This window comes from Clostridium sp., from assembly GCF_047718555.1.
Classification (GTDB): Bacteria; Bacillota; Clostridia; order Clostridiales; family Clostridiaceae; genus Clostridium_I.
In genome coordinates, this window is sequence record NZ_JBDNRK010000018.1 from 1 (window position 1) to 57,671 (window position 57,671).

Annotated in this window: 52 protein-coding genes and 3 pseudogenes (1 of these 55 running past the window's edge); 40 read left to right on the forward strand and 15 right to left on the reverse strand. The window is 29.2% G+C overall.

The features are described from left to right. Window positions 1-401 precede the first annotated feature (401 nt). The 5 genes from ABF633_RS08990 to ABF633_RS09010 all read left to right on the forward strand — a co-directional run bounded on the left by ABF633_RS08990 (window position 402) and on the right by ABF633_RS09010 (window position 6,283). Window positions 402-1,598, forward strand: coding sequence for a pyridoxal phosphate-dependent aminotransferase (locus tag ABF633_RS08990; RefSeq protein WP_415523364.1), 1,197 nt, complete (start codon window positions 402-404; stop codon window positions 1,596-1,598). A 277-nt stretch (window positions 1,599-1,875) separates the two neighbouring features. Then, the gene (locus ABF633_RS08995; RefSeq protein WP_003442296.1) at window positions 1,876-2,136 is read left to right on the forward strand and encodes an HPr family phosphocarrier protein; all 261 of its coding nucleotides are present in this window, start codon (window positions 1,876-1,878) and stop codon (window positions 2,134-2,136) included. A 90-nt stretch (window positions 2,137-2,226) separates the two neighbouring features. Continuing rightward, window positions 2,227-3,585 (forward strand): alpha-amylase family glycosyl hydrolase, encoded by a 1,359-nt coding sequence (locus ABF633_RS09000; protein ID WP_415523365.1) that lies wholly within the window; start codon window positions 2,227-2,229, stop codon window positions 3,583-3,585. 129 nt (window positions 3,586-3,714) lie between these two features. Then, window positions 3,715-5,145, forward strand: a complete 1,431-nt coding sequence (gene purB / locus ABF633_RS09005) for an adenylosuccinate lyase (protein WP_415523366.1) — start codon at window positions 3,715-3,717, stop codon at window positions 5,143-5,145. Between the two features lie 268 nt (window positions 5,146-5,413). Next, entirely contained in the window at window positions 5,414-6,283 is an 870-nt protein-coding gene (locus ABF633_RS09010; protein ID WP_415523368.1) for an SDR family oxidoreductase, read from the forward strand. A 262-nt stretch (window positions 6,284-6,545) separates the two neighbouring features. On the opposite strand, the gene ABF633_RS09015 is transcribed toward ABF633_RS09010, so the two are convergent. After that, entirely contained in the window at window positions 6,546-7,655 is a 1,110-nt protein-coding gene (locus ABF633_RS09015) for a DEAD/DEAH box helicase (protein ID WP_415523426.1), read from the reverse strand. A gap of 545 nt (window positions 7,656-8,200) precedes the next feature. On the opposite strand from ABF633_RS09015, the gene recQ reads away from it, so the two are divergent. From recQ to ABF633_RS09030, 3 genes are all read left to right on the forward strand, one after another. Beyond that, entirely contained in the window at window positions 8,201-10,369 is a 2,169-nt protein-coding gene (gene recQ / locus ABF633_RS09020; RefSeq protein WP_415523369.1) for a DNA helicase RecQ, read from the forward strand. A gap of 235 nt (window positions 10,370-10,604) precedes the next feature. Further along, on the forward strand, window positions 10,605-11,132 hold the full coding sequence (locus ABF633_RS09025) for a 2'-5' RNA ligase family protein (protein WP_415523370.1): 528 nt from the start codon (window positions 10,605-10,607) through the stop codon (window positions 11,130-11,132). Window positions 11,133-11,359: 227 nt separating this feature from the next. Beyond that, window positions 11,360-12,169 carry a DUF1189 domain-containing protein gene (locus ABF633_RS09030; RefSeq protein ID WP_415523371.1) on the forward strand — a complete coding sequence of 270 codons (810 nt, stop codon included), beginning with the start codon at window positions 11,360-11,362 and terminating at the stop codon, window positions 12,167-12,169. 231 nt (window positions 12,170-12,400) lie between these two features. On the opposite strand, the gene ABF633_RS09035 is transcribed toward ABF633_RS09030, so the two are convergent. Continuing rightward, window positions 12,401-14,056 carry a SulP family inorganic anion transporter gene (locus tag ABF633_RS09035; RefSeq protein WP_415523372.1) on the reverse strand — a complete coding sequence of 552 codons (1,656 nt, stop codon included), beginning with the start codon at window positions 14,054-14,056 and terminating at the stop codon, window positions 12,401-12,403. Window positions 14,057-14,265: 209 nt separating this feature from the next. Between ABF633_RS09035 and ABF633_RS09040 the strand changes: the two genes are divergently transcribed. Then, window positions 14,266-15,324, forward strand: coding sequence for a MarR family transcriptional regulator (locus ABF633_RS09040; RefSeq protein ID WP_415523373.1), 1,059 nt, complete (start codon window positions 14,266-14,268; stop codon window positions 15,322-15,324). A 181-nt stretch (window positions 15,325-15,505) separates the two neighbouring features. Here the strand turns inward: ABF633_RS09040 and ABF633_RS09045 are convergent, their stop codons facing one another. Beyond that, a complete protein-coding gene (locus ABF633_RS09045) occupies window positions 15,506-16,237 on the reverse strand; it encodes a phosphatase (protein ID WP_415523374.1) in 732 nt (243 codons plus the stop codon). Window positions 16,238-16,914: 677 nt separating this feature from the next. Between ABF633_RS09045 and ABF633_RS09050 the strand changes: the two genes are divergently transcribed. The 6 genes from ABF633_RS09050 to ABF633_RS09075 all read left to right on the forward strand — a co-directional run bounded on the left by ABF633_RS09050 (window position 16,915) and on the right by ABF633_RS09075 (window position 19,799). Continuing rightward, entirely contained in the window at window positions 16,915-17,436 is a 522-nt protein-coding gene (locus tag ABF633_RS09050) for a cysteine hydrolase family protein (RefSeq protein ID WP_415523375.1), read from the forward strand. A gap of 129 nt (window positions 17,437-17,565) precedes the next feature. After that, the gene (locus ABF633_RS09055; protein ID WP_010240061.1) at window positions 17,566-18,021 is read left to right on the forward strand and encodes an AraC family transcriptional regulator; all 456 of its coding nucleotides are present in this window, start codon (window positions 17,566-17,568) and stop codon (window positions 18,019-18,021) included. 67 nt (window positions 18,022-18,088) lie between these two features. After that, window positions 18,089-18,583: an AAA family ATPase gene (locus ABF633_RS09060; protein WP_415523376.1), complete on the forward strand. Its 495-nt coding sequence runs from the start codon at window positions 18,089-18,091 to the stop codon at window positions 18,581-18,583. Between the two features lie 129 nt (window positions 18,584-18,712). Further along, entirely contained in the window at window positions 18,713-19,063 is a 351-nt protein-coding gene (locus ABF633_RS09065; RefSeq protein WP_415523377.1) for a DUF2200 domain-containing protein, read from the forward strand. Between the two features lie 384 nt (window positions 19,064-19,447). After that, entirely contained in the window at window positions 19,448-19,582 is a 135-nt protein-coding gene (locus ABF633_RS09070; protein WP_415523378.1) for an SDR family NAD(P)-dependent oxidoreductase, read from the forward strand. A gap of 79 nt (window positions 19,583-19,661) precedes the next feature. After that, window positions 19,662-19,799 carry an SDR family oxidoreductase gene (locus ABF633_RS09075; RefSeq protein WP_415523379.1) on the forward strand — a complete coding sequence of 46 codons (138 nt, stop codon included), beginning with the start codon at window positions 19,662-19,664 and terminating at the stop codon, window positions 19,797-19,799. Between the two features lie 164 nt (window positions 19,800-19,963). Here the strand turns inward: ABF633_RS09075 and ABF633_RS09080 are convergent, their stop codons facing one another. Then, a complete protein-coding gene (locus tag ABF633_RS09080; protein WP_415523380.1) occupies window positions 19,964-20,581 on the reverse strand; it encodes a HutD family protein in 618 nt (205 codons plus the stop codon). A 286-nt stretch (window positions 20,582-20,867) separates the two neighbouring features. Here ABF633_RS09080 and ABF633_RS09085 point away from each other — a divergent pair, with 286 nt between their 5' ends. The 4 genes from ABF633_RS09085 (at window position 20,868) to ABF633_RS09100 (ending at window position 24,159) form a co-directional block, all read left to right on the forward strand. Then, complete coding sequence (locus ABF633_RS09085) at window positions 20,868-21,833, forward strand: tRNA dihydrouridine synthase (RefSeq protein ID WP_415523381.1); 966 nt, start codon at window positions 20,868-20,870, stop codon at window positions 21,831-21,833. Between the two features lie 32 nt (window positions 21,834-21,865). Next, complete coding sequence (locus tag ABF633_RS09090) at window positions 21,866-22,789, forward strand: exonuclease domain-containing protein (RefSeq protein WP_415523382.1); 924 nt, start codon at window positions 21,866-21,868, stop codon at window positions 22,787-22,789. Between the two features lie 51 nt (window positions 22,790-22,840). Then, window positions 22,841-23,299 (forward strand): MerR family transcriptional regulator, encoded by a 459-nt coding sequence (locus tag ABF633_RS09095; protein WP_415523383.1) that lies wholly within the window; start codon window positions 22,841-22,843, stop codon window positions 23,297-23,299. Window positions 23,300-23,376: 77 nt separating this feature from the next. Further along, entirely contained in the window at window positions 23,377-24,159 is a 783-nt protein-coding gene (locus tag ABF633_RS09100; protein ID WP_415523384.1) for an EFR1 family ferrodoxin, read from the forward strand. A 332-nt stretch (window positions 24,160-24,491) separates the two neighbouring features. On the opposite strand, the gene ABF633_RS09105 is transcribed toward ABF633_RS09100, so the two are convergent. Next, a complete protein-coding gene (locus tag ABF633_RS09105) occupies window positions 24,492-24,680 on the reverse strand; it encodes a TetR-like C-terminal domain-containing protein (protein ID WP_415523385.1) in 189 nt (62 codons plus the stop codon). On the opposite strand from ABF633_RS09105, the pseudogene ABF633_RS09110 reads away from it, so the two are divergent. The 5 genes and pseudogenes from ABF633_RS09110 to ABF633_RS09130 all read left to right on the forward strand — a co-directional run. Then, a pseudogene (locus ABF633_RS09110) lies at window positions 24,681-25,190 on the forward strand (iron-containing alcohol dehydrogenase); the annotation flags it as partial. It lies immediately after the preceding gene. A gap of 231 nt (window positions 25,191-25,421) precedes the next feature. Then, window positions 25,422-28,085 (forward strand): DEAD/DEAH box helicase, encoded by a 2,664-nt coding sequence (locus tag ABF633_RS09115; protein WP_415523386.1) that lies wholly within the window; start codon window positions 25,422-25,424, stop codon window positions 28,083-28,085. Window positions 28,086-28,094: 9 nt separating this feature from the next. Then, on the forward strand, window positions 28,095-30,146 hold the full coding sequence (locus tag ABF633_RS09120; protein ID WP_415523387.1) for an ATP-dependent helicase: 2,052 nt from the start codon (window positions 28,095-28,097) through the stop codon (window positions 30,144-30,146). A gap of 115 nt (window positions 30,147-30,261) precedes the next feature. Beyond that, a pseudogene (locus ABF633_RS09125) lies at window positions 30,262-30,675 on the forward strand (4Fe-4S dicluster domain-containing protein); the annotation flags it as partial. A 223-nt stretch (window positions 30,676-30,898) separates the two neighbouring features. Beyond that, window positions 30,899-31,285: a MerR family transcriptional regulator gene (locus ABF633_RS09130; protein ID WP_415523389.1), complete on the forward strand. Its 387-nt coding sequence runs from the start codon at window positions 30,899-30,901 to the stop codon at window positions 31,283-31,285. A gap of 115 nt (window positions 31,286-31,400) precedes the next feature. On the opposite strand, the gene ABF633_RS09135 is transcribed toward ABF633_RS09130, so the two are convergent. Then, window positions 31,401-31,862 (reverse strand): hypothetical protein, encoded by a 462-nt coding sequence (locus tag ABF633_RS09135; protein ID WP_415523390.1) that lies wholly within the window; start codon window positions 31,860-31,862, stop codon window positions 31,401-31,403. 139 nt (window positions 31,863-32,001) lie between these two features. Between ABF633_RS09135 and ABF633_RS09140 the strand changes: the two genes are divergently transcribed. The 13 genes from ABF633_RS09140 (at window position 32,002) to ABF633_RS09200 (ending at window position 44,720) form a co-directional block, all read left to right on the forward strand. Then, entirely contained in the window at window positions 32,002-32,469 is a 468-nt protein-coding gene (locus ABF633_RS09140) for a hypothetical protein (RefSeq protein WP_415523391.1), read from the forward strand. Window positions 32,470-32,680: 211 nt separating this feature from the next. Continuing rightward, entirely contained in the window at window positions 32,681-33,295 is a 615-nt protein-coding gene (locus tag ABF633_RS09145; RefSeq protein ID WP_415523392.1) for a TetR/AcrR family transcriptional regulator, read from the forward strand. A gap of 78 nt (window positions 33,296-33,373) precedes the next feature. Beyond that, window positions 33,374-34,864: a phytoene desaturase family protein gene (locus ABF633_RS09150; protein ID WP_415523393.1), complete on the forward strand. Its 1,491-nt coding sequence runs from the start codon at window positions 33,374-33,376 to the stop codon at window positions 34,862-34,864. A gap of 101 nt (window positions 34,865-34,965) precedes the next feature. Beyond that, the gene (locus ABF633_RS09155) at window positions 34,966-35,343 is read left to right on the forward strand and encodes a hypothetical protein (RefSeq protein ID WP_415523394.1); all 378 of its coding nucleotides are present in this window, start codon (window positions 34,966-34,968) and stop codon (window positions 35,341-35,343) included. Between the two features lie 399 nt (window positions 35,344-35,742). Then, window positions 35,743-36,069, forward strand: coding sequence for a hypothetical protein (locus ABF633_RS09160; RefSeq protein ID WP_415523395.1), 327 nt, complete (start codon window positions 35,743-35,745; stop codon window positions 36,067-36,069). A 190-nt stretch (window positions 36,070-36,259) separates the two neighbouring features. Further along, on the forward strand, window positions 36,260-36,931 hold the full coding sequence (locus ABF633_RS09165) for a response regulator transcription factor (protein ID WP_415523396.1): 672 nt from the start codon (window positions 36,260-36,262) through the stop codon (window positions 36,929-36,931). Then, complete coding sequence (locus tag ABF633_RS09170; protein ID WP_415523397.1) at window positions 36,919-38,358, forward strand: sensor histidine kinase; 1,440 nt, start codon at window positions 36,919-36,921, stop codon at window positions 38,356-38,358. The genes ABF633_RS09165 and ABF633_RS09170 overlap by 13 nt, the downstream gene beginning before the upstream one ends. Window positions 38,359-38,709: 351 nt before the next feature. Next, complete coding sequence (locus tag ABF633_RS09175) at window positions 38,710-40,068, forward strand: ABC transporter substrate-binding protein (RefSeq protein ID WP_415523398.1); 1,359 nt, start codon at window positions 38,710-38,712, stop codon at window positions 40,066-40,068. Between the two features lie 13 nt (window positions 40,069-40,081). Next, the gene (locus ABF633_RS09180; protein WP_415523399.1) at window positions 40,082-40,591 is read left to right on the forward strand and encodes a hypothetical protein; all 510 of its coding nucleotides are present in this window, start codon (window positions 40,082-40,084) and stop codon (window positions 40,589-40,591) included. Window positions 40,592-40,659: 68 nt separating this feature from the next. After that, a complete protein-coding gene (locus tag ABF633_RS09185; RefSeq protein ID WP_415523401.1) occupies window positions 40,660-41,514 on the forward strand; it encodes a carbohydrate ABC transporter permease in 855 nt (284 codons plus the stop codon). 12 nt (window positions 41,515-41,526) lie between these two features. Then, entirely contained in the window at window positions 41,527-42,363 is an 837-nt protein-coding gene (locus ABF633_RS09190; protein WP_415523402.1) for a carbohydrate ABC transporter permease, read from the forward strand. Between the two features lie 10 nt (window positions 42,364-42,373). Continuing rightward, window positions 42,374-43,486 carry an efflux RND transporter periplasmic adaptor subunit gene (locus ABF633_RS09195; protein ID WP_415523403.1) on the forward strand — a complete coding sequence of 371 codons (1,113 nt, stop codon included), beginning with the start codon at window positions 42,374-42,376 and terminating at the stop codon, window positions 43,484-43,486. Between the two features lie 13 nt (window positions 43,487-43,499). Further along, window positions 43,500-44,720: an ABC transporter permease gene (locus ABF633_RS09200; RefSeq protein WP_415523405.1), complete on the forward strand. Its 1,221-nt coding sequence runs from the start codon at window positions 43,500-43,502 to the stop codon at window positions 44,718-44,720. A gap of 324 nt (window positions 44,721-45,044) precedes the next feature. On the opposite strand, the gene ABF633_RS09205 is transcribed toward ABF633_RS09200, so the two are convergent. Beyond that, complete coding sequence (locus ABF633_RS09205) at window positions 45,045-45,194, reverse strand: hypothetical protein (RefSeq protein ID WP_415523406.1); 150 nt, start codon at window positions 45,192-45,194, stop codon at window positions 45,045-45,047. Window positions 45,195-45,834: 640 nt separating this feature from the next. Between ABF633_RS09205 and ABF633_RS09210 the strand changes: the two genes are divergently transcribed. Continuing rightward, window positions 45,835-46,824, forward strand: coding sequence for a tyrosine recombinase XerC (locus ABF633_RS09210; RefSeq protein WP_415523407.1), 990 nt, complete (start codon window positions 45,835-45,837; stop codon window positions 46,822-46,824). Window positions 46,825-47,050: 226 nt separating this feature from the next. Here ABF633_RS09210 and ABF633_RS09215 read toward each other — a convergent pair whose 3' ends face one another. From ABF633_RS09215 to ABF633_RS09225, 3 genes and pseudogenes are all read right to left on the reverse strand, one after another. Continuing rightward, window positions 47,051-47,467 (reverse strand): hypothetical protein, encoded by a 417-nt coding sequence (locus ABF633_RS09215; protein ID WP_415523408.1) that lies wholly within the window; start codon window positions 47,465-47,467, stop codon window positions 47,051-47,053. A gap of 316 nt (window positions 47,468-47,783) precedes the next feature. Further along, window positions 47,784-47,987: pseudogene (locus ABF633_RS09220) on the reverse strand (dihydrolipoyl dehydrogenase); the annotation flags it as partial. Window positions 47,988-48,397: 410 nt separating this feature from the next. Beyond that, complete coding sequence (locus ABF633_RS09225; protein ID WP_415523409.1) at window positions 48,398-50,086, reverse strand: DUF2207 domain-containing protein; 1,689 nt, start codon at window positions 50,084-50,086, stop codon at window positions 48,398-48,400. 142 nt (window positions 50,087-50,228) lie between these two features. Here ABF633_RS09225 and ABF633_RS09230 point away from each other — a divergent pair, with 142 nt between their 5' ends. Further along, the gene (locus ABF633_RS09230) at window positions 50,229-50,801 is read left to right on the forward strand and encodes a GDSL-type esterase/lipase family protein (RefSeq protein WP_415523410.1); all 573 of its coding nucleotides are present in this window, start codon (window positions 50,229-50,231) and stop codon (window positions 50,799-50,801) included. A gap of 87 nt (window positions 50,802-50,888) precedes the next feature. Continuing rightward, window positions 50,889-51,500 carry a transcriptional repressor LexA gene (gene lexA, locus ABF633_RS09235; RefSeq protein WP_415523411.1) on the forward strand — a complete coding sequence of 204 codons (612 nt, stop codon included), beginning with the start codon at window positions 50,889-50,891 and terminating at the stop codon, window positions 51,498-51,500. A 166-nt stretch (window positions 51,501-51,666) separates the two neighbouring features. Here the strand turns inward: lexA and ABF633_RS09240 are convergent, their stop codons facing one another. From ABF633_RS09240 to mutS, 5 genes are all read right to left on the reverse strand, one after another. Next, window positions 51,667-52,953: an aminotransferase class I/II-fold pyridoxal phosphate-dependent enzyme gene (locus tag ABF633_RS09240; protein ID WP_415523412.1), complete on the reverse strand. Its 1,287-nt coding sequence runs from the start codon at window positions 52,951-52,953 to the stop codon at window positions 51,667-51,669. A gap of 133 nt (window positions 52,954-53,086) precedes the next feature. Further along, the gene (gene hfq / locus ABF633_RS09245) at window positions 53,087-53,338 is read right to left on the reverse strand and encodes an RNA chaperone Hfq (protein ID WP_415523413.1); all 252 of its coding nucleotides are present in this window, start codon (window positions 53,336-53,338) and stop codon (window positions 53,087-53,089) included. 103 nt (window positions 53,339-53,441) lie between these two features. Then, complete coding sequence (gene miaA / locus ABF633_RS09250) at window positions 53,442-54,374, reverse strand: tRNA (adenosine(37)-N6)-dimethylallyltransferase MiaA (RefSeq protein ID WP_415523414.1); 933 nt, start codon at window positions 54,372-54,374, stop codon at window positions 53,442-53,444. A gap of 113 nt (window positions 54,375-54,487) precedes the next feature. After that, window positions 54,488-56,362, reverse strand: a complete 1,875-nt coding sequence (gene mutL, locus ABF633_RS09255; RefSeq protein WP_415523415.1) for a DNA mismatch repair endonuclease MutL — start codon at window positions 56,360-56,362, stop codon at window positions 54,488-54,490. A gap of 21 nt (window positions 56,363-56,383) precedes the next feature. Next, a protein-coding gene (gene mutS, locus ABF633_RS09260; protein WP_415523416.1) for a DNA mismatch repair protein MutS crosses the window boundary here: on the reverse strand, window positions 56,384-57,671 show its final stretch. Its footprint extends 1,337 nt past the window's final position; the window shows 1,288 of its 2,625 coding nt (coding positions 1,338-2,625); its start codon lies beyond the right edge, outside the window — the gene reads right to left on this strand; its stop codon occupies window positions 56,384-56,386.

The following is a 57,671-nucleotide window of genomic DNA, read 5'->3' on the forward strand; positions in this document are numbered from 1 at the left end:
AGTAAGTTTCAGCTGGAGAAAAAAACTCCACCTGAAACAAAGAACTCTGTTTATGTGGCCAAAATTATGTGTAATATCCATTAAATCTTTCATTATATTCTATATATGACATGAAAGTTTTAAGTAAACTCAGCATTTATTTTAATATGTGAAGTTAAAAATATTTAGAATACTATTGTTTAGTAATTTAATTAGGAATATAATTTCTATAGATATTATTATATATATTATAATTGCAATTCATTTAGGATAAGAGGGAGTCTGTCTATCCCTCAAAATTAGATGAATTATCTAGGAACTGTCCATGCTATATCACGTTTAAAGGGATGGTAATATGCATTGGCTAGTTTCATATAAATTTTACAACAGTGAAAAATTATCCATATTAGGAGGTATTCTTTATGATTTTATCCAACAAAGCAAAAAATATTTCTCCATCTCTTACTTTAGCTATTACTGCAAAAGTAAAAGAAATGAGGAAAAATGGTATAGATGTTATAGGTTTTGGCGCCGGTGAACCTGACTTCAATACTCCTAAAAATATTCAACTTGCAGCTATAAAGGCAATGGAAGAAGGATATACTAAATATACTGCTGCATCAGGTATAATAGAGTTAAAAAAAGCTATAGCCAATAAATTTAAAAGGGATAATAATTTAACTTATGATGTATCACAAATTATAATATCAAATGGTGCAAAACAATGTATTAATGATGTTTTTCAGGCTATATTAAATCCAGGGGATGAGGTTATAATCAGTAGTCCTTATTGGGTAACTTATCCCGAACTAGTAAAATTAAGTGATGGTGTGCCTGTAATTATTGCTACTGAAGAAAAAAATTCTTTTAAGTTTACTATTAATGACCTTGAAAAGGCTGTTACAGCAAAAACTAAAGCTATAATATTAAATAGTCCCAATAATCCAACAGGAACAGTTTATTCAAAAGAAGAAATTGAAAAAATTGCGGCATTTGCAAAAAAACATGATATTTTAATTATTTCTGATGAAATATATGAAAAATTAATTTATGGTGATTTTAAGCACTTAAGTATTGCTAGTTTAAGTGAAGATTTATTTAAAAGAACTATTGTAATTAATGGTATGTCTAAAACCTATGCTATGACTGGTTGGAGAATAGGTTATGCTGCTAGTGGTAATACTGAAATAATTAAGCTAATGTCAAATGTACAGGGTCATACTACGGCTAATCCTAATTCCATAGCTCAGTATGCATCTGTAGAAGCATTAACCGGAGATCAATCTTCAGTAGAATTTATGATAAGTAAATTTAAAGAGAGAAGAAATTATATGGTAAATAAAATAAACAGTATAGAAAATGTATCATGTACTAAACCAGAAGGTGCCTTTTATGTAATGATGAACATAAGTAAATTAATAGGTAAAAAAGCAAATGGAAAAGTAATAAATAGTTCTATTGATTTTGCTGAAAGTCTTTTAGATGATAGTAAAGTAGCAGTAGTTCCAGGAAATGCCTTTGGCGTTTCAGAATATGTTAGACTTTCTTATGCAACTTCTATGGAAAATATAGAAAAAGGACTTGAAAGAATACATAATTTCGTAAATAAAATTAGCTAGATATAGAAATGAAATATATAAGCTGCAATAAATATTTACTGTAAAATAGATATTCTATTTAAATATTATCTATAAAGCGTTATTAATGAAATGTATAATTTTAATTGCAGCTTGTATTATATATGCAAAAATAGGCAATAAAGTTAAATTAACTAGAATAAAACTTATTGAAATCGTATTAATTATTTTCTAAAATTTACTTGAATAAATTATTGTAAAATGATAAACTTATTAAAGAGATTTCAAAATAGTATATTAGTTAACAGAGGTGGATATAATGGTAACAAAAGAAGCTACAGTAAAAAGTTCTACTGGTTTACATGCTAGACCAGCTACATTATTAGTAAAAAAAGCATCTTCTTTTAAATCAGATGTTAGTCTTGAATACAATGGTAAAAAGGCTAATATTAAAAGTTTAATAGGAGTTTTATCTTTAGGAGTTACTAGCAATGCTGTTGTTAAAGTAACTGCTTCAGGTGACGATGAAACTTTAGCAGCTGAAGAAGTAGCAAAGTTAATCGAATCAATTACTGAATAATTAGATTCATAAGATAAAAGGATAGCTCATAAGGCTATCCTTTTATCTTTGTCATAAACAGAGTTCTTGAAATTTTAAGGAGGTTTTTGTATGAACCCTTGGTATAATGAAGCAGTATTCTATCATATTTATCCACTGGGATTTTGCGGAGCACCAAAGTCTAATGATTTTAAAGCGGGGCCTGTAGAACGTTTAGCAAAGATCTATGATTGGATTGATCACATTAAATATTTAGGTGCCAATTCTATTTATTTTGGTCCAATATTTGAGTCAACATCTCATGGTTATGACACAACAGACTATAATGTAGTTGACAGACGTTTAGGCAATAAAGATACTTTTATTAAACTTGTAAAGACTTTGCATGAGAATAATATAAGAGTAGTAATTGATGGCGTATTTAATCATGTAGGTCGTGATTTTTTTGCATTTAAGGATATACTTTTAAATGGACAAAAATCTAGATATTGCAGCTGGTTTCACAATCTCAATTTCAATCAAAAAAGTCCATTAAATGATCCTTTTAGCTATGATACATGGAATGGATACTATAATCTTGTTAAGCTTAATCTCGGTAATCAAGAAGTTAAGGAATATCTCTTTGAAGCCATAAAAATGTGGATTAAAGAACTGGATATTGATGGTTTACGTTTAGATTGTGCAGACTGCCTTGATTTTAATTTTATTACTGAAATGTCTTCCTTATGTAAAAAAATAAAACCAGATTTTTGGCTTATGGGTGAAATTATACATGGAGATTACAACCGTTGGGCAAATACTAATATGCTTGACTCTGTGACAAATTATGAATGCTATAAAGGATTATACTCCAGCCATAATGATAAAAACTATTTTGAAATTGCCTATTCATTTAACCGCCAGTTTGGAGAGAATTTTGGTATATATAGAAATATTTACTTATATAATTTTGTTGATAACCACGATGTGAATAGAATTGCCAGTACATTAAAATACTTAGATTATATTTACCCCTTACATGTACTTTTGTTTACTATGCCTGGTATCCCTTCTATTTACTACGGCAGTGAGTGGGGAATTAAAGGTACAAAGAATATTTCGGACGATGATTTACGTCCTGAACTGGATCTAACAAGTATGTCATCAAGTAATTCTAATAAAAATTTAATAGAATTAATCCATCAATTGGCTGAAATACGAAAAAATTCAAAAGCATTAATGCATGGAAAATATTTTCAAATCAAAGTTATGAATGAGCAATTTTCATATGCCAGAATAATGGAAGAGGATTGCATAATTATCGTAGTAAATTTATCACAAAAATCTACTTCCTTAGAAATTGATATACCTATAAAAGGGGTTAGAGTAGTTGATATTTTGAATAATAAAGAAACATTTAAAATTGAAAATAACAAATGTCTTGTATCAGATTTACAGCCATGTTGGGCACGAATTCTTAAGGTGGAGTAAAAATAAACTACAGCAAAATGTAAAATGAATTTAATAATTTATTAACATGCAAATTTAAATATTTATGAATGTATGATATAATATGAAATGTATTTTACATTAAGCAACCTTTGCTAGGAGGAAATTTATATGAGAAACATTTACCAAACACCGTTAAATACTAGATATGCATCAAAAGATATGTCATATCTATTTTCTGATGAAATGAAATTTAAGACTTGGAGAAAGCTATGGGTAGCTTTAGCTGAGAGTGAAAAGGAATTAGGATTAAATATAACTGATGAACAAATAGAAGAATTAAAGGCTCATATTGATGATATTAACTATGAGGTAGCAGAAAAAAGGGAAAAAGAAGTAAGACATGATGTAATGAGTCATGTATATGCTTATGGAGTTCAATGTCCTAAAGCTAAAGGTATAATACACCTTGGTGCTACAAGCTGTTATGTAGGAGATAATACAGACATTATCATAATGAAGAAAGCTTTAATACTGATAAAGAATAAAATTATAAATGTTATTGAGCATTTAGCAGAATTTGCATTAAAATATAAGGATTTGCCTGCTTTAGGTTATACTCATCTTCAGCCAGCTCAGCTTACTACCGTTGGAAAGAGAGCTACTCTTTGGATGCAGGATTTACTTCTTGATCTTGAAAATATAAATTTTGTAATTGATACCATAAAACTAAGAGGAGTAAAAGGAACTACAGGCACTCAGGCAAGTTTTATGGAATTATTTGATGGTAATGAAGAAAAGATTAAAACATTGGAAAAGAAAGTTACAGAAAGAATGGGTTTTAAAGAAGCTTACGCTGTAACCGGCCAAACTTATTCCAGAAAAGTAGATTCAATAGTATTGAATACACTTTCAGAAGCAGCGCAAAGTGCTTATAAGTTCAGTAATGATTTGAGAATACTTCAAAGTTTTAAAGAAATGGAAGAGCCTTTTGAGGCTCATCAAATAGGTTCATCTGCTATGGCCTATAAGAGAAATCCTATGAGATCAGAAAGAATAGGCTCTCTAGCAAGATACGTAATTGTAAATTCCCTTAATCCAGCTGTAACTGCTGCAACACAGTGGTTTGAAAGGACTTTAGATGATTCAGCAAATAAGAGAATTTCAATTGCGGAAGCTTTTTTAGCTTTAGATGGGGTACTAAATCTATATATAAATGTGTCCAGCAATTTAGTTGTATATGATAAAGTTGTTGCGGCTAGAGTAAACAATGAATTACCTTTCATGGCCACTGAAAATATACTAATGGAAGCTGTTAAAAGAGGTGGGGATAGACAGGAACTTCATGAAAAAATAAGAGTTTACTCCATGGAAACTGCAAAACGTGTAAAACAAGATGGACTTGATAATAATTTAATAGATTTAATAGCTAAAGACCCTGCTTTCAATATAAAGAAAGATGAAATACTATCAATATTAGATGCTAAAAACTTCGTTGGAAGAGCACCTGGTCAGGTAGTAGATTTCATAAATGATTGTATCAATCCTGTATTGGAAGCGAATAAAGGTATTTTAGATATAAATGTAGATATAAACGTATAATTTTACATTATAAAAAAGCTGCTGGTATTAACCATAGCAGCTTTTTTTATTTACAATGTATTATTATTAATTCTATCTATGTTACTGCTTATTTAAGTAAGCATTCTTTCGAAAAATTCATTTTATAATTTTTAAATTTTGAAATCTTATGTCATGGTTAATAAATTATAGGTTATAAAATCTATAATAATTAACAATACTATATTTATACTAATAAGATTCATTGATAAAGTTAAATATAATTTTATAAAAGGAAGGAAGAATAGAAATGGTAAGCACTTTAAATTATCCTGAAACTATACCTGCTCAAAAGCAAAATCAACAGCCAGGGTTGGAAAAATTAATGAATCCTAAGCCTATATATGATGATCCTGAATATAAAGGTACTGGCAAGCTTAAAAATAAAGTAGCTATTATTACTGGTGGAGATAGCGGAATAGGTAAAGCTGTAGCAATAGCTTATGCAAAAGAAGGAGCTAAAATAGCTATAATCTATTTAAATGAACACGAAGATGCAAAAGATACTAAAAAGATTATAGATGATAAAGGCTCATCTTGTTTAACTATTCCTGGAGACATTGGTGATGATCAATTTTGTAAAGATGCAGTAGATAAAATAATTAAAGAGTATGGCAAAATAGATATACTTGTCAATAATGCAGGTGAACAGCATCCTCAAAACAGTATTGAAGATATAACAAAAGAACAATTGGAAAGAACATTCAAGACTAATATATTTGCTATGTTTTATATGACAAAAGCAGTAATGCCATATTTAAAAAGCGGAGACTCAATTATAAATACTGCATCAATTACTGCATATAAGGGTAATGAGACTCTAATTGATTATTCATCTTCAAAAGGTGCTATAGTTTCATTTACAAGATCATTATCACTTTCTTTAGAAAATAGAAGTATAAGAGTTAACGCCATTGCTCCCGGTCCAATATGGACTCCACTTATACCTTCCACTTTTAGCGATTATGACGTTTCACAATTTGGTTTAGATACGCCTTTAGGAAGACCCGGTCAGCCTGCAGAACTTGCACCTAGCTATGTATTTTTAGCCTCTAATGATTCATCCTATGTTTCAGGTCAAACACTTCATATAAATGGAGGAAATATTTTAAACGGTTAAGTAAATCAATAAGTTCATTATTGGTTATGTACATTATGGCTCAGGTGCTTTTGGTTACAATGTTGGAGAAAAACCTAAACCAGCCCCAAGAAGAGAGGGGACTGTAAATATTATCAAATAGATTAAATTTGTGGTTTTTACATTTCATAATTATAGTAAAAATAATAGTTTTAAACTTAAGAAGCAAGTTAGTTAAAATAAAAAATGACTGTAGGTAGATTTCTTAGAATTCAGATCTACCTACAGTCACCTTTGTTAAGTTTTATATGCTTAATTCTCTTCTCGGAATCTTAAATTTTATAGCTTTTTCTATTTCATCCAATTCTCTTTTGTTTTTAGGGTCTACAAACATGCATGTATAGCCGTATTCACCAGCTCTGCCTGTTCTACCAATTCGATGAATATAGGATTCTGCACTTTCTGGGATATCATAATTATATATATGACTAACTCCACTTATATCTAATCCTCTAGCTGCAACGTCAGTAGCTATTAAGTATTGGATATCTCCATTTCTAAAGGATTTCATTATTCTCTCGCGTTTTGACTGAATTATATCACTATGGAGTTTTATACAATCATATCCACGGCTATACAAAGCCACTTCAAGATCATCAACTCTTCTCTTAGTTCTGCAAAATATTATAGCCATAAATGGTCTGTCTTCATCTAAAACACTACATAAAGCATCTTGCTTTTCTCTGTCTGTAGTTTCTACCACATACTGCTTAATATTATCCAGTGTAACTTTTTCTTTTTTAGCAGTAACTACTAAAGGATCCTTCATATATCTATAGGCTAGTTTTTTAACTTCAGGGTCCATAGTTGCGGAAAAACATAATGTCTGACGTTTTTTAGAAGTTTCCTTTATAATATTTTCAATATCGTTTTTAAAACCCATAAGTAGTATTTGATCTGCCTCATCTAGTACTAAAGTCTTTAAATTCATAAGGTTTATTGTTTTTCTAGCAAGATGATCTAAAAGTCTTCCTGGAGTTGCTATAATTAAATGGATGTTTCTCTTTAACTTTTTCATTTGAGATCCTATATCTTTACCGCCATAGGCTGCTAAAATATTGATAGCTTTAGCTTCTTTAAGTTTCATGGCTTCTTCAGTTATTTGAATAGCAAGTTCTCTTGTAGGGGTTACAATCAAAGCCTGAATTGTTGGAGAATCAACTGATATGCTTTCAAAAATGGGAAGTAAAAAAGCAAGAGTTTTTCCCGTACCTGTTTGTGCCTCCGCTATAAGGTCTCTTCCTTCTTTAATAAAGCTAATACTCTCTTTTTGAATTGCTGTTGGCTCAGTAATACCTGTTTTCTTTAATGCATTTATTATATCTTCACTAATTCTAAGTTCTTTAAAATTCATTTTATTATACCGTCCATTCTTAGGCATATTCAAAAAATAATCAGTTATTATACTAGTCTATTTTTCATTTTCCACTTATTATTTATTTTCACATACCGTATTCGTATTTTTATTTAAATCATCTAATCATATCATATTGATGAAATTAATACTAATATTATTGTGTAATTGAGAGATAAATATTATTTCTACTACAGCTGGACATATTAATATTAGTCAATTAGCCATATACTTTACGTAATATTTATTATGTAAAGTATATAAAATGTAAACCTAGTCCAATTCCATACTTTAAACTGAAATTCTTAAATTTCAAAAAAACAACCACATTATAAAGAAAACTTTAAGTCATAAATACAACAAAATTTATAAAATATCAAACACTTTAAATAGAAAATCAGGCTATTCTGCATCTAAAGAATGTAAACAGTAGTATTATCCTTAACAAATAGAAATATAGCTGAAATATTGTTTGAAAATTTGTCAATAATGTATAATAATAAATAGGATAGTTACATATTGATTTAAATGAGGTGTCAATTTTGATGAAAGAAGCATTAAATGCATTACAGGAATACTATGGATATAAAGAATTTAGAAAATCTCAAAACTCTGTAATTGACAGCATATTGTGTGGGAAAGATACTTTGGCTGTTATGCCAACAGGGGGAGGTAAATCCATTTGCTATCAGATACCAGCATTATTATTTGATGGAGTTACAATCGTAATATCTCCATTAATATCTCTTATGAAAGATCAAGTGGATAATATAAAAGATTTAGGTATAAGTGCAGAATATATAAATAGCTCTCTTAACTTTAAAGAAATCCAGTCAATTATTGAAAAGTTAAATAATAATGAAATAAAAATTCTTTATCTAGCACCAGAAAGATTGGAATCAGTTCAATTCTGTAACCTTATGCAAACACTAAATATATCTCAAGTTGCTGTAGATGAAGCACATTGTGTATCGCAATGGGGCCATGATTTTAGAACAAGCTATAGATATATAAGTAAATTTATAAAAACTCTTTCGAAAAGGCCTATAATAACTGCTTTTACTGCTACAGCTACTGAGGAAGTAAGAAAAGATATAATAAAGCTAATAGAGCTTAATAATCCTGGAGTTTTTATATCAGGTTTTGATAGAGAAAATTTAAAAATAAACATATTAAAAATAGCAGGTAGATTAAAATATGTATTAAATTATATAAAAGAAAACAGAGATCAATCTGGAATAATATATGCATCAACGAGAAAAGAAGTAGATAATATTTATGAAAATCTTATTGAAAATAACATATCTGCCTCTAGATATCATGCAGGATTATCCGATGTTGAAAGAAAACAAAATCAAGAAGACTTTGTATATGATAGAATTAATGTTATGGTAGCTACTAATGCCTTTGGTATGGGAATTGATAAGTCAAATGTGCGTTTTGTAATACACTATAATATGCCTAAAAATATTGAAAGCTATTATCAGGAAATAGGGAGAGCTGGCCGTGATGGAGAAAAGAGTGAATGTATTTTATTGTTTTCCCCACAGGATATTATGACTCAAAAATATTTAATTGAAGTTGGAACTCAGCAGCCTGAAAGAAGAATAAATGATTATAAGAAACTTCAAACCATGATTGATTTTGTTCATCATAATGGATGTCTTAGAAAATACATTTTAAATTATTTTGGAGAAGATACTGATTATGAGGATTGTGGTAATTGCAGTAACTGTTTAACTGAAGGAGAATTAGTTGATAAAACTGTAGATGCGCAAAAAGTTTTATCCTGCATTTATAGAATGAAAAGAGATTTTGGAGTAAATACAATTGTAGATGTATTAAGAGGTTCTTCTCAAAAGAAAATATTGCAGTACAGATTTAATGAACTATCTACTTATGGATTAATGAAAAATTATTCTAAAAAGGATTTGTCAGAGTTTATAAATACACTTATATCTCATGGATTTATAAATTTAAAAGAAGGGGAATTCCCTACAGTTATACTTAGTGAGCAATCTATGAAAGTTCTAAAAGGAGATGAAAAGGTAGTATTCAAAGAAGCTATTGCAGTTAAGAAAATATCTGAAGATAATGAACTTTTTGAAGCTTTGAGAAGTCTGCGTAAAGAAATAGCAGCAAGCGAGGGTGTACCACCATATTTTATTTTCCCAGACAGTACCTTAAAAGAAATGAGTTTAAGATATCCTTTAAATAAAGAGCATATATTTGATATATCTGGTGTAGGGCAAGTTAAATACGAAAAATATGGTAAAACTTTTTTAAATCTAATAAATGACTACGTAGAAAAAAACAATATTGAAGTTAAATGGACTGAAAGAGCAGAAACTAAAACTTTACACACAGCTCGGACTGTAACTAGAAACACAAGTAATAAGGAAAAAACTCATGATATAACTATTAATATGATAAAAGAAGGTAAGAGCATAAAAGAAATTGCTAAAGAAAGAGAACTTACTGTAACTACAGTACTTGGTCATATAGATAAGTATTTTAGAGAAGGTAATTCAGAAAAGTTTCAAATTAATTTTGATGAGTTCTTTACAGAAGAACAGGAAAAAGAGATTATTTTAGCTGCTGACAAACTAGGTATAGATAGGCTTGCACCAATAAAAGCAGAAGTATCAGATGGAATAAGCTATGATGCAATAAGAGCAGTTGTATTTAAAAATTATATATTAAATAAACTTTAAAGGTATCTTTATGGATAGATAATTTTAAAAAACATTTTAAAAATAAAGTATAAAATTAATTGAGATTTAGAATTATAATATTGATTAATTTTACTTAGTTGGAGTTTATATCTTACTAAGTTTAGATGAATTATCTAGGGACGTATTTCTATTATATTTACTTTCAAAAGTTGGAAATAGTACATCAGCTAATCATGTGATAAATACTAAAAGCGAAAGGAAAGTGAACTCTTTAATGCCATATGTTATAGTTACTACATTAAGTGGGGAAGCATTAAAATTTCATGATGAAATAACAACGAAAGTTTGTAATAAATTTAAAGTGAGAAGAACTAAATTACCAGGGCATATTACCTTAAAAGCACCCTTTGACAGTGATAACATAGATGAACTAATAGATCTACTTGAAGTTTTTGCAAATAGAACTAAAAAAGCACCAATAAACATAGAGGGATATGGCAGTTTTAGAAATGATGTTATATTTATGAAAACAACATTTTCAAAAGAAGCAAAGAAAATTTATGACCAATTAGAACATCTACTTAAAACGCTAAATTGGCTCCAATGGAAGAAAAACGAAAGTGGTGAAAGAGTTTTTCATACAACCATCGTTTCCAAAAGAATAAAAGATAAATTTGAAGAGATATGGAATTATGTAAATGATACTCAGTGCAATTTTAATATTTATTTTGATAATATATCAATTTATATATGGAAAGATAATACATGGGTATTATATAAGAAATTTTTACTTCAAGATTAGAAATTTAAATTTTATTTTACAGTAAAAATTAATTTATAAACAGAGGAATTATTACATAAATGTCGAATATACATACAATGATTGGATTATTCCATAACCAGTTGCTGTTATAATTTATCTTTTAAAGATATGGATAAGGGCGTATGATCTTAGATAATTATTTAAACTTAATGGAAGTATGAATTTTCACTAAGTAAGAATCATTTATATTTTAAAGGGGGATTTTTGTGGAAAATAATATTGAAAAAAAGAAATTAAATTTTTTTGAAAAATTGATAAGCAGTGTACAAGGAATAAAACATTATCAGGATGTTTTAAAAGAAACTGTTGGAAAATCTATTTTATATTTGTTATTAATAGCTTTACTTTTTGGATTTATTGGTGCTATAAGAGGGGCTGTTGATGTAAATAATGGGATATCTGAACTAATAAAAATATATAATACTAAATGGCCAAATTTTGAACTAAAGGATGGAGAATTAAATGTAGATGGCAATATGCCAATGATTTTATCTCAGGATAAGGATTACTATGTTGTCATAGATACAACAAACAGTACTAATCCTAATGTCTTAGATTCCTATGACAAAGGTATTTTAATTTTAAAAGATAAAGCTATTGAAAAAAGAAATGAAGCGACAACTCAAACTATAGATTTCAAATCATTACAGGGGATAACTCTTAATAAAAGTATTATAAATAATTATTTGCCTTTTATTAAACTCATTATACCATTTATTTTTATTGGAAACATACTCCGTTATTTTTTAGGAGGACTTATTAGCGCTCTATTTTTGGCTTTATTTGCACTTATAATTAATGCTGTACTTAAAACAAACTTAAAATATGGGCAATTATACAGCATAAGTATTTACGCATTAACTACTCCATTTATAATTGATGTGATTTTTGGTATTTTTAGTATTCAATATTTTAGCTACTATTGGTTATTCTATCATGCTATAGCTTTCGTTTACGTGGGCTTTGCCATATTTAAATTAAAAGATTCTAAGAATAGTACTGAGGTTAACTATTAAAATCTCAATATTATAATAAAAGTGAGAATCTTTTTAATAACAACATACTACTATTGTGTTTATTGTCTATGTTATGCTAATTACATAGACAAATATAGTTATTTTAATTGCCGAAAAATCCAAGAAGCACATATTAATATTCTAATCAATTAAGTAATTAGAATATTAATATGTGCTTTCTATATTGTCAAAATCTACTTAAGCCATTTATATTATATGACTGCATATGATCTACGCTGACTGATACTCACTCAATATAAAATTGGCTCTTTCAATAGCTTCCTCCACTGTACCACAAAAGTTATTTTCTCCAATCATATCTACAAAACTATATTTTTTAAGCATTTCCAGCGGCTGATTCTGAATTTTTAATATAATTAATTTTGTATGGTGTTTCTTGCATATATTGTACAGCATTTCAAAAGAATGATAAGCTGTAGCATCCATAAAAGGCACTTTGCTCATCTTTATTACTAATACTTTAGTAGGTACTCCCATTTCTCTTATTGCAGATATAAATTTATTGGCAGCTCCAAAGAAAAAGGGTCCGCTGATTTCATAGATTGAAATATGCTCATGCAGTGTTACATTTTCTATAAATTCATTAGCATCTTTGTCACCATCATCATCTAATATATATTTGATTTCTGTAATTTCACCCATCTTTCTCATGAATAAGAAGGATGCAAGTACTACACCTACACCTATAGCAACAACCAAATCTAGAAAAATAGTTAAGAAAAATGTAACTATAAACACTAGGGAATCACTTTTAGGAGATTTAAATATTGTTCTAAATGCTTCCCAATCTCCCATGTTATATGCAATCATTACTAAAACAGATGCTAAAGAGGCCATAGGAATTAATTTAACATAGGGCATAAATAATAACATAATAATTAAAAGTACCAGGGCATGAATCATTCCTGCTGCTGGTGTCCTGCCGCCATTCTTAACATTTGCTGCAGTCCTTGCAATGGCTCCTGTAACTGGTATACCGCCAAAGATTGCTGAAAAAATATTAGCGAAACCTTGAGCTATTAGCTCCATATTAGAACGATGTCTACCTCCAATCATTCCATCTGATACTACAGCTGACAATAAAGATTCAACAGAACCAAGAATGGCAATTGTTAGAGCTGGAAGCATCAGTTCATTTATCATAGTAAAATTAACTTTTGGAAGACTAGGATGCGGAAGGGATGAGGAAAGGTTCCCAAATTGACTTCCGATAGTTGTAACATTTAATTTTAAAATCATTGCAAGTATAGTTACTACTATTATGGCTATAAAAGTTCCGGGGATTTTTTTATTTATCCTTGGCCATAATATAATTATTCCAAGAGTTAAAATGGATATAAATAAACTCTGAAAATTAATTGTATGAAAATTATTAAAATATGATATCAATTTTTCTACAAAATGTGAAGGTACAGTTTTCATCTGCAAACCAAAGAAATCTTTTACTTCCGTAGATAGAAGAACTACTGCTATACCGCTTGTAAATCCTGTAGTTATTGAAGAAGGAATATATTTTATTAAACTTCCAAATTTCAATAATCCCATTATAACAAGAAAAATTCCTGCCATTATAGTTGATACGAACAAACCTTCTATTCCAAACTTTTGTATTATTCCATATACAATAACTACAAAAGCTGCTGTGGGACCTCCAATTTGAACTCTGCTTCCACCAAGTAAGGATACAATAAACCCTCCAATAATTGCTGTGTATAAACCTTTTTCTGGTGAAACCCCAGATGCAATTGCCAAAGCAATGGAGAGTGGCAGTGCAATAATTGCAACTATGATACCTGAGATAAAATCTTTTACGAATTGTTCTTTAGTGTAATTTTTTAAGCATGTAATTGACTTTGGAATTAACAAGTTATCACTCCTATAACATTTTTATATTTAGTTAGCATTCGAATGTTGAAATTTAATACATAGATAATAATATCTTATTTTATACATATAAACAACAAGATTCGATTAATTAAAACAAATTTGATTTACTATTTGAGATTATGCTAAAATTATACATGCATATTTCTTTAAATATATAGGACACTTGCTTTATGTGGAAGGATACAATTATGGATCTAAAAAATAAATTATTTGATATTCATGAATTTTATAACTTATCAAGATACTTATTTTTGAATATAGAATGTAACTATAATAATTTTGTTAAAAAAACAACTATTACATTACCCCAACTAAGAGTACTATGGATTATAAAAATATTTCAAGGCATTTCTCTTGGAGAAATTGCAAAAATAGGGTGTTGGTCTCCACCTACAGTAACAAAAATAATTAAACTTTTAATGGAGAAAAATTTAGTTGTACGTGAAGAGACTATAAATAAGAAATTATACAGTCTAAATCTCACTGAAGCTGGACATAATCTAATTAAATTAAACAGAATGAAGAAACATGATAAAGCTGCATTAATACAATTGCTTTCAGCAGTTAATGAAGAGGATTTGAATTTTACTATAGAAATTTTAAAATCAATAACTGTATATTCAAATAATTCTTTTCTATTTGAATATATAGATAAATTAAATGAATTAGGATTAAAAATTGACTTTAGCGATTTTAATTCTGAAGAAAAATTTATGCTTCAAAAACTTGTTCTCTTTTATAATCTTTTAAGAACTTTTATTTTAACCCTTGTAAACAATCATAGGAAATTACTTTCAGTCTTTAAACTTACATATCCTCAGCTTAGAGCTTTATGGATTATTGATGCTTTTCCAGGTATTACTTCAGTTAGATTGAGTAAACTTGCTTATTTAGCTCCCTCTACTGTTAATGTTATAGTAAAGAAACTCTATGAAAAAAATTTAATATATAAGGAAAAATCTGAATTAAAGAATTCACTCTTTTTATATACTTCAGAAAGTGGAGAAAAACTACTTGTTAAAGAATTCGATGTAAATCAAAAAAGTTTTTTAATATATAAAGATCTAGAATTTTTATCAAGAAATGAATTACTGAAGTTGAATCAATTCATGTTGAAATTAAACTTAGTACTTAAAAATGATTTTGTGGAAAAATACATTGAAAGAACTTTTACAGTAATAGAGAAAAGACTTTATCCGATGACTAGCATCCGTAATACTCCCAATTTCTATGAAAGTGGGAGATAACGGCTGCTACGTCCCTGGATAACGATTTACTAGAATTTCTAATCAATTATAAGTATTAACAGCAAAGTAATGAACAATATTTGAAAAATACTCAGTAGATAACTGAAAGATATAATCTAATTTTAAGACAACAGCGAAGTTATTCCTTTACTGTTATTTTTTTCATAGCAGCTAATTAAAATTATCTTGGTTCAATTTTCTTTCCCTTATCTTTTAAATAGTTAAGCAGTTCTGTTTTGCTTCTATTTATAATAAGTTTTTCAGGCATATTAATATCATCTAGTATTTTTAATGCAGCATCAAAATTACCAATATGAAAACAGGAGTGAGCGTCGCTGTTTAATATTATTCTTACGCCATTTTCTTTACATAGGCGGGCTATTTTTGAACAGGTTTTGTCACTGCCAATTCTTGATCTAATAAAAGAACTATTATTTATTTCAATAAGTATATTCTTTTCTTTTGCCTTTTTAACTAATGCCTCTGCATGAATTGGAAAAGCAGGATTACCAGAATGACCTATAATGTGTACGTTAGGATTATCCATAGCCTTTAAAAAAGCAGTAGTATTTAAATCAGGATTATCATTTGGCTTCATTACTGGATCATGAATGCTAGCTATCATAATATCAATCTGTTCCTGTCTATGCAGCGGTAAATCTATATTCCCTTCATAATCAACAATGTTAGCTTCACAGCCATAAAGCATAGTAACACCATAAATTTCTCTTGGCAAAGATTTAAAATTACCAAAATACCACTCATGAGGTGCATCAGGCATATTAGGAGCATGATCTGTAGTACCTAAAACTTCAAGGCCTATTTCACTGGCATATTTTGCATTTTCCAATAAAGTAGTATAGGCATGACCACTTGCTACAGTATGTGTGTGTATATCAATAGGATATTTCATAAATTGCTTCCTTCCTTTCAATTCCTAAAATATGTTTTAACTTAAAAACCTAAATTTTTATTGAATTCATTAAGTTTCCACTTTAAATTATAACTTAAAAATTATTTGTTTGCATGTATTTAAGGTTAATAATTTTATTAAGTGTAAAATTTTTAATAATAACCATGCTGTTAAATATAATATAGTGGAATAATAGATCTCAAATACATTTAGAAACTTATCTGGATTGTTTACAAAAAATTATCATAATTTAAAGCATTTATGGTCTATTTGTTGAATAATTGCTATAATAGGGATAATGAGGTAGAAATGATTAGGATAGTATTCTCATATAGTGATGCGTGTAATGTCTAAAATAGGACATGTTGTAGTTAAATAATTAGGCTAATAATGTGAATCTTGATATTTAAGTATTTTATTAATGATTAAATTTAAAATAGGTATTACGTATTTTAATATAGTATGGAACAGTAAAAAAATGCGAAGTAAAGATTATTTAAATAATACACAGACAAATAGTAATTTTAGAGGGGGGATTTCAAGTGAATATTGCCATTTGGATTGCTATAGGTGTTGCTCTTTTTTGCTCTTTAGGTGCTATCAATAAAAAAGATAAGAAGAAATAAATTCCAATTTTAGGCTGGGTAATAAAATAGAAATTTGAAAAGGAGATTAAAATGGTTTTATTAGTAGTTGATACACAAAAGTTAATAACAAATGAAAAATTATATGAATTTGATATGTTTGTATCTAATGTTAAAGAAATAATACATGAGGCTAGAGCAAATAATATTGAAGTAGTATATGTACGTCACGATGATGGAATAGGAAATGAATTAACAAAAGGAACTGATGGCTTTGAAATATATGAAAAGTTTCAACCAATAAATGATGAAAAAATATTTGATAAAAAGGTTAATAGTGCTTTTAAAGGGACAGGATTATTAGAATATTTAATAGATAAGGGTGAAAAAGATATAATCATTGTAGGGCTTCAAACAGATTATTGTATTGATGCTACTATAAAATGTGGATTTGAACATGGATTTAATATTATAGTTCCAGCATATGCAAATACAACAGTTAATAATAAATTTATGTCATCAGAACAAAGTTATCAATATTACAATGAATTTATGTGGAATGGCAGATATGCAGAATGTATTGCATTAGATGAAACAATTAAAAGAATGAAATAGCTAAATTCCAATTTGAGAATAAATAGTAATTTAACAATTTTAAAAAATGCTTTGATTTCTATTTTAAATGGTAGTAATCTTGTAATGAACAAGTTATTTATTGCTTAAAGGAGGAAAATAAAGCAAATGGTGGATATTACAATTGAAAAGATTCCAACGCATAGGATTGCTTACATAAGGCAGATTGGTCCTTATGGAATTAACAATGTTCAAACAATGGAAAATATAAAAAAATGGGCAAAATCTAACGATTTATTTAATGACGAATCAATAATTCTTGGAATTGCTCAGGATAATCCTAAGACGACTAAACCTGAAAATTGTCGTTATGATACGTGTATTGTTGTTTCAAAGGATTATTTATTAACTGATGAGTATGTAAGGGAAGGTTATATTACTGGAGGAAAGTATGTGGTTTTTAAAATTAATCATACAGCAGAAGCAGTTCAGAAAGCGTGGAATGATATTTTTCCAGAATTATTAAGACAAGGATATCAATTTGATGAAACAAGACCAATCCTAGAAAGGTATATAGTCAAAATGGTTAATAATCATTATTGTGAGATTTGTGTACCAGTATATTAAATATTAATTGGATAAATTTCTGATTTAAGGTTCAATATTATAAATAGTAATTTGCGGAGGCTATATTTTGAAAAAGTTATATATGATTGGTGGAACAATGGGAGTGGGGAAAACAACCGTTTGTAAAATATTAAGGGATAAGTTGCCCAATAGTGTCTTTTTAGATGGTGATTGGTGCTGGAATATGAATCCTTTTCAAGTTACTGAGGAAACTAAGGCAATGGTAATGAGTAATATTTGTTATTTGCTTAATAATTATATCCATTGTAGTGCTTATGAAAATGTTATTTTCGGATGGGTAATGCATGAGCAGAGCACAATAGATACAATTCTTTCTCGAATTGATATTTCAACATGTGATGTGAAATGCATATCTTTAATTTGTAACGAAAATTCACTTGTTCAAAGATTACAGGCAGATGTTGATAAAGGAATTCGGAAATATGATGTAATAGAGAGAAGTGTGTTCCGAATACCACTTTACGATAGCTTAAATACAATAAAAATCGATGTATCTCAAATTAAGGCATTACAAGTTGCAGAAAAAATAATGGAATTATAAAGTACAAATTCCAATTTAAGGTTGAGTAATATAAATAGTAATTTGTGCTACAGTTTAGAACTGTTGATTATACTGATTATTTTTATAATGTGCAATTATTTTTTATAAAAAGTAAAGGAGAATTTCAGAATGGAGAAACCGCGAGTTTTTACAATGCCTTTTTCAAGCATCTATACGCTTTATATACAAAAAGCAGAGAAAAAAGGAAGAACAAAAAAAGAAGTAAATGAAATCATTTTTTGGCTTACCGGTTATGATGAACACTCATTACAACAACAAATAATTAATAAAGTGGATTTGGAAACGTTCTTTAAACAAGCACCTCACATTAATCCGAATGCTTCGCTCATCAAAGGAGTAATTTGTGGATATCGGGTGGAAGAAATAGAAGATGAATTAATGCGACAAATCCGATATTTAGATAAATTAATTGATGAGTTAGCAAAAGGCAAGACAATGCAAAAAATATTAAGAAAATAAATGCTCTTTGATTTTTTGCCTAAATAACTTGTTATGATCATAACACGAAGCAGTCAAATTCCAATTTGTCTTGTTGAACAAAACTAGCATAATATGTGGTATAGTTCATGCATATTTTTCTAAATTTGTGACATTATCCGTATAGGTGTGGAGCTAATAATCTATTATCTAAACTTCCCATTATCCATATAATTGTCAGTGCTGTTATAATTCTCATAGGGCTAATAATGTAAAGTTGATATTACCAGTAGTAAGCAAAAACCGTCCGTTACACTCCCAGTTTTCGCAAGGGAGTCTGACTCTTTTAAAGAATTTGGTAATTAAGTGAACAAGTTCTGATTGATAATGAGAGTATTTTTAAGTATGAAGTATGAGATTTAACAAATGCTTAAAAGTGGCGGAGGTTCTATCGTCAACGTATTTTCTATTAATGGAATAAAGGCTATGGCCAATTCAGCTACCTATAGTGATACTAAGTTTGCTGTTCAGATCCTTTCCTTACTAAATTTGCTACATTAGAGGTTGCTCAGCAAAATATTAGAATAAATTCTGTAGCCCCAGGACCAACTCATTCGGAAATTACTGGGGCAATGCCTGATTGTTTGCTCAGATGATCCCAATTAAAATAATGGGTAATCGAGAAGAAATTGCAAATGGTATTGTATGGCTTCTATCAAATAAAGCTTCTTTTGTTACTGGCTCAACATTAGTTATGGATGGTGGCTTTATTTCTTAATATTGAAGAAAGTCTTTTTAAAGCTATAAAAAAATGTGTGTTCGATGGAATAATTTAAGTAATAAAAAACCCCATCAAAATTTTTTATTACTGTAAGTGATGAAACCAACAAAATAGAACAAAGGGATGGGATTTTATGCAAAAGTAATTTAGAGTTAGATAAGCTAATTACGATAAATTATGCTTACTATTATATCAGTAATTTCTGAAGTATTGTTAGAAAGCATAAATTCATGAGTATAGCTTGAATTTACACAGTTAATTAAAATTAAATCATTTTTAACAGTTTCAAAAACTTTATCATTAATAGTAGAATTAAATCCACCATTTACAGTGTAAAAACAAATTGCTGCTAAATCTTTATTTAATGGAGTTTTATATTCGAATTTAAGATGTTTGCTAGGACCAATATTAAGATGAAGTAATTCACCATTATAATTTTCCCTTGTCATTAAATTAAAAACAGAAGCTTTACCATAAGTTTTAGTTTTCCAATCGCCCATAAAGTCGTCTTGCTCAAAGGAGTTAAGTGGTTTCTTGTACTTATTTTCATGGTCGAGAGTTATTTTTCCTTCTATAACCATAAATTTACGTGAAACTTTTGGTAGACTACTAAAAGTAGATTCTGGTATATCAATTTTAGCAACTCCCAACCTCCATAAAAAGTTTTTACTGGCATAATCAGAATTTAGCGGATATGTTGTTAGTTCTGTAGCCATGCCTCCAGACCAAAATGTTGGCTTATAATTTTCTTGCCTTAGTAATTCTACATTATATTTCATATATTAATTACACCTCTTCTTATATATCTTTTATGTTTATTATATTGAAAGATATATATATAATCAATTAAGTTAACGTGAGTTCAAAATATTAATTGATTTATAGTTAAAGTTACTAGATATGCTACTAACAGCAGTAAAGTTATTTTAAAAGAATAATTACTGTAATGTCGTGGATTTTTATTATTAAGTGGTTTGTGGAAAGAAAATATAATTAATATTAAGTAGATAAGAAAAAAGAAGGCTGATATAATGTTTTTTAGAATGTTTATAAAGGAGTTATTGAATGAAATACTATTTAGCACCAATGGAAGGAATTACAGGATACATATATAGAAATACTTATGAAAAAATTTTTCATAATATTGATAAATACTTTACACCTTTTATTGTTTCAAATAGAAGTAGAAGTCTTAAAACTAAAGAATTAAGGGATGTTTTACCTGAAAATAATAAAGGGATGAATATAGTTCCTCAAATACTTACTAATGATTCAGAAGGTTTTATTAATACTTCTAGAAAACTACAACAATTAGGTTATAATGAGGTTAATTTAAATTTAGGATGTCCTGCTGGAACGGTTGTTTCAAAAAATAGAGGCTCAGGATTTCTAGCCAAAAGAGAAGAACTTGATATATTTTTAGATGAAATATTTAAAATAGATGATATGAAAATTTCTATAAAAACTAGAATAGGAAAAGATAGTCCAGAAGAATTTTATGAGCTAATAAAAATTTACAATAAATATCCTTTAGAAGAATTAATTATACATCCAAGAATACAAAAAGATTTTTATGGAAATAAGCCTAATTTACAGGTATTTAAAGATGCATTATCTTTAAGCATTAATCCAGTATGTTATAATGGGGATATTTTCACTGTTGACGATCATAATAAATTAATGAAAGCTTTTCCAGAAGTAAATACAGTAATGCTAGGAAGAGGGATAATAGCCAATCCAGGGTTAATTAATGAGATTAAAAATAATACTTTTGTAGATAAAATAGTATTAAAAGATTTTCATGATGAAATTTTTAATAAATATATAGAATTATTTAATGAAGATAGAAATGCAATATTAAGAATGAAAGAACTATGGGGATATATGATTTGCATATTTTCAGATAATAAAAAATATGCTAAAAAAATAAAGAAGTCACAAAATTTAAGTGATTATAATAAAGCTGTCTTAAGTTTATTTACGGAGCAGGAAATTATAAAAGGGGCTGGATTATTTAACAATCAATATTAAATATCATTAAGTTAATATTATGGAGAAAAGAAATGAATTATATAGCTATAGATTTTGAAACTGCAAATGAAAAAAGAAATAGTCCATGCTCAATTGGTATTGTAGTTGTGAAAAATGGACATGTTGTAGAAAAAATACATCATTTAATAAGACCTAAGGAAATGAGATTTATGCCAATTAATATTGGAATCCATGGAATAAGAGCAGCTATGATTGAGAATGAACCAGAATTTGATAAAGTATGGGGGCAAATTAAGCATCATTTTAATGAGAATTTAGTAATAGCACACAATGCTTCCTTTGATATATCAGTTTTAAGAAAGAGTGCAGAGCTTTATGGTATAGAACTGCCTAGTTTTCAATACATTTGTACAATGAAACTTTCTAGAAACTTCTATAAAGGAATTGAAAATGCAAAACTAAATACAGTAAATGATTTTTTAGGATATGAGTTTAAGCACCATGATGCGCTATATGATGCCCTCGCCTGTAGTAATATATTGGTTAATATATCAGAAGAATTAAAGTGTAAGGATATTAACGAAATATCTAAATTAATAGGCGTAACTATTGGAATTGTGACTAGTACTGGATATAAGCCATCGTCAACTAAAGGCAGAATTCTCAAAATATCTAATAGAATTAATAATCCTAAAAAAGAAAATAAATTTGAAAGATTAGAATATGATGCATTTAAAAATGAAGTTGTGATATTTACTGGAAAGTTAAATTCTATGTCCAGAGATGAAGCAATGAGATTGGTTAGAAGACTTGGTGGAAACACAGGAAGTTCTGTTACAAGAAACACTACAATATTAGTGACTAATATGAAGGGTATAAAAGATTTACGTAGAGAAGAAATGAGTAATAAGCTTAAAAAAGCAACAGACTTAAATGCAAAAGGCCAGAATATAAAGTTTTTAAGCGAAGAGGAATTTTTGAAAATACGAGAATAGCTTTAAATTTAGGTTTTGTTCGAGGATGGATTGTTATTTATATTAAGTTGTTTGGATAGGTCAAAGGAAACATATTTTGAAGAGAAAAGTATAAATGAGGGAAGCAATATGAAATATTATTTAAGAGGCGAAATCGCCAAAATAGCTGGCATTAATGTGGAAACACTAAGATATTATGAAAAGAATAAGTTAATTCCTATTCCTAATAGAACTTCAAAAGGATACAGACTTTATTCAGAAGATATATTAATTATTCTTAGTTTTATTAAGAGTGCTAAGAGTGCAGGTTTTACTTTAGAACAAATAAGAAATTTATTTTCAGCTGTTAATGGTGTACATATAGATTTGAATTATGTAGAAGAATTAATTGATGAAAAACTTGTAGAAATTAGTGATAAGATTATAGAACTTAAAAGTGTAGAGGAAAATCTAAAGTATATTAAGGAAAATTTATATCAACCTCATGAATGTCCATTATGTAATGCATTTAATAATAATTTAGGAAAATAATAAAAACTGCTTGACTCTGTACCTAAGTACAAGAATTATAATTAATTAAAATTATAATTATAATAAGAGGTGTTAGTATGAGTTCAAAAATTTTTTATTTTTCTGGAACAGGAAATTCTTTAGCAGTTGCAAGAAAACTTAATAATAATTTGAGTGATAAAGGAAGTATAATTCCATTATCAATATATAGAAATGAAGAATCTGTACAGATAGATATAGATGTATTAGGATTTGTATTTCCAGTTCATTTTATGAATATTCCAGATATAGTTAAGTCCTTTATAAAAAAATTAACATTTAAAAGTAATCCATATATTTTTGCTATTGCAACATGCAACGGAACTTCTGGTGCAAGCTTGATTGAACTAAATAAATGTTTAGATAGAAAAGGAAAAGTATTATCTTCAGGTTTTGTTATTTATATGCCCGGCAATGCACTTGTAACTCCACATGACATTGAAATTGAAAGGCTGAATAATTATAAGCCTAAAGTAACTGAAATTTCAACTACTATTAATAATAGAAGTACAAATAAAATTGAAGGGAAAGATAGCCTTAAGACTTGTATAGTAAGTGCTATTTGTAAATCTCTAGGGAAACGATTATATTTAACTCCTAAAAATGTTTCATATACGTCTCAGTGTGTTGGTTGTGGAATATGTGAAAAAGTATGCCATTTAAATAATATAAAAATGGTAAATAAAAGACCACACTGGGGAAATGACTGTTCAACCTGTTTAGCTTGTTTTCATTGGTGCCCTAAAAAAGCTGTGAAGGGTGGGAAAATGTTGAACAAAAGAGGACGATATCATCATCCACAAATATCTATGGAGGATATGGAGTTGAAAATAAAATTATAAAGTGTGTTTTGGAAGTAAATAATCAATGTATTGGGTAGATTCTTACGGGAACAGTTAAACAAATTCCAATTTGTCTGGTTGAACAAAACCGGCATAATATGTGGTTATGGTAATGCATATTTTTCTAAGTTTGTGACATTATCCGTATTGTACAATGAGCTAATATTCTATATTTATTAACTTCCAGTTATCCATATAATTGGAAGTTGAGATTTAAATAATAATTGTAACCATGTTAGTGAATTTAGTGACCATTTGATGAAGCCACAGTAAAAATAAACAATGAATATATTTCCACAGACATCTCATATGGAGACAGTAGTGTTGATACCTTATAGATTTCTCTCCAATAATATCCCTACTTGTTCTGCCATGACATGAGGTGGATAAGGCATTCCATTCTTGAACCACCATTCCACTAATCCTACGTAAGCAGTTGCAATAAATTGAATAATAACATCTTCATTTAATACCCGATTTTTTCCTTTTGTTATATCCACTTCATGCTTAAACTCTTCCATACTGCAATTGAAAATGTTGGACGTTATCTTGCACGTGCAGTCAAGGATGAAAATGATATGGAAGCTAGAGAACACGTAGCCTTTGGTAATACTTTGTCAGGTGCGGTAATGACAATCAGTGCATGCACTAGTGAGCATTCTATGGAACATGCCATGTCAGCTTATCATCAGGAACTGCCATATGACGCAGGACTTATTATGATAAGCCGCTAGTATTTAACTTACTTTGCTAACAAGCACGTTTGTGATGAGCGTTTCATCCGTATGGCAAAAGCTATGGGTATGGAGGCTGCCACCGATCCGATGGATTTTATTACTGTGTTAACAAAGCTACAGGAGGAATGTGGCGTAGCTGATCTTAAAATGTCTGACTATGGTATTAAACCAGAAGAATTCTATACTATGGCAAAGAATGCAAGAGATACCATGGGCGGGCTGTTTATGTGCGATCCATTTCCATTGGGCCATGAGGATTGTGTATCTATCTACGAAAAATCATATCAAAAGTAAAAGTTTAGGGGAGTCAGTTACGACTCCTCATTATTATTTGTGTAAGTTAATTCAAGTATTATACGTGCGCTTGTTTTGCTCGTAAGTATTTATGGAGTATATGCTTCATGCTTAAGAAATATAGGATCTAAATTAGTTTTGTATTATACATTTTGTTTAGGGAACAAGATGTAATTATTTATCCTTTGGTATATAATGATAAAGTAATTTAGGAGAAGAGGAGCAAGATTCATGAATATAAAGGATTTAATCATATACAATAAAACTATTTCTAGAAGAAAAGCAAAGTATGTGGGTTTCCCAAGTAACTTGTCAGAAGAATTATGTAGACATCTTTCTCAAAAAGGAATTACAAAACTGTATTGTCATCAGGCAGAGATGTTTGAAAAAGCTATGGAACAGAATAATATAGTTATTACCACATCAACTGCAAGTGGAAAAACACTCAGTTTCTTATTACCGGTTATTCAGAAAATTTTATCAAACCCACTTGCAAGAGCAATTTTTATATATCCTACAAAAGCATTAGCAAGCGATCAATATCGTGCTATTTTGCCATATATAGAATACTTCGGTGAAAACAGAATTTCAGCTGGTGTATATGATGGAGATACCACCGTAAATGAAAGAAGCAAAATCAGAAAAAGTGCCAATATTATTTTAACTAATCCTGAAATGTTAAATGGTGCATTCTTACCGAATCACAGTAAATTTGGATTTGATTTCATATTTTCAAATCTGAAATATGTTGTCATTGATGAACTACATACATACAGAGGTGCATTTGGTTCTCATCTGGCAAATGTTTTTAGAAGATTGGGGAGAGTATGCATATATTATAATTCATCCCCACAATATCTTTGCAGTTCGGCAACCATAGCAAATCCGGTGGAATTGGCAGAAGAAATCTGTGGACAGAAATTTATTCAGATTGATAAGGACGGTTCACCGGCTGCAGAAAGAAAGTATGTGTTAGTTCAGCCGCCTAAGATTATGGGAACTGATAAAAAATATTATGGACAGGTACAGACAACTACAGTTGCTGCAAATCTGATTCCTGACTTGGTAGAAAATGATAATAGCTTTATTGCCTTTGCCAAATCAAGAAGAAATGTTGAAGTAATATTAAAAGAATCAAGAGATAAATTGGAAACAGAGAGCTTTTTCGGAGCATCCTTGACAGATAAAATATCCGGATACAGGGGAGGATATACGCCATTAGAACGTAAAGAAATTGAAAATAAGATGATAACGGGCGTTTTGCGTGGACTGGTGTCTACAAATGTCTTAGAACTTGGGATAGATATTGGAAAAATAGACACAACAATAATTGTGGGATATCCAGGAACTAGAGCATCTTTCTGGCAGCAAACTGGAAGAGCGGGTAGAAGTGGAAGAGAATGTACAAATTATTTGATCTTGGATAGTCTGCCTTTTGACAAATATATTGCGATTAATCCGAACTGGCTCTTTGAAAGCGGAAGTGAAAACGCAGTCATTGATAAGAATAATCTATTAATAGAACTGGCTCACATACGTGCTGCAGCAGCTGAAATACCATTAACGCTGGATGATATTTCGCTTTTCCCAGATTTAGGAGAAACCATTCCTGTTTTAATTCGGGCAAATGAACTAACCAGTCACAGTGGCAAGTTTGCATGGTCCGGAAATTCGTTCCCCGCAGGAGATTTCAGTTTAAGAAACATTGATAAATCCAGATATAAACTGATTAATAAGGAAAACAATAAAGAAATTACAGAAATGGATGAAATGCAGGCATTCCGTGAAATTCATAGGGGAGCAATATATATGCATGATGGTGTGCAGTATCAGGTCATAAAACTTGATTTAGAAAGTAAGACTGCATATGCCATACCGTTTAATGGAAACTATTATACAATGCCGGGAAGCAATACGAATATCAAGATTATTCAAGGCAGTAAAGAAATGGATTATAAACGTGTCAAAGTTGCTTTTGGTGATGTAAATGTGGATGAAATAGTTTATATGTATAAAAAACTACAATTCCACAATCATCAAAATCTGGGATTTGAACAGTTAGAAAAACCATTATCAAAGGATTATGATACTGAAAGTACATGGATAAAAATTCCTGATAATGTGGTTAAGGTCTATAGACGTCTGCTTCAAGAGAGTCAGAATGGACAGCTGATAAGAAATAATCATTTTGAAGGATTGTGTTATGCAATAAAAAATGCAGCTATGATGGCCACCATGACAGAACAGGAAGATATGGGCGTTGCAATGTCAAATAATGCAATTGAAATAAACGAGAATTTTCAAGATGCTGTTTATATGTTTATTTATGATAAATATATAGGTGGTCTAGGATACTCAGAAAAAGTATTTGACCTTGTTGCACAGATTATTGAAAATGCTGTTAAAATGGTGGGTGGATGTAAATGTGAAAGTGGTTGTGCGGCATGTATCGGGGACTATAAATTAGATAAAGCCATGGTTTTGTGGGGACTACAGAATTTATTAGAAGAAATAGAAGCTCCAAAAGATATCAAGTTAGTGGAATATGTCCCAACAACATTTATAAAAAAGCCATTTCAATTTAGTCAGTTACAGGAAAAGTGGAAAGAATTTTGTGCGTATCTGAAGGAAAATGGAGACACATTTGCAGCATTTTTAAGTACTATTCCAGAAGTGGAGATAGATAATAATGTTTTAATCTTAGTGACCAATAATGCGTTTTATAAAGAATGGATCATGGAAGATACCAATAAAAGAAGTTTAATCAATATTATTTCATTTTATACAGAAGCCACCGTAGGGATTGACTTAAAAATCAGACTTGATATGACTGACAGTGACAGAACAGATGTGAAAAATAAATTGCATAAAAGATATGAAAATCTTGTGGAATAGGAGGATTTCATGGATTATGAGAAAAAATTAGAAATACTGAATCAATATCAGAAAGAAGCAGTATTAGATGAAAGTGATGCTTGCATAGTAAATGCAAATGTAGGAAGCGGGAAAACAACAGTACTAATTTCAAAGATTATATACCTGCATTATGCAAAAAAAGTCAGTTATAAAGATATGATTGTATTAGCCTTTACCAATAAAGCGGCCAATGAAATCAAAGAAAGGCTAATTGCTTCTGACAACAGTATTCAGATGGAAGAATTAGAGACATGTGGAACATTTCACAGTGTGGCACTTCATCTACTGAGAAGTATACTGCCTGTGGAAAAACTGGGGTATACAAAAGATTTTCTGGTAATAGAACCAGAAGAAGAATTAGATATTGCCATGCAGATTATACGGTCAGAAAAGCTTCATATAAAATATAAGAACCGGTTAAAAAAACGGCTGGAACAGGCAATGTCCATTCAGAAGGAAGATCAAAAGATTTCACGATATAATGATGATATATATAAATTGGTTAAGTTGCTGCAAGAAGAAAAAATCAGACAAAACAAAATGTCATTCTCAGACTTACTACAAACAGCCAATGTTTTACTAGATGATGCTACGACAGAATTAAAGTGGATTATTATTGATGAGGTTCAGGACAGTGATAAACTACAACTTGATTTTATTGATAAATTAAAAAGCACCAATACTAGATTATTTGCTGTAGGTGATCCAAATCAGGTTATTTATAGCTGGCGTGGAAGTGCATTGAATGTGTTCTATACATTAAAGCATAAATATAATGCAAAAGAATTGTCTCTTCCAATTAATTACCGTTCCAGTAGTTCTATTTTAGAAGCGGCAAAGTGCTTTCTGCAAAATGGAAGCAATCTGACTGGAATACGTGAACCTGGAAATAAAATAGTAGTGAAAAATCAGTATAATCCATTTAATGAGGCCTGTTACCTGGCAGATAAGATTAGGGAAATACATAGCCTGGGGGTGCCATATAAAGAGATTGCTATTTTTTATCGGTTACAGAATCAGTCTCAGGTTTTTGAAGATGTATTTATGAAAAATAAAATTCCATACGAAGTGTCATTGAAAAAAACTATACGTGATATACCTGTATTAAATTGGATGATTAAGCTATTGCGCTTTTCGGTGAATCATAATGATTTGTCATCAGGAATTTATGTTCTTAGCAATAAGGATTATGGGGAAAAAATAACAGAAAAAGAAGCAGGTAAAATAGTAAAAGAGCAGGAAGCAGATAAATCGGAGTTATTTACAAAAATGCAGGAGTTTGTTAGTAAATGCTCTGAAATAACGAAATCAGAGGAACTCTATAATTATTTTCAATTTGATAAGTATATCAGACCAACGGCTTCTACTTACAAAGAAGATAAAGATTCCATATGTACTTTGCAGGATATTATTCTAGAGTATGTAAAAGAAAAGCAAATGACGTTTTTGAATGGGCTTACAGATTTTATCAATTCCTCTGCATTATATGGTGTGAATATTTTGCAGAAAGATATAAATAGTGATACAGATTCTGTTAAGTTCATGACGTTACATGCTTCTAAGGGATTAGAGTTCTCATATGTGTTTATTACAGGGGTTAATTACGGTCTGATTCCATTACAGACGAGAGACATGGAAGAGGAGGAAGAGGAAGGTCGATTATTTTTTGTAGGAATTACCAGAGCGAAAGATTATCTAGAGCTTTCCTATTATACAAATCCGGATTATTACAGAGCAAAGCCTGGAGAAAGCAGATATATTCATATGATTCCACCACACTTAATACAGAATGATGCGGTGAAAAGTTCAACAACGAATTTACAGGAACTTAAGAAACAGATTCAGGAGGCAAAAGAAGAAGAAAACAAAGAGGAGACATCCATTGAATCAGTAAATCCCATATTACAAAAACAAGTAAGTCATAAGAAATATGGAATAGGAAAAGTTCTTAAAGAAGATGAAATGATGATTGAAGTGGAATTTGAAAATTATGGAGTAAAAGAATTTATGAAAGCATTTAGTGAGCTGGAATTTTTATAAACAGAGTTCTTTGTTTATGTATGCCATCAGATTGATAGAATCTGGTGGCATTTTTGAATTCATTACAGCGAAAGAGGATTTACTTATTTTGATACGGCTTATATGTATCATAATTTTACAAGTAAATTATCTGGATTGGGAGAATGAAAGTATTCAGTCTGGAAAATGTTATGAAGTGGCAAAGAAACATAATAAGCCTGTTATCGTTATGGAACCGATTTAAGGTGGTACATTGGCAAAAGTACCTGAGGAAAATGAAGCCATTGCAATACCTTGTACCGCATGTCAGTACTGTGTGGATGGATGTCCAAAGAAGATTGCAATACCAAAATACTTTGCACTATATAATGCTGAAAAACAGGCATTAAATCAGGGATTCTCAACACAGAGCGTATATTATGCTAATTATACCAAAACATATGGTAAGGCATCTGATTGTATTGAATGTAAAAAATGTGAGAGAAGCTGCCCACAGCATATTGAGATTACAAAATACTTGAAACAAGTAGCAAATACATTTGAAAATTAGAAATAGAGAACAGCTAGATAAGGAAAAATTTATGAAAATATTATTAGTTAACGGAAGCCCCCTGAAAAAGGGGGTACCTGTACAGCATTTCAAGAAGTGGTGAAATCACTGAATGCAGATCTGCCAACTTTATTCGGTAAAGACGCAATTTTCCCTTTTTCGAGGGCTTGACTTGGAACTAACTCCAAGTACTAATAATATTAAATAAAGGAGGTAAAATCGTATGACAATTGCAGAAGTAAGTGAAAAATTTAATCTTTCCCAGGATACACTCCGCTATTATGAACGCATCGGACTGATTCCGAATGTGAATCGCAATAAAAGCGGAATAAGGGATTATACGGAAGAAGACTGCAGGTGGGTAGAATTTATCAAATGTATGCGAAGTGCAGGTCTTCCGATTGAAGTACTGATTGAGTATGTTGGACTGTTTCAACAGGGTGATGGGACCATTGAGTCGAGAAAAGAACTTTTGATCGAGCAGCGTAAGCAGTTAATAGCAAGAATGGAAGACATGCAGAAATCGTTAGAACGTCTTAATTATAAAATAGAAAGATATGAACAGTCGGTGGTTGAAAAAGAAAAAGAGCTGAAAAGATCGGAGGATTAGTTGGTAGGATAAAAAAGTCAACAGAATATGAACCAAAAGGACGCAATATTCTTAAAGTCTGAAGCAAAAGTATTAAAGGAGTACTCTTGAACGAAGTACTCCTTTAAATTTGTATTTAATACATCCACCAAGGTCTATAAGGCATATGCATCATAGGTCTACGTCTTCTGCGGCGTCTGCGTCTTCTACGTCTCCTACGACGGCGAGGATCGGGATCAGAATCCGGGTCATCATCGTAACCATCGTCAAAAGAATCGCTATATCCATCATCGTATCCAGCATCATAACCATCATCATAATCATAATCATCATAGTCGTCATCATAATCATAACTCATATCATCCATCATCTGACGGCGTATTGGTTGAGACATATGTGGGTTAGGTTTCATAGTAGGATAATTAGTCCCAGGGGAATATGGTGACATAGAAGGCAACTTATTATATCCTTCATTATTTATATTATTATTAACAGAAGGAACTGGATTAGCATTAATAGAATGATTGGATCGACTTTGATAAATTTCTTCGTTGGTATCTATGTCATCCTCTGGATTTCCATTGTAAGTATAATACATAATTACCTCCATAAAATTTACTACATAAATATGTTATGTAAAATTATAAAATTAGTTACAATAATGTAATAAAATAATAAATCAAATTATAACGCATCTGCATAGTATGTACTGTTGGAAAAAATTGCAGGAGGTTTTTATGTATCATAATAAATATACGACACCTAAAGCAAAGCATGACAGTTCAATGATTCAACCTATGATGCCAAATATTGAGTACTTATTTAGAGGAGAAGAATTCCAAGAGAATAAAATAAATAATATAAACATAACTTCACCTATGCAGCAAAATATTATTCCACCTTCACAACAAAATACTATTCCATCTGTACAACAAAATGCAGTTGCACCTGTACAACAGATGCCTAATGTAGGAAATGTGGAGCAAAAAATGCCAAACGTAAATGCCAATTCATCAAAAATGGATATGAAAAAAATAAAAACAGATGCAGAAAAAATTGTAAAAATGTTTGAACAAAGTAATCCAGATATTCTAAATGCATTAATAAATTGTAGTATATCAGTATTTGCAGCAAGAAAGTATTTGTGTAAAGTTGTTGAAATGACACTTATGCATCATCATAAAATGCATAAAACTAAAAAATAATTATAGAATGAAAAAAGGATTTAGATTAGTTTCTAAATCCTCTTTTTATGCGAAAAATATACATAATGATAACATGAGATAACCATAGATTAGTTTTAAGTTATAAGCTTTAGTGAACAAGACAAGAAATAGAATAATAAATTAATTGACATTAATAAAAATATTACTTATAATTTGATTGAATAAATGTTCAATGAAAAGAGAGGTTAATATGCCAAAAACAGAAGAACAAAATCAAAAAATATTAGATAAAAGAAAAGAAGAAATATTAGAAGCTGCTCTGGAGGAATTTTCACGTAAGGGGTACAGCGGTGCTAAAATTTCAGACATTGTAAAGAGAGCCGGAATTAGTCAAGGATTGATATATCACTACTACAAATCAAAGGATGAATTATATTTAGCAGTTATTGAAAAATCTTTAGATTCATCTATGATTTTAAGTACAATTGTAGCACAGTATAATTTAAAGGGATGGAATGCCCTAGTAGCTATGACAGAGTGGATAATACAGTGGCTTAAAAGTGGAGGAGAAGGAAAGCTGCGTTTCTTTTTTATTCAGCAAGCAGCTATGCTTGAGCCTAAGCCGGAAGGAGTAAAGCAGGCACTTGCCAAATCAATGCGCATGAATGAATTTACAGCAAATTTGATTAAAGAAGCTCAAGAAGAGGGAATGGTTATTGAGGGCGATCCTTTAAAGATTACATTCTTATATTGGGCTCTGATTCATGGAATAATAATGAATTATGCTACTATAGAAAATATAGGGTTAGAGCGTGTTGGCACTATACCCGAAGCAGATATTATTTTAAGAATTATAAAAAAATAAAGCTAGTATTCACTAGCTGTTAATTTAGAATGATTATTGAATGAATATTTAATCTAAAACATAGGAGGAAATTAAATTATGAAAAAAGTAACAATTATTGGCGCAGGTATATCAGGATTAAGTGCAGGAATATTTGGTAGAAAATTGGGGTTCGATACTGAAATCTATGAAATGCATTCTATACCAGGCGGAGAGTGTACTGGCTGGAACAGAAATGGATATCACTTTGATAATTGCATACATTGGCTTACGGGGACAAAGAAAGAAACAGATTTATACAAAATATGGAGTGAATTAGGGGCCTTAAAAAATACAGAAGTATATAATTTTGATTATCTTTTTTCAGTAAAACATAATAACCAAACTCTCTATTTATATAAAGATATAAATAAACTTAAACAACATCTTCTTGAAATATCTCCAGAGGATAGGAAAGAAATTTTAGAATTTATTAACATAGTAAAGAAAATACAAAAATTAACTATGCCAACGAAGAAGCCTATGGATATGATGAATTTTTTTGACTATATTAAGCTTTCAAAGGATTTTGGAGCCTTTAGTAAACATATCATTCAGTTAAATAAACTATCTATAGAGGAATATTCAAGTAAATTTAAAAGTACAATCATAAGAAGAGCTTTTATAGAAGGCCTTCCAAATGGATATAGTTCAGCAGCATTATTTTTTGAATTAGGTACATTCACTTCAGAAAATGGAGGATGGCCTAAAGGTGGATCTTTAGCCATGGCTTTAAGAATGGAAAAAGAATATAAGGCTTTAGGTGGGAAGATAAGGTATAATTCAAAGGTTAAAAGAATTATAATAGAAAATGGAGCAGCTAAAGCTATAGAACTTGAAGATGGAGAAATCATTAGTGGCGACTATCTTATTCCGGCAGTTGATGCCAATATGTTAATGAACAATTTCTTAGAAAACAAATACAGAGATAAGGTCTTTGATACTCAGTTTAACAATCCTGAAAAATATCATATTCACAGTAGTGTAAATATAGGTCTTGGAGTGAAATGTGATCTATCAAAAAGAGATCACTCAGCTTCCTTTGAGGTTGAGCCCTTCAAGTGCGGAGAACTTATGGTCAATACAATTGGAATAAAGCATTATTGTCATGAGGAGAGCTTTTCTCCTAAAGGATGTTCTGTAATAAGAATCAATATTTTGTGTAATGATTATGACTATTGGAAAAATTTAAAGAAAAATGACAAAAATCAATATTATGATGAAAAGGAAAATATAGCAAAAGAAATTATGCTGAGAGTAGAAAAAATATATCCTGAAACAAAAGGTAATTTTGAAGTCTACGATGTATGTACACCAGTTACCTATGAGAGATATTGTGGAGCATATAAAGGTGCTTGGATGGGATTTGACTTAACTCCTAAAGTTAAAAACCTGATGCATAAAGGTAGAATTAATGGAATCGATAATCTTTATACAGCAGGTCAATGGGAAATGATGCCAGGCGGGTTACCATCGGCTTGTCTTGCTGGGAAATGGGCAATACAAAGAATTTGTAAGAAGGAAAGGATAAAGTTTACATTCAAATACTGATTTGTTACAAATTATTACATAATGTATAAATATAAAAAGTTACAACATACTAACAGTATATAGTTATATAAATAAAATATTAATAGAGGATGTGTTTTAAAGTGAGAAGGCTTAAAACTTTTAATAAGACAGCTATTATACTGTTAGCTTTTGCTATCACACCATTTTTGTTTGCCGGATGTGGTAATAAAAACCCTTCAAGTTATCAAAATTCAGCGCAAAATTTAATTGGAAAAGAGCCTAATAAAGACCAAGTTAAGAAAAGTTATGATGCTACCCTTCAAACATTAGTAAATGATGCTACAATAACTAAGGATCAAGCCGCTGCTGTGTTGAATTCTCTTATGGCAAACATAGGTAATATCGGTGAAGAGAGCAGAGAAAAACAAAGAGATAGTTTAAATAAATTAGTAAATGATAAAGTTATTACACAGCAGCAAGCAGATAAGATAATAAATGCTTTAAAATTGAATAAGTAGTTATGTTGTGTTAAGAAAAATTAATTTATCTTAAAGCAATGGTTACAATATTGAAAAGAAATTGTAATAACTTATTGATATTATGATATAGACATGAAATAATCCTTATTTTGCACTGACAGAAATGTTGGTGTATTTTTTTATAATAAATCTTGCAGAATACGTTTACAAATCAAAGAAAAAATACTATAATTTAGTAGAAGAATTTATACCCCAAAATAGAAATATATATAGAAAAAGCATTAGTAGAAATACTGATGCCTTTTTTGTTTAAACTATATTAATCTATAATTTAAGTCAATATACACAACATTTTACCGAATCGAAAATAATAAAAGGAATAAAGTTATTAATAATACATAAACTCTTAGAAGATTATGCGAAAGGAATTTATTTTATATGAGTGATTTCAACCCTCATGACTTTGAGAAAATACTAAATAATATAAAACATAAAACAAGTACTTTTGTTGAATGCGATACTGTAAAACCAATTGAAAGTAACCTTAATACTAAAAGCATGATGTTTAAGTCTAAAAACAATACTAAAAAAGATGGAATGATTATAGTTGGAGAAGATAAAGGTTTAATTGCAGTAGATATAAGTGGAGCTGATAATGCTGTAAGAAGTTTTGTTCTCAGAAACCAGTATGACATAGATGGAATTAATAATATAATTATATGGTTTAAAGAGAATTATGCATTAGAAGAAAGTCTTATTAAATAGGTTTCTGCTTCATCTTTAAATAATTCCATTACAGTTGTTATGACTTAATAAAAATGTTGAAAGGAATCGTTAATGCGGTTCTTTTTTAATGGGAAAATATATAATTATACAAGTTATCTTAATGTTCTCTTAACATTAAATCTGATAAAATATTATATTGGGACTTTTAAAATTTAAAGAAGGTGAGAATATGAATTTATTAATAGTAGAAGATGATAAAGAACTATGTGCTTTATTAAAAGACGGTTTAAAAAAATATAATTATATATGTGATACTGCCTATGATGGGGAAGAAGGGTTGTATTATATAGGAATAAATGAATATGATGCAATAATTCTAGATATAAATTTACCTAAGATTGATGGAATAACCCTCTGCAAAACTGTAAGAGAAAAACTTATAACAACACCAATAATAATGCTGACAGCAAGGACAGATACAGAGGATAAAATAATTGGGCTGGACAGCGGGGCAGATGACTATTTAGGAAAGCCCTTTGCACTTAAAGAATTGAGAGCCAGACTACACGCTTTAATCAGACGTAATTATAATAAGCCTTCCAATATAATTAAAATAGGAGAATTATTCATAAATACTAAGGAAAAAACAGCAGCGTTAAATGAAGAAGAAATTGAATTAACTGCAAGAGAATATGATATTTTAGAATTATTATGTTATAATTACCCAGGAATTTTGTCATCAGAGAAAATAATCGAACATGTATGGGGAGCAGAAAGCAACGAATTTTCTAATGTCATTAGAGTACATATTACCAACTTAAGGAGAAAATTAAAAGATAGTAATGGCGAAACTTTAATTGAAACATTGAGAGGAAAGGGATATAGAATATGCTTAAAATAAGAAATAGAATAGCATTATTATATAGCTTGCTTACTATTGCTTTAATCATTATTTGTGTAATTTTATTTTACTGCTTTTTAAAAATAAATATCGATAGACAGCCTATACTATCAAGTATTATATCTAATAAATCTTATAATGTATCTATACCAAAAGAGAAAGGAGCAAAAGCTAATGATGCAAATAATAAGATTACCATAGCTTTAAAAGATAATAGTATTAACAATAGCATAGGAAAAGATTTATATTCTAAAAACTCTCTTCTTATGATTCTAGATAAAGATAATAATGTCCTTTATTCAGAACATTTACCAAATAATTTTGATGAAAATCTAATAAATAAAGCTTACGGAGCCAAAGGTATAGAATCGAATTTTAAAAATATGAATGAAAATGATATTATAAATAATCATAATAAAAATAATATACTTATTATTTTAGATGAAAATAACAAAGTTATTCGCTATCAAATATTACCTGATGATTTTCGTCTATATAACGGTGAAAACTCCTCAAAGGTTATAAATCTCACTTGGGAAAATTTTCAAAATATATTTATGAATATTCTTTACCAAAGAATTATTTTAGTTATTTTGATAGTAATAGCTATAATTTTAGTGATAAATTTTATTTTAAGCAGACAATATGCTTCCTTTGCATTAAGACCCTTAATTGAATTTACAGGTAAGGTTAAAAGGCAGAAAAATTTTGAAACTATAGAACTTATTGAACCCACAAAAACTAAAGATGAAATTTATGATTTAACAGTGGCTTATAATGAGGCTTTAAGTAAAGTCAAATTATCCTACGAAAACCTGCAAAGATTAAATTCCTATGTCTCCCATGAACTTAGAAATTCCTTAGCAGTTTTAAGAGCTAAAATAGAAATCGGAGAAGATACTAAGGAAATTACACAATATATAGATAGCTTAAATGGAGTTATTACTGATATTTTAGCTATGTCCACTTCCAGTTTATCCAATAATGAAGAGACAGTAGATTTAGCTTTAGTCTGTGCCAAGATAGTTGATGAATATACTGTAATTTTCAACAATATAAAATTTAATATGCCGGAAGATGGTGTTGAAGCAATTAAGGGAAAGGAAATCTGGATAGAAAGATGTATTGTTAATCTTATTGATAATGCTATGAAATTTGTAGACAAAAATAAAACTAATAATGAAATAAATATCCAGGTTTCAGAAGATGACACAAATATCATTGTAGAAGTTTATGATAATGGTATTGGTATTGATGCGTCTAAATTTCATGAAATATTTACACCTTACTATGGAACTAAAAGGAGAACAAGTACAGGTATCGGCCTTGCCTATGTAAAACATGTAATGGATCTTCATAAAGGTAAAGTGTTAGTTGAAAGTAAGAAAGGGGAATATTCTAAATTTTCTTTAGTATTTTTTAAGTAATAATACATTTACATAAAATTAAGATATATCAATGCTTTGAGGGATTACTTGCCGAGTCAAAGTTAAAATTTTTATATTATTCTAAACTATATAATTTCAAATTTATAAATGGCTAAATAATGTTTCTTATAGATTTGGATATGAATTTTTATTAATAGATTTTTTGTGATATAAATTACATAATTTATACTCCTGAAATTTGTAATTTCAGTATAGCTAACAAACAATGCTATAGGAATTACGAATTTTAGGAGTTTTTTATTTATGCATAATAATACCATCTTAACGTTATATTAACATTTCATTTGCTAATATAAAGACAACAAACAAAAATATTAAGAAGGTGAAGTAATGAAGAGAAAAAAAATTATATTATTTATAACCCTACTAATAATTATATCAGTTCTAGGTATTTATCCTGTAATAAATAAGAAAAATTTAAACTCCAAAGAGAGTAATACTTTAAAAATCTATCTTACAGGGAAAAATGGGAAATATGATAACAGGATGAAGGTGATTATTGATGAATTTGAAAAAAAATATCCTAATATAAAAATTGAAAAGGTAATAGTTGACAATAGTTTTGGAAATGAACAATATGCAAAAAAAATGCTTACAGATACTTTAGCAGGAAATGGTCCAGATATATTAGTTTTAGATAATATGAGTACAATAAATCTAGAAAAATCTGAAATGCTTCTAGATTTAAAACCTCTTATGGAACAGGATAAAGATTTAAAAAAAGAAGACTATAATACAAAAGTTATTGAGGCAGGCTTATACAATGGTAAACAGTTAATAATGCCTTTAGATTATTATATTAATGAATATATAACCACTGAACAGCTTTTAAAAGATAACAATATTAAATTGGAAGATAAGTACTCTCTAAAAGATTTTATGAATGCATTGGGTGGATATATTTCTTCAATAAATGGAAATAAAAATAAATTTCTCTTTGCCACGCCAATGAATATAGGAGATTTTTTAGCCAGCAGTGGTGAAGAATTTATTGATTACAACAATAAAAAAGTATATTTTGATAAACCAGAATTTAAAGAAATAATAGATAATTATAAGAAGATTTATAAATCATCTAAAAAGTCAGCAGACATTTCAGGTTATTTTGGCACTAATGGTTTTGAAGATTTAAAAAATGAGAGTGCTTTATTTTCAAATGACCCTCTTATTATAAACGATACTTTCTTTGAATATGAATCTCTAATAAGTCAAGTTATGGGAGAAACACAAATTATAAATAGTATGCCAAGCTACAAAGGAGATGATAAACCTACTGCTATCATTGACCGCTCCTTAGCAATTAGTAAAAATTGTAAAAATAAATCGGCAGCATATAACTTTATAAAAATTGCTATTTCTGAGGATATACAATCATCACCTAATTTGTATTCCTCTATACCAGTTAATACAAAGGCTATAAAAGATTTGAAGCAGCAATATATGAATGAAGTAAATAATATTTTTCAATTGCCTTTCATTAAAACAAAAATAGTAAAGCAGCCATTATCTGATAATTTGCAAAAATATTACAGCAAGGTAACAGATAATATACAAAATGCTGTGATTACTGATTACGAAGTAGATCAAATAATGATGGAATCTTTGACTCCATATTTTGAGGATAAGTCATCTTATGAAACTTGTGTAAGAGCTTTAGAAAACAAAATCAAATTATATCTTAATGAGTAAAGGAGCTAATGTAATGAAAAGTAAAAAAAATATAAAAATTGTGATAAGTGTAGTTAGTCTGGTTATTTTGATGTTTGCAGCAGGATGTTCAAATACAAATACAAATAAAAATTCTGGCAATCAACAATCTTCAGCAACCAGTGGAAATTCCGAAAATAATAAATCTTCCAATGCAGCATCACCAGATGACGAAGCAAAGAATGCAACCCTAAGCGGCACAGTAACAAAAACAGATGGAAACAAGATAACTATTATAAAAAAAATAGAAAATAAGAATGGATCAGCATCAGCACCTAAAATAGGATCAGCAGAAGCGGCTAAAAATATGGTTACGTTTGAAGTTTATAATAACACTGCTGTAATTGTAAGAACTGTAACTGGCAAAGGAGCGGCGAATTCAGTTGGAAAAGATACAACTGGCTCCATATCAGATATTAAAGTGGATTCATTTGTAGACGTGTGGACTAAAAAAGATGGAGATACAGTTACTGCTACAAAGGTAATAGTATATATATTTAATTAAGAAACGCTGGAGTAATAATATCACCAATTAAACATTATTTTTAACAAGTAAGGGAGGGAATAGAGATAGTGAATTACAATAAGCGAGAAAGCATAATAGGCTATATTTTCGCAGCTCCATCCATAATAGGATTTCTGTTATTCTTTGGAATTCCTTTCATAATAAGTTTGGTGTATTGTTTTACACAAGGAGCTGGAAATGTAGAGTATGTTGGTTTTAAAAATTTTATAGATTTATTTAATAATAGCGCCTTTCAATTAGCAGTTAAAAATACATTGTTATTTAATTTAATAAGTGTACCATTAGTTATTATAATATCTTTAGGAATCACTATTATTTTGAATAGTAAGATAAAAAGAGGTTCCTTCTTTAGAACGGTATTAACTTTACCACTGGTTATTCCTGTAGCCTCTGTAGTGCTTGTATGGCAGATATTCTTTGCTCATACAGGTACTGTTAATCAGCTGCTTTCTAAACTAGGTATTGTTGGACCGGATTATCTTAGTACAGGCTGGTCATTTTTTATTCTTGTTTTACTTTATGTATGGAAAAATTGCGGCTACAATATGATAATATTTCTTGCAGGACTAAACAATGTACCAAAGGAATACTATGAGGCAGCAGCCATTGACGGCTATGGAAAGGTGGGCATTTTTTTTAATATTACTTTACCGTTAATAGTTCCCACCATATTCTTTGTATTTATAATTTCACTTATAAATTCATTGAAAATTTATAGAGAGGCCTACCTGCTTTCAGGACAATATCCTGATTCGAGCATTTATATGCTGCAGCATTTTATAAACAATAATTTTGCCAATTTAAATTATCAAAGACTTTCCACTGCATCAGTTATAGTTTTTATTTTTATATCAATTTCCATTTATTTTTTATTTAAATTGCAGAACAAATATGATGTATAAGGAATGATGATCATGATAAAAGAAATAAAAGAAAATATATTTTTAAAAGTAATTAAATACTTAATCTTAATTATTTTTACTGTCTGTGCCTTACTGCCAGTAGTATATATGATCTCTAGTTCATTTATGGGTATGGCACAAGTTAATCAATCACTTTCAGATTATAGCTTTCATATTGTTCCAGACTCCTTTACACTAATTCAATATTATGAAGTTTTTCTTAGAAGTCCTGAATTTTTATTGAAATTTTGGAATTCTATAATACTTACACTACCTACAGTCATTGGACAAATAGTAATATCTGTTTTAGGAGCTTATGCTTTTGCAAAGATAAAATTTCCATTTAATAAACCTATATTTTTTATGTTTATTTTACTTATGCTAATGCCCTATCAGGTAACTCTTATACCAATATATATTATTCTCAAAAAGATGAATCTAGTAGGGAGCTATGCTTCAGTAATACTTCCAGGAATGTTTTCAACCTTTGGTGTATTCTTATTAACACAGTTTATAAAAGCTATTCCGGATGAACAGTGTCAGTCTGCAAAGGTTGATGGAGCTAATCATATTCAAATATTATTTAAAATTATATTGCCTCAATGCAAAGGTGCTGTGGCTTCGCTTGCCATACTCAGCTTTTTAGATAACTGGAATATGATAGAACAGCCTTTAATTTTGCTGGAAAATACAAAACAACCAATGTCTATTTTTTTATCACAAATTAATCAAACAGAACTTAGAGTAGCTTTTGCAGCAGGAGTACTATTTATGATTCCATCAATACTTATATTCTTAAAAGGGGAAAAAGAACTGATGGAAGGAATACAGCATCTTGATTTAAAATAGGAGGATTTATATGAATAAAAGAAATAAGATTATTAATATAATTATTATAATTTTCATTAGCATTATAGTTTTCTGCACATATTTTTCTAAAACAATAAAAAATATGCTGCTTCCTGAAGTTAGTGTGGTTACTTTAAAGTCAGGGACCATAGGAAATAATTATCAGACAGAAGGAACTATAAAATATGCAAATACTCACAAAATTTATGCTATGAATAATTGGAATGTTAAAGACGTTCTTGTAAAGATAAATCAAGAGGTTAAAAGGAGAGACGTTTTAGCCAAAGTAGATAATGATGCAATAACTTTAAGTGAAAGAGAAGAAAAAGCAACAATAATAAACCTTCAAAATCAAATAGAAGCTTTAAAAAATACACCTAATCCTGATCAGAATAAGATTAATGAATATCAATTTCAATTGGATACGGAGAATATGAAATATAAACAGATTCGCAATGGATTAACTTCAGATGGAAGTATATTGTCAGACATAGATGGTAAAATAGTAGCTATAAATTCACAAAATGGAGCTCAAAATCCATCCTCTAATAAATCATCAAATAGTAGTACAGTAGCAGGTAATAATGCATTGTTTGAAATTGCAGGCAGCCAGCCTGATTTTCTCGTTAATTGGACTAATACTTCTAATGATGCAAAAAATATTGCAGTAGGTGATAAAGTAAACATTATAGCCTCCAGCAGTGACAATAATAATTCAGCAAAGCAATTAACTGCCAACGTTTTACAAAAACAATATAATGATCAAACAAATCAATATGAATTTTCTGCTAGTATAGATGGTAAACCCAATCTTAAAGAAGATGATAATGTTACTATAAGTACTATAGACAATACAAAAAGATATGATAGCGTAATACCAAAAAGTTGTTTAAGTCAAGAAAATGGTTTGGATTATATATTTGTTGTGAATCAGAAAGGTGGAGCATTAGGATTCTATGAATATGTTCAAAAAGTTCAAGTACAGGTGGTAGCTTCAGATGATGAAAATTGTTCTATTAAGCCCGCCAATGGAACATCAATATCAAGCAATCTTGGTATTGTCATGAGCACCTCCAAAGCTATAGATGACAATTCAGAAGTTAAATTAGATACAGGAAATTAGTAGAGGTGATTTTGTGAATATAAAAAGAATCATAAAGCTAAAATTTATAATAAGTTTGATTGTATTAATTATTCTGATTATATTTAGTACTTATTTTAATTTAAATTTAAACAAAAATGTTTCTAATATATTGGAATACAAAAAAACAAATAAAAGTTTAAGCACAAATGACAATGGCATAACCTTCGCAGAACTTAATAAGGTAAAGGAAAAATATAAAGAATTTACCTTTACAGGCTACAAGGAAACTCTGTGTGATGTAAAGAATAAATACGGCAATTCACCTGGTAAAAAAATAAAAACAAAAATGGTGTTAACAGATGAAAACTATTTTAGTTTATATCCTTATAAAATGATAGAAGGTGGCAAAATTGACTTCTTATCCGTAGAAAACGGAAACAAGGTCGCAGTAATAAGTGATATTTTAGCCAATAATCTATTTAAAAGCACTAAAGTAATTGGGGACATAATTACTTTAAATAATGAAAATTATAAAATTGTTGGAGTATACAAAGAAAATCAATCCTTTATTTACAGTACCTCAGAAGATGGCTATGAAAGGATATATGTTCCATATACCTCCTATACCACAAAGGATAAAAATCAAAGTTTATTTTTAGATATATTTTCAACTAGGGAAACAGTAAAAGTCACTTATAAGAACATTAATAATAATTTGATTAGAACGCTGGGAGGAAACTTATCCTTATATAACATGATTAATTATACAACACTAAAGAAAATAAGTTTTCAGTATGCACAAATACTGTATTTTATAATAGGTATTTGTGGGATTATTTTTTTAATAAAAATAGCATTAAAATATTTTAAAGTCCTAACAGTATTTTTTAAAGAGAAACTTAAAACTAATTATTTTAGTCAGATATTAATAAATAATAAGAAGGAAATTTTGTTTACTTCTTCAAAGATACTATTATGTTTAGCCAGTATAGTTATAATTTTTAATCTAATAAAATTTAATATAACTATTGATAATAAATACCTGCCAAATGACAATGTTTTCGATATAAGTTTTTATAGAAAAACTATTATAGATAATATGCAGCTTAGAAATGCCAATGAAAGTGGCTTTAGTAATGTTTATGACAGATATATAACTGATGTAACTAACATAGAAAAGATAATTCTTTTAGGAGAAATAATAACTTTTGTTATTCTTATCATAGATGGAAGATTATTATTAATGGTAAAAACAAAAAGAAAGCAAGAATGAATAATAGAATTTTAATTATAAAAAGAGCTCTTTAAAAATTAGCTCAAAAATTCCTGTTAATAACTACTTTAGATTGTAATATTACTCATTATTTTTATAAACCTTACATTTTAATGATATTTCTTTATAGCGTAATTTAAAATTTTTACCTCTAATAGCAGATATAGCAATAAACCATACCATTATATTTAAAATTAATAAAATTATAAACAAAATATTTTCACCTCCGTGTTTATTTTTTTAAATAATTTGATATAATAAAGGTAAGGGAGCCATTGGCTTCAAGTGTTGATATAAATTTAATCGGAAGATAAGTAGCTGTAACTACTTATCTTCTTCTCTTTTGGAACCTATCTTTAATTGCAAATCTTTTATCGTTAATTGTATTTCAATAGGGTGTTTAGAATTACATATTATAATTAACCCAATCAGTACTGTTACTGATAAGATTACATCTCCCATGTATTTCTCCATAAGGCTCACCCCCTCATTGGTTACTTCCATTCACCAATAGCTCCCTATAGTGGGAGTGAACCTTCATATCAACTACACCAATAATTTTCATTTATTATTATACCATAAAATACATTTTATAATCTTTATTTTAGATTTATCTAATTTTTCTTTTTTAATGTTATTTTTTAAATAAATAAGAATATTATAATACCTTGAGAGTTTTAACTAAATAATTTTGAATTTTATTATAAGAATATTATTTATAACAAGATACTGTTTATCATCTTCTTTATTTATCAGTTAATTTCCAATTAAATTACCAGTAAAACAGATACCCTAAAACCTATAGTTGATAAATATTATCATTTGATTATCAATAAGGCAGAATAGGTGAGAACCAAGTGTTTTTATATATACATATATTATAATAAATTAAAAATCAAATCTGTTGAAAATTTCAGCAAATAGAATTTCTAAAATTACATTTGATATGATCAACAAAAAACTTTTTTGATAAAAATTTATTTAAATTCAATATAATAATCACTTATAAAAGAAGGATTTTATCCCCCTCACGTCGAATTATTTATGCGTAAAATAAGAATTTGACGCAGTTAGATATAAAAAAAGATTTTATCTTATTTTTAGGAGGATTAATATGCAATATAATATAAAAAATCTGTTTGATAGCACCATACCGAAACAAGTAAATGACTTTTTAAATTATTTAGGAACAATTCGAGGAAAATCAGAAAATACAATTTACAATTATAAAATTGATCTTATTTTATTTTTTCGTTTTTTAAAACTATACAAAGGTCAAGTAAAAAAAGACGAAGATTTTAACGAAATATTTATCGGAGATATAGATGATGAATTCATTAAAAATATATCGCTTCCAGATTTATATGCTTTTATATCTTTTACAGAAAACTTTAGAAACAACAGCAATTATGCTCGTGCAAGAAAAGTTGCTACATTGAAATCTTTTTTTAAATATTTATCTACTAAAGCAAAAATACTAAAGGAAAATCCTACTTTAGAATTGGAATCTCCTAAGATTCACAGTAGAAATCCTATATATTTAAGTCTAGAACAAAGTAAAGAGCTTTTAAAAGCAGTTAAAGGTGAAAAATATGAGGAAAGGGATTATTGCATATTGATTTTATTTTTAAATTGTGGAATGCGACTTTCAGAACTGATAGGAATAAATATATCAAAGATCAAAAATGATACCCTTTCAATCATAGGAAAAGGCAATAAAGAGAGAACTGTATATTTAAACCACATATGTATTCAAGCAATTAAGAATTATATGATAGTACGAAATGAGCAGCTACCAAAGGTGCTAGAGGAAGACAAGGACGCTCTTTTTTTAAGTAGAAATAATAAAAGAATAAGTAAAAGAACCGTAGAAATTACAGTGAAAAAATACATAAAAAAAGCTAATTTAGATTCTGACAAATATACTCCTCATAAATTAAGGCATACAGCAGCTACTCTTATGTATAAGTATGGTGATGTTGATATAAGAAGCCTTCAGCAAATACTAGGTCACGAAAGTGTATCTACTACTCAGATATATACTCATGTAGATGATGAAAAATTGCGGGAAGCTGTTAAATCTAATCCACTAAATGACTTATAAAAAAATCACCATATTATAATTATTTAATATGGTGATTTTTTATTCACGATACTATACTCTCTTGTTTAACATTTCCTTTTGCTATACTTAATCCTAAATTAATTAATTCATGTTGCGTGAACTTTAATTTTATTCCATTATATTTAATAATATAGCCCTATTTTTTTATTTCCATTTTAGCATGAATTTATCCTATTTTTCTAAATAAATTTTATTCTTGATGTCATTATTTTTGTTTTTTAATAACAAAAAATCCAGGAAATCTTTCTTCAACAACCCTATCTCTCTTCTCTTCATCATCTGACTCTATTACTTCTCGTAGTCCATCAATATCATCTATTAATTCTATATCAAATGGAAGATCATCTTTTTCATCTCTTATATAATCATCATCGTAATCATTTAATAATTCTGCATTTTCGCCATCTTTATCGTCATCAAGATCATAGCCTTGTTCTTGTATCTTTTTTATTTCTTCTGGATCTTCAATAATTCCATCTATCAAAATTGATTTCTTATCACGATCTAAATCAAGACATTTACCACAATTATTACAGGTTTTGCTTTTATCTAAATCGCATTTATCGCAATCACCGCAATCAGTACATTGAAGTGTTGAATCAAAAATACACATTTTACTCATACTATATATTTATCCTTCCTTACTTTAAATTTAAACAATAACATTAACTATAGCATATATATTAGTAAGTATCAATGATTTTTATGTATTTTCATAAATTGTTTTTTATTTTGAAGTTTTAATTAGTTGTCATAATTATTACTTTACATAATATTTAGTATGTAAAGTAATAATTTTTTATAAAAAAATACCGCTTAATTACAGTACTATTTCAGATAACTTTTTCGCTATTTTTTCATTACCAAGTTTATTTAAATGTAATCCATCAATATAATACGTAAGATCAACTTCTCCATTTTCTTTATAAAACATAGAATTAAAATCTAAAACCTTTAGCTAATAAAGCAGCTTCACCAATAGTAGGATGTTCATGTACTGTTAATACCTCATCATATTTTTTATCCGCAATAAATTTTATAATACCACCAGTTTCACCCATTATAAGAGATTTTCCATTTGCAACCAAAGGAAACTTATCAACTTTATAATTAATACCCTTTTGCTTAGCCTGTTCCTCTGTTTATAATCACTAGACTCTTAGGATTATTTTCTAAATTTAAAGCTCCTGTGATGTCAATTACTCCTGTCAATTTACTTCCTTCAACAGGAGGTATAAAAGGTACTGATCCTTATGAAATTATAGCATTATCAAACTTTATTTTTCACTTGAACTATCCAGTTTAGATATTACCAAACTATCCTTTGCTTCAATATTTACAATCTATTTTTGGGAAAATAACTTTCAAAATGGGAATAATTTTCTCAATTTCCCATTCTGAGAGTTACTCTTGTCTTAATAAAAACTATAAATTTTTATTATATTGCAATGACTAAAATTACTTGCTTTTATCCGATGACTACCCACTTTAACGTTCCCCATTACCTACGCCATACTTAGAAGTTGTGACTTGTGGGATGTACACAATTAACTTAAAATGCCCCAGAACCTCCACCGCCACCTCCATAACAATCTCCTCCACCGGAAAAACCACCAAAATCACTACTGCTTCCTCCGCTATCTGAAGTAAAATGATTAATATTACTATCAATATCATCCCATAAAATTAAATTACTATAGAAATATGGATAATAATATAATTCATCTAGATATATATTTTCAGTATTGTTGTTACCATATAATAATTTTTCAGAATAAAATTTAAGAGAATCTTTATCCATATCCAAAGCTACAGCATAAATTAAAATTTCATCAATATTTCTATAATCTAAGACCTTCTTCTGCTCTGCAATATAGTCTTTAATATAATTTTTGTATGCTTTCCACTTGAGCTGTTTGTTATAGGCTTCATTGGTTAATATCCTTTTATTCTCTATCTCGGTAAAAAAGCCTAAACTTTCCCCTTCTTGTATAATCATATCTTCCCAATTCGAATACTGATTTTTAAATTCCCTAGCTTCTTCTCTATGATTTTTTATCATTTCCTGAAGTTTTTTCAAAGAAATTACTCCATTCTCCTCATATATCTGAAACCAGCTTATAAAAAATTTTAAATGTATTGAATCAGGTATATTAGCAGCATTTTGCCTAAACTTAAAATCCTCTAATTTGTCTACATTTTTTGCTGCAAATTTATAATTACCTTTTTCTATACTGTAATATCCTTTCTTACACAGATATAATAGTACCGCAGGTATAACAGATCTAGATATATATTCCTCGTTATACAATAAGCTTACTAAAGCTGGAGATATATCCTCTGGTGGATCAACTAATCTATTCCCATCAAAAAATATATAGCCTTCTCTATAGTCACTAATAGCTTTTTGAAATTTCTTCTTATTTCTTAGATATCTTAAAGACAATACAGAAATTAAACTTACTACAGCAAGTACAGCTATAATAACAGCTGCTTGATCTCCACTATTATTCCTATCATTTGCAAAGCCATCACTTTTTTTAGCATCCTGGTAATTTGTATTTTCTAATCCCTTATTATCGATAGTTAAAAATTCTGAAGGAAAGTGAAGCTTGATTCCTAAAACAGAAGTTAAATTATTACCCTTTATATGTATTCCATCCTGGTCATAATTTGTATTAAATTCATTGCCATCAGTATAAGTCCAATATTTCATTTTATTAAGATCAAATTTAGTATTCATTAAACTCAAATTAAACTCTACTGTTTTAATGGGTATATTATTTTCAACAGTATAGAATTTCCAGTATAATTCCCCTAGATCCTTATATTTTACTGCTGCACTATTAATTCTATAATTTAATATAAATGTTTTAATCTCATTATCACTTTTAGAAAATATCTTTACTTGCGTATTATCATCTGAATCAATTATTTTATAACTATTATTTTCCTCTCCTTGTGAAGAAACTAAATTTGTCATTTTATTATTTTTATCTTTTAAAGCTATATTCTCAATAGTATATCCACTGGTAGCATTTTTTGAAAGGTCTCTATAGAAACCATTAAAATTTCCATGAAAATTATAAGTAAGTTCTTCATGGACTTCTACATCTCCATTTTTAGTTATTTCAGCGTTTATTAGAAGTTTATTAATATCATAACTTTTGTCTTCTGCCTTAACTTTAAAAGGTATCATCAAAATTAATAATAAAATTATTATGGTCAAAAGTTTTTTCAAAATTATCCCTCCATTCCAAGTATAAGTATAACATAAGTTCTAGTATTACACTATATTAATACACTGAATTTAGGCATTAAAATAATATGCTATAATATATAATAAAATATCAATTATTAGAAACAAGGAGTCTGAGTGGAATATGAAAATAGTTTGCATCGGCGACAGCTTAACCTATGGATATGGAGTACATTCCGAAGAATGTTGGGTTGAATTGCTTCACAAAAGTTTAAATATAAAAACTATAAATAAAGGTGTAAATGGTGATACTACCACCGGTATACTTTCACGATCTAATAGAGATATACTGGAGTTAAAGCCCTCTCATGTAATAATTATGGCGGGAACTAATGACCTACTTTTGAATTATTCTCTAGATAATATTATAGATAATATAAAATTTATATTAATGGAAGCTAAAAATAATAGTATACTTCCTATTTTAGCTCTACAACCCCCTGTTATTGATACTCTAGCTAAAATTTATTGGGATAATTATATAGATTATACTAAAGTAAACGGACATTTGTTTCAATACACTGAAAACATAAAAACTTTTACCTACGAAAACAATATTAATGTAATAGATTTCTATACTACTTTTGTAAATAGTAATAATATAGATAATTTATACAGCGATGGAATTCACCCTAATAGTGAAGGTCATAAATTAATGCTTCAAACTATCCTTAACTCACATGCTATTAAATTATAATTTTTACAATTTCAGAACATAAGTTTGCATCATATATAATAATGTGTTATAATTTTCTAAAATACTGTTATAGTTAGAGGTGCAGCAATGTCAAAAGATAATAATAGAGATATTCAGACTGAAATATATGAATTCATAAAGTCTGAAGTTATAAATAAAGGCTATCCTCCTTCTGTTAGAGAAATTTGTGCTCAAGTAGGTTTAAGTTCTACCTCTACCGTACATGGTCATCTTTCTAGAATGGAAAAAAAGGGCCTTATAAAAAGAGACCCTACAAAACCTAGAGCAATTGAACTGCTTAAAGACACAGTTGTAAAAAAGGAGCTTATAGATATTCCAATAATAGGCAAAGTTACAGCTGGTAAGCCAATTTTAGCAGTAGAAAATATTGAGGATTATTTTCCACTGCCACTAGAATATATAAAAAATAATAATGATTTATTTATACTTAAAATATCTGGCGAAAGCATGATAGAAGCTGGAATATATGATAAGGACTTAGCAATCATTGAAAAGGTAAGTTCCGCATCTAATGGGGATATAGTGGTAGCACTGATAAACGAGGAAGCTACCATAAAAACATTCTACAAAGAAAAGGATCATATAAGACTTCAGCCTGAAAATCATACCATGGAACCGATAATTGTTCCCAGCTGTGATATTATAGGCAGGTTAGTAGGTATATATAGACGCTATTAAAAGGTAAGGTAGAAAACAAATTATGCTTTCTACCTTACTTTTTTAATTCACATAAACTTAAATTTCTACGGAATTTACATGGATCGTCCAAATATGGCCGCTGCCATCCTCCGTTTCAAAAAAGCATAAAATCAAAATCTTTTATTAATGTGAAGTATTACAACTGCTAGTCACTATATAAATTTGAAAGAGCTATCATAATACCTATTTTGGCATGATCAAAGGTCAAACCACCCTGTAAATATGCAATAAACGGTTCTCTTATAGGTGCATCTGCTGAAAGTTCTATGGAAGCTCCCTGTATAAAGGCTCCTGCTGCCATTATAACCTGATCTTCATATCCAGGCATATCCCATGGTTCACATTCCACAAAGGAATCAATAGGAGAACCCTTCTGTATTCCCTTGCAAAATTTAATTAGCTTATCCTTATCATTAAATTTTATTGCCTGTATAATATCACTTCTACTGTCATTAAATTTAGGAAGGACTTCAAAACCGGCAAGTTCCATAAGCCTTGCACAAAATACAGCTCCTTTTAGTGCCTCTATTGCCACATGAGGTGCTAAAAATAATCCTTGATATAAAGACCTCATAACACCAAAGGTCGATCCACATTCTCCTCCAATACCAGGTATGGTAAGTCTATAGGAAGCCTGCGTTACATATTCCTCTTTCCCAACTACATAACCACCTGTAGGTGCTATTCCTCCACCTATATTTTTAATAAGAGAACCAGCTGCTAAATCTGCCCCCACTTCTGTAGGTTCCTTTATATCTATAAATTCACCATAGCAATTATCAATAAAACATATTACATCTTCTCTAATAGCTTTTATAAAATCTATTACATTTTTTATTTCTTTAATAGTTAAAGCCTTCCTCCAGCCATAACCAGTGGATCTTTGTATGTGAACTAATTTTATACTTTCATCTTCCTTTAATACCTTTTCTATAGCCTGAAAATCAAATTCGCCCTCTTCATTTAAATCAATTTTTTTATATTTTACTCCATATTCCATAAGAGAACCTATGTTCTTTTCCTTACTTATACCTATTATATTATGTAATGTATCATAAGGAGTTCCACAAATAGAAAGCATAGTATCACCTGTTCTCAAATTGCCAAAAAGAGCTGCCCCAATGGCATGAGTTCCATTTACAAAATGTGGTCTTACAAGAGCACTTTCCGTTTCGAAAACCCTTGCATATACTTTATCTAAGCTATCCCTTCCTATATCACCATATCCGTATCCTGTACTATTAGTAAAATGAGAATCACTTATTCTCTCTTCCTGAAAGGCATTTAATACCTTTAGTTGATTATATTCTCTAATGGCATCATATCTATTAAATTCACTCTTAATATCTTCTAAAGCCTTATCTGCCAATTTAATTACTTCTTCTTTTATGTTATATTTATCTATTAATAAATTCTTTGTAAATTCTATCATTTGTATATCCCCCTCTTAAACATTTGAAAATTAAATATAACTTCCTTTTTTATATATAAAATAATATAGATTCAACCAATATTCATATAAACCACTAAATATATTAGCACAGAAAAAAAGAATAGGCAAATACCTACTCTCTTGTTTCATCCTCTATATTTTGATTAAATAATATTGGTTTTAAAGGAGTAATAGTTGAAATTGCATGTTTGTAGATCATCATTTGCTTTCCATCACAATCAATAATTACTGTAAAACTATCAAATCCCTTTACATTTCCTTTAAGTTGAAATCCATTTGTCAAATGAATTGTAACTGGTATTCTATTCTTTCTTGATCCATTTAAAAATATATCCTGCAAATTATTTGTGGACTTATTAATCATATTTTCAACCTCCGTTTGTTTTATATAAGTATTCTATAAAAATTGACTAAATCCTCTTATTTTTATCTAAGTTTTTTAATTCTCTAATTTATTAAACATATTACTATTCATTTTCTTTAAGATTGTTTACAATAAAATCAACAATTTCATCCTCATCATTAAATTTATCTTTATCAATCCATTTTACTCTCTTGTCCTTTCTAAACCAGGTCAACTGTCTTTTAGCATAATTTCTGCTGCCCTGTTTTATCATTTCAACAGCCTTCTGAAGCGAAATTTCACCATCTAAATAATATAATATTTCTTTATAACCTATTCCCTTCATAGACTGCATATTTGAATTATACCCCATATTTTTTAGTTTTATTACTTCATCTACCAGCCCTTTTTCAAGCATTATATCTACTCTTCTATTTATTCTATTATACAATCTTTCTCTATCCATATTTAATACAAAATAGTGAACATTGTATGGAATATTATATATATCTTGATTTTCATTTAACTCACTTATAGTCTTTCCTGTAAGCTTATATACTTCTAAGGCTCTTATGACTCTTTTAAGATCATTAGGATATAGCCTGTTATATGAATTTACATCTATTTCCTTTAGCATTTCATGTACAAACTCTTTGCCATTTTTGTCAGCTAGAACCTCTAAATATTTTCTATATTCAGCATCCTTATAGGTTCCAGTAAACTCATAGTTAAAAATTAATGAATTTATGTACAATCCAGTTCCACCTACAAGCATTGGATATTTACCCGCAGAAGCAAGTTCTGTTATTTTGCGTTCTGCCAATTGTTTATACTGTGCCACGCTAAATTCATCACTGGGTTCTGCAATATCAATAATATAATGAGGTATTCCTTCCATTTCATCTTTTGTTATTTTTGCAGAGCCTATATCCATATACTTATATATTTGCATTGAATCTGCAGAAATAATTTCCCCACCTATTTTTTTAGCAACTTTAATGGAGATATCTGTTTTTCCTACTCCTGTAGGTCCGCTTAAAATTAATAAATCTTCCATATCATCTATTAGCTTAGCACTAATATTTACCTCCTCTACACCTTAGGCATCATCAAAAAATATAATACAAAATATACTTTGCATCTATATATTACTACTCATTTTTGGATGTATTATTGTATTCTCTTAAATTTCTTTTCCACATCATAAAGGGTCATCTTTATTATAGTTGGTCTCCCATGAGGACAATTAAAGGGTTCATCTATATATCTCAGCTGTTCCACCAAAGCTTTCATCTCTTCTATATTTAAAGTATCATTTGCCTTAATAGCTGCCTTACAAGCAAGAGTGGCTATCTTATTATATTTTACTTCATAGGTATCACCAGAGCCTAAATTTTTAAGATTATCTATAATAGATGAAAATAAATCTTTAAGCTGAGGCCTTCCTAAAAAATTAGGTACTTCCCTGATACTTACAGTGTTTTCACCAAAAATCTCTATGCTAAAACCTGCATTTGAAAATATATTTTTATTCTCTACATAATATATAAAATCCTCAGGACTCATTTCTACAATCTCAGGTGTTAGAAGTATCTGGGCACTTACACTGCTATTTTTTATTTCCTTAGTGTATTTTTCAAATAATATTTTTTCGTGAGCAGCATGCTGATCAATTAAATAAAAATCCTCTGAGCTTTCAGCCAGAATATATGTATTATGATACTGGCCTATAATTCTAAGAGCTGGAAACTTAGGTAACACTACCTCTTTACTTTCATTTAAATTATTATTTACATCAGATGAATAATTAGAATCTCCCTGAGAAATTTTTTCATAGACAGAAGAGGTTATATTTTCTAAAGGCACATTTCCTTTATTATCATATAGATTATCTCCCTTTATGGATTCCTCACTGGAATTAATATCGTTATCTATTGTTATCATATTTTCATAGGATTTTAAATCTATAGGAATTTGAATATTTTCCTTTACCTTTGGAATAGAATCCTTAACTAGTTCCATTGAATTTTCCATTTCAACTTCAAAATTATCCTTAAAGCTATCTTTAATGGCATCATGAACAGCGTCAAACACTAATTTAAATATCTCTCTATCATTTTGAAACTTTACCTCTGACTTTGTAGGATGAACATTTACATCTACAAACTCCGGGTATATGTCTAAAAATAATACGAAGAAGGGATATTTATTTATCATCAAAAAGGATTTAACTGCATTTTCCACAGCTGTAGCTATGAGTTTGTTTTTTATATATCTTTTATTTACAAAAACACTTTGATTATTTCTACTTCCTCTGCTTATTTCAGCATTGCCTACATAACCATAAACTGATGCTATATCCCCATGCTTTTCAAATTTTATAATATTGTCTGAGGTGTTCTTGCCATAAATATTTCTTATGGTATCAAATAAATTTTCTGTAGAATAAGTATTAATTACCTTTTTACCCTTATTAATTAATCTAAAGGATATATTAGAATGGGCCAGTGCCAATCTGTTTATTATATCTGATATTAATGCTGCCTCTCTTTGAGAGGATTTTAAAAATTTTTGTCTTGCTGGCACGTTATAAAAAATATCTTTTACTTCTATAGAGGTACCAATACTGCAGCCCACATCTTTTATATAATTTTTAACTCCACCACTTATAGAAATTTCTTTACCACCCTGAGAATCCTTTGACCTGCTCTTTAAAATGGTATGAGAAACTGCCGCAATACTTGGAAGAGCTTCTCCTCTAAAACCTAGAGTATTAATTGAATATATGTCTTCAATAGAACTTATTTTACTTGTAGCATGGGGCAAAAAAGCAATCTCAATATCCTCTGAATCTATTCCATCACCGTCATCAGAGACCCTTATGAGTTTTTGCCCACCCTCTTCAATTTCTATAGTTATAACCTTTGAATGTGCATCAATGGCGTTTTCCACCAATTCCTTTACTGCGGAAGAAGGCCTTTCAAGTACTTCTCCTGCAGCTATTTTATTTGAAGTCTCCTCATTTAGCAAATTTATTTTCTTCAAATTATCACCTTATATTCTCTATTAAAGATTTTTTGCATCCTTTACGATTTTATATAGTGCATTCATACAATCCATAGGTGTCATATTCATTATATCAACGCTGGCAACATTCTTTAAAAATTCATCTTTTTTTATGTCTTCAAAGCCCAATTGAACTATTTCACTATCTTTTTTCTTTTTCTGTTTTGTATTCTTTTCCTTTGAAACCTTACTTATAGAATCAACAGCAATTTCATTTTTATTTTCTCTTTCTAGCTCCTCTAGTATTTCCTTTGCTCTAGAGGTTACTTTTTCAGGAAGTCCTGCAAGCTTAGCTACCTCTATACCATAGGATTGGTCTGCCCCCCCACTCACTATCTTTCTTAAAAATACAATATCATCCTGAATTTGTTTTACTGCTATTGAATAATTTTTAAGGCCATGGATTACTCCTTCAAGAGAAGTTAACTCATGATAGTGGGTAGCAAAAAGAGTTTTACATTTTACATCCTTATTGATACATAGATATTCTACTACAGACCAAGCTATACTAAGTCCATCATAAGTACTAGTACCCCTTCCAACCTCATCTAATATAATAAGGCTTTTTGTGGTGGCATTCTTTAATATATTTGAAACCTCCCACATTTCTACCATAAAGGTACTTTTACCTGCTGCCAAATCATCTGAAGCACCAATCCTTGTAAATATTTTATCACAAACTGAAATAATTGCCTCCCTTGCTGGAACAAAGCTTCCAATTTGAGCCATAACAACTATTAATGCTACCTGTCTCATATAAGTTGATTTACCAGCCATATTGGGTCCTGTAATTAACATAAGCTGTTCATCTGTAGTATTTATTTTAGTATCATTGGCAACAAAAGCACCTGCTGAAAGCATGTTTTCTACAACAGGATGTCTTCCCTCTTGAATTTCTATAGCTCCGTCTTCAACTATTTTAGGCTTGCAATAGTTATTTTCTAAAGCTACACTGGCAAAAGAACAAAGGCAATCAAGTTCAGATAGCAGTTTTGCACTCTTCTTCATTCGGTCTATATGTTTTGATATCTCATCTCTTATGGATACAAAGAGCTCATATTCTACATTTATAAGTTTTTCTTCCGCACCAAGAATTTTTTCTTCCATTATTTTAAGTTCTTCAGTTATATATCTTTCACAATTTGCTAGAGTTTGCTTTCTTATATATCTTCCTTCAGGTACCAAATTTAAATTAGACTTTGTAATCTCTATATAATAACCAAATACTTTATTATAACTCACCTTTAAGGACTTAATGCCAGTTTCTTCTCTTTCACTGCTCTCAAGC

Bases quoted from the DNA above. Each gene is read 5' to 3' on its own strand.
- ABF633_RS08990 (WP_415523364.1), top strand. From the start codon at position 402: ATGATTTTATCCAACAAAGCAAAAAATATTTCTCCATCTCTTACTTTA.
- ABF633_RS08995 (WP_003442296.1), top strand. From the start codon at position 1,876: ATGGTAACAAAAGAAGCTACAGTAAAAAGTTCTACTGGTTTACATGCT.
- ABF633_RS09000 (WP_415523365.1), top strand. From the start codon at position 2,227: ATGAACCCTTGGTATAATGAAGCAGTATTCTATCATATTTATCCACTG.
- purB (WP_415523366.1), top strand. From the start codon at position 3,715: ATGAGAAACATTTACCAAACACCGTTAAATACTAGATATGCATCAAAA.
- ABF633_RS09010 (WP_415523368.1), top strand. From the start codon at position 5,414: ATGGTAAGCACTTTAAATTATCCTGAAACTATACCTGCTCAAAAGCAA.
- ABF633_RS09015 (WP_415523426.1), bottom strand. From the start codon at position 7,655: ATGAATTTTAAAGAACTTAGAATTAGTGAAGATATAATAAATGCATTA.
- recQ (WP_415523369.1), top strand. From the start codon at position 8,201: ATGAAAGAAGCATTAAATGCATTACAGGAATACTATGGATATAAAGAA.
- ABF633_RS09025 (WP_415523370.1), top strand. From the start codon at position 10,605: ATGCCATATGTTATAGTTACTACATTAAGTGGGGAAGCATTAAAATTT.
- ABF633_RS09040 (WP_415523373.1), top strand. From the start codon at position 14,266: ATGGATCTAAAAAATAAATTATTTGATATTCATGAATTTTATAACTTA.
- ABF633_RS09045 (WP_415523374.1), bottom strand. From the start codon at position 16,237: ATGAAATATCCTATTGATATACACACACATACTGTAGCAAGTGGTCAT.
- ABF633_RS09050 (WP_415523375.1), top strand. From the start codon at position 16,915: ATGGTTTTATTAGTAGTTGATACACAAAAGTTAATAACAAATGAAAAA.
- ABF633_RS09065 (WP_415523377.1), top strand. From the start codon at position 18,713: ATGGAGAAACCGCGAGTTTTTACAATGCCTTTTTCAAGCATCTATACG.
- ABF633_RS09070 (WP_415523378.1), top strand. From the start codon at position 19,448: ATGCTTAAAAGTGGCGGAGGTTCTATCGTCAACGTATTTTCTATTAAT.
- ABF633_RS09080 (WP_415523380.1), bottom strand. From the start codon at position 20,581: ATGAAATATAATGTAGAATTACTAAGGCAAGAAAATTATAAGCCAACA.
- ABF633_RS09085 (WP_415523381.1), top strand. From the start codon at position 20,868: ATGAAATACTATTTAGCACCAATGGAAGGAATTACAGGATACATATAT.
- ABF633_RS09090 (WP_415523382.1), top strand. From the start codon at position 21,866: ATGAATTATATAGCTATAGATTTTGAAACTGCAAATGAAAAAAGAAAT.
- ABF633_RS09100 (WP_415523384.1), top strand. From the start codon at position 23,377: ATGAGTTCAAAAATTTTTTATTTTTCTGGAACAGGAAATTCTTTAGCA.
- ABF633_RS09105 (WP_415523385.1), bottom strand. From the start codon at position 24,680: ATGGAAGAGTTTAAGCATGAAGTGGATATAACAAAAGGAAAAAATCGG.
- ABF633_RS09115 (WP_415523386.1), top strand. From the start codon at position 25,422: ATGAATATAAAGGATTTAATCATATACAATAAAACTATTTCTAGAAGA.
- ABF633_RS09120 (WP_415523387.1), top strand. From the start codon at position 28,095: ATGGATTATGAGAAAAAATTAGAAATACTGAATCAATATCAGAAAGAA.
- ABF633_RS09130 (WP_415523389.1), top strand. From the start codon at position 30,899: ATGACAATTGCAGAAGTAAGTGAAAAATTTAATCTTTCCCAGGATACA.
- ABF633_RS09135 (WP_415523390.1), bottom strand. From the start codon at position 31,862: ATGTATTATACTTACAATGGAAATCCAGAGGATGACATAGATACCAAC.
- ABF633_RS09140 (WP_415523391.1), top strand. From the start codon at position 32,002: ATGTATCATAATAAATATACGACACCTAAAGCAAAGCATGACAGTTCA.
- ABF633_RS09145 (WP_415523392.1), top strand. From the start codon at position 32,681: ATGCCAAAAACAGAAGAACAAAATCAAAAAATATTAGATAAAAGAAAA.
- ABF633_RS09150 (WP_415523393.1), top strand. From the start codon at position 33,374: ATGAAAAAAGTAACAATTATTGGCGCAGGTATATCAGGATTAAGTGCA.
- ABF633_RS09160 (WP_415523395.1), top strand. From the start codon at position 35,743: ATGAGTGATTTCAACCCTCATGACTTTGAGAAAATACTAAATAATATA.
- ABF633_RS09165 (WP_415523396.1), top strand. From the start codon at position 36,260: ATGAATTTATTAATAGTAGAAGATGATAAAGAACTATGTGCTTTATTA.
- ABF633_RS09170 (WP_415523397.1), top strand. From the start codon at position 36,919: ATGCTTAAAATAAGAAATAGAATAGCATTATTATATAGCTTGCTTACT.
- ABF633_RS09175 (WP_415523398.1), top strand. From the start codon at position 38,710: ATGAAGAGAAAAAAAATTATATTATTTATAACCCTACTAATAATTATA.
- ABF633_RS09180 (WP_415523399.1), top strand. From the start codon at position 40,082: ATGAAAAGTAAAAAAAATATAAAAATTGTGATAAGTGTAGTTAGTCTG.
- ABF633_RS09190 (WP_415523402.1), top strand. From the start codon at position 41,527: ATGATAAAAGAAATAAAAGAAAATATATTTTTAAAAGTAATTAAATAC.
- ABF633_RS09195 (WP_415523403.1), top strand. From the start codon at position 42,374: ATGAATAAAAGAAATAAGATTATTAATATAATTATTATAATTTTCATT.
- ABF633_RS09205 (WP_415523406.1), bottom strand. From the start codon at position 45,194: ATGGAGAAATACATGGGAGATGTAATCTTATCAGTAACAGTACTGATT.
- ABF633_RS09210 (WP_415523407.1), top strand. From the start codon at position 45,835: ATGCAATATAATATAAAAAATCTGTTTGATAGCACCATACCGAAACAA.
- ABF633_RS09215 (WP_415523408.1), bottom strand. From the start codon at position 47,467: ATGAGTAAAATGTGTATTTTTGATTCAACACTTCAATGTACTGATTGC.
- ABF633_RS09230 (WP_415523410.1), top strand. From the start codon at position 50,229: ATGAAAATAGTTTGCATCGGCGACAGCTTAACCTATGGATATGGAGTA.
- lexA (WP_415523411.1), top strand. From the start codon at position 50,889: ATGTCAAAAGATAATAATAGAGATATTCAGACTGAAATATATGAATTC.
- ABF633_RS09240 (WP_415523412.1), bottom strand. From the start codon at position 52,953: ATGATAGAATTTACAAAGAATTTATTAATAGATAAATATAACATAAAA.
- hfq (WP_415523413.1), bottom strand. From the start codon at position 53,338: ATGATTAATAAGTCCACAAATAATTTGCAGGATATATTTTTAAATGGA.
- miaA (WP_415523414.1), bottom strand. From the start codon at position 54,374: ATGGAAGATTTATTAATTTTAAGCGGACCTACAGGAGTAGGAAAAACA.